Annotated in this window: 56 protein-coding genes, 3 tRNA genes and 1 riboswitch (1 of these 60 only partly in view); of the genes, 21 read left to right on the top strand and 38 right to left on the bottom strand. The window is 62.5% G+C overall.

Annotated elements, in window-relative coordinates; translation table 11 throughout:
• Positions 1 to 10: 10 nt before the first annotated feature.
• The gene (locus tag M8997_RS16275) at positions 11 to 439 is read left to right on the top strand and encodes an META domain-containing protein (protein WP_250015310.1); all 429 of its coding nucleotides are present in this window, start codon (positions 11 to 13) and stop codon (positions 437 to 439) included.
• On the opposite strand, the gene M8997_RS16280 is transcribed toward M8997_RS16275, so the two are convergent.
• The gene (locus M8997_RS16280; protein ID WP_250015311.1) at positions 436 to 1332 is read right to left on the bottom strand and encodes a LysR family transcriptional regulator; all 897 of its coding nucleotides are present in this window, start codon (positions 1330 to 1332) and stop codon (positions 436 to 438) included. The two genes, M8997_RS16275 and M8997_RS16280, sit on opposite strands and share 4 nt — an antisense overlap.
• 119 nt (positions 1333 to 1451) lie before the next feature.
• Here M8997_RS16280 and M8997_RS16285 point away from each other — a divergent pair, with 119 nt between their 5' ends.
• A complete protein-coding gene (locus tag M8997_RS16285; protein ID WP_250015312.1) occupies positions 1452 to 2186 on the top strand; it encodes an SDR family oxidoreductase in 735 nt (244 codons plus the stop codon).
• A 102-nt stretch (positions 2187 to 2288) separates the two neighbouring features.
• Here M8997_RS16285 and M8997_RS16290 read toward each other — a convergent pair whose 3' ends face one another.
• The 3 genes from M8997_RS16290 to M8997_RS16300 form a co-directional block, all read right to left on the bottom strand.
• Positions 2289 to 2807: a GNAT family N-acetyltransferase gene (locus M8997_RS16290; protein WP_250015314.1), complete on the bottom strand. Its 519-nt coding sequence runs from the start codon at positions 2805 to 2807 to the stop codon at positions 2289 to 2291.
• Positions 2795 to 3070: a DUF1778 domain-containing protein gene (locus M8997_RS16295; protein ID WP_250015316.1), complete on the bottom strand. Its 276-nt coding sequence runs from the start codon at positions 3068 to 3070 to the stop codon at positions 2795 to 2797. Before M8997_RS16295 ends, M8997_RS16290 begins: the two co-directional genes overlap by 13 nt.
• 217 nt (positions 3071 to 3287) lie before the next feature.
• A tRNA-Phe gene (locus M8997_RS16300) sits at positions 3288 to 3363 on the bottom strand.
• A 185-nt stretch (positions 3364 to 3548) separates the two neighbouring features.
• On the opposite strand from M8997_RS16300, the gene M8997_RS16305 reads away from it, so the two are divergent.
• Complete coding sequence (locus tag M8997_RS16305) at positions 3549 to 4634, top strand: Gfo/Idh/MocA family protein (protein WP_250015319.1); 1086 nt, start codon at positions 3549 to 3551, stop codon at positions 4632 to 4634.
• Here M8997_RS16305 and M8997_RS16310 read toward each other — a convergent pair.
• The 10 genes from M8997_RS16310 to M8997_RS16355 all read right to left on the bottom strand — a co-directional run bounded on the left by M8997_RS16310 (position 4621) and on the right by M8997_RS16355 (position 11629).
• Positions 4621 to 5784 carry a Gfo/Idh/MocA family protein gene (locus M8997_RS16310; protein WP_250015321.1) on the bottom strand — a complete coding sequence of 388 codons (1164 nt, stop codon included), beginning with the start codon at positions 5782 to 5784 and terminating at the stop codon, positions 4621 to 4623. The genes M8997_RS16305 and M8997_RS16310 overlap by 14 nt on opposite strands.
• A 66-nt stretch (positions 5785 to 5850) precedes the next feature.
• Positions 5851 to 6060 (bottom strand): DNA gyrase inhibitor YacG, encoded by a 210-nt coding sequence (gene yacG, locus M8997_RS16315; RefSeq protein WP_250015324.1) that lies wholly within the window; start codon positions 6058 to 6060, stop codon positions 5851 to 5853.
• 10 nt (positions 6061 to 6070) lie between these two features.
• Entirely contained in the window at positions 6071 to 6688 is a 618-nt protein-coding gene (locus M8997_RS16320) for a Maf-like protein (protein WP_250015326.1), read from the bottom strand.
• Positions 6689 to 6718: 30 nt separating this feature from the next.
• The gene (infA, locus tag M8997_RS16325; protein ID WP_008122731.1) at positions 6719 to 6937 is read right to left on the bottom strand and encodes a translation initiation factor IF-1; all 219 of its coding nucleotides are present in this window, start codon (positions 6935 to 6937) and stop codon (positions 6719 to 6721) included.
• Positions 6938 to 7084: 147 nt separating this feature from the next.
• Complete coding sequence (locus M8997_RS16330; protein ID WP_256473329.1) at positions 7085 to 7591, bottom strand: low molecular weight phosphatase family protein; 507 nt, start codon at positions 7589 to 7591, stop codon at positions 7085 to 7087.
• Positions 7567 to 8043 (bottom strand): UPF0262 family protein, encoded by a 477-nt coding sequence (locus M8997_RS16335; RefSeq protein ID WP_250015330.1) that lies wholly within the window; start codon positions 8041 to 8043, stop codon positions 7567 to 7569. The genes M8997_RS16330 and M8997_RS16335 overlap by 25 nt, the downstream gene beginning before the upstream one ends.
• A complete protein-coding gene (gene hisD, locus M8997_RS16340) occupies positions 8040 to 9344 on the bottom strand; it encodes a histidinol dehydrogenase (protein ID WP_250015332.1) in 1305 nt (434 codons plus the stop codon). The genes M8997_RS16335 and hisD overlap by 4 nt, the downstream gene beginning before the upstream one ends.
• 65 nt (positions 9345 to 9409) lie before the next feature.
• Positions 9410 to 9847, bottom strand: a complete 438-nt coding sequence (locus M8997_RS16345; protein WP_250015334.1) for a DUF2948 family protein — start codon at positions 9845 to 9847, stop codon at positions 9410 to 9412.
• 157 nt (positions 9848 to 10004) lie between these two features.
• Entirely contained in the window at positions 10005 to 11294 is a 1290-nt protein-coding gene (murA, locus tag M8997_RS16350) for a UDP-N-acetylglucosamine 1-carboxyvinyltransferase (protein ID WP_250015336.1), read from the bottom strand.
• 116 nt (positions 11295 to 11410) lie between these two features.
• The gene (locus M8997_RS16355) at positions 11411 to 11629 is read right to left on the bottom strand and encodes a hypothetical protein (protein ID WP_250015338.1); all 219 of its coding nucleotides are present in this window, start codon (positions 11627 to 11629) and stop codon (positions 11411 to 11413) included.
• Positions 11630 to 11740: 111 nt separating this feature from the next.
• On the opposite strand from M8997_RS16355, the gene M8997_RS16360 reads away from it, so the two are divergent.
• A tRNA-Thr gene (locus M8997_RS16360) sits at positions 11741 to 11815 on the top strand.
• Between the two features lie 31 nt (positions 11816 to 11846).
• On the opposite strand, the gene M8997_RS16365 is transcribed toward M8997_RS16360, so the two are convergent.
• Both M8997_RS16365 and M8997_RS16370 read right to left on the bottom strand, forming a co-directional pair.
• A complete protein-coding gene (locus M8997_RS16365; RefSeq protein WP_250015340.1) occupies positions 11847 to 12848 on the bottom strand; it encodes an NADP-dependent oxidoreductase in 1002 nt (333 codons plus the stop codon).
• A 37-nt stretch (positions 12849 to 12885) separates the two neighbouring features.
• Positions 12886 to 13701 carry an oxidoreductase gene (locus M8997_RS16370; protein WP_250015342.1) on the bottom strand — a complete coding sequence of 272 codons (816 nt, stop codon included), beginning with the start codon at positions 13699 to 13701 and terminating at the stop codon, positions 12886 to 12888.
• Between the two features lie 89 nt (positions 13702 to 13790).
• Between M8997_RS16370 and M8997_RS16375 the strand changes: the two genes are divergently transcribed.
• Positions 13791 to 14222 (top strand): helix-turn-helix domain-containing protein, encoded by a 432-nt coding sequence (locus M8997_RS16375; RefSeq protein ID WP_250015344.1) that lies wholly within the window; start codon positions 13791 to 13793, stop codon positions 14220 to 14222.
• A gap of 58 nt (positions 14223 to 14280) precedes the next feature.
• Here M8997_RS16375 and M8997_RS16380 read toward each other — a convergent pair whose 3' ends face one another.
• Positions 14281 to 15183 (bottom strand): LysR family transcriptional regulator, encoded by a 903-nt coding sequence (locus M8997_RS16380; protein ID WP_250015345.1) that lies wholly within the window; start codon positions 15181 to 15183, stop codon positions 14281 to 14283.
• A gap of 111 nt (positions 15184 to 15294) precedes the next feature.
• Between M8997_RS16380 and M8997_RS16385 the strand changes: the two genes are divergently transcribed.
• Positions 15295 to 15912 (top strand): FMN-dependent NADH-azoreductase, encoded by a 618-nt coding sequence (locus M8997_RS16385; protein WP_250015346.1) that lies wholly within the window; start codon positions 15295 to 15297, stop codon positions 15910 to 15912.
• A 67-nt stretch (positions 15913 to 15979) separates the two neighbouring features.
• On the opposite strand, the gene M8997_RS16390 is transcribed toward M8997_RS16385, so the two are convergent.
• Complete coding sequence (locus M8997_RS16390) at positions 15980 to 16168, bottom strand: hypothetical protein (RefSeq protein ID WP_250015347.1); 189 nt, start codon at positions 16166 to 16168, stop codon at positions 15980 to 15982.
• Between the two features lie 214 nt (positions 16169 to 16382).
• On the opposite strand from M8997_RS16390, the gene M8997_RS16395 reads away from it, so the two are divergent.
• Positions 16383 to 16826: an MgtC/SapB family protein gene (locus tag M8997_RS16395; protein ID WP_250015348.1), complete on the top strand. Its 444-nt coding sequence runs from the start codon at positions 16383 to 16385 to the stop codon at positions 16824 to 16826.
• A 9-nt stretch (positions 16827 to 16835) separates the two neighbouring features.
• Here M8997_RS16395 and galE read toward each other — a convergent pair whose 3' ends face one another.
• The gene (galE, locus tag M8997_RS16400; RefSeq protein ID WP_250015349.1) at positions 16836 to 17825 is read right to left on the bottom strand and encodes a UDP-glucose 4-epimerase GalE; all 990 of its coding nucleotides are present in this window, start codon (positions 17823 to 17825) and stop codon (positions 16836 to 16838) included.
• A gap of 254 nt (positions 17826 to 18079) precedes the next feature.
• On the opposite strand from galE, the gene hemA reads away from it, so the two are divergent.
• A complete protein-coding gene (gene hemA, locus M8997_RS16405; protein WP_250015350.1) occupies positions 18080 to 19357 on the top strand; it encodes a 5-aminolevulinate synthase in 1278 nt (425 codons plus the stop codon).
• A 39-nt stretch (positions 19358 to 19396) separates the two neighbouring features.
• On the opposite strand, the gene M8997_RS16410 is transcribed toward hemA, so the two are convergent.
• Positions 19397 to 20563, bottom strand: a complete 1167-nt coding sequence (locus M8997_RS16410; protein ID WP_250015352.1) for a pyridoxal phosphate-dependent aminotransferase — start codon at positions 20561 to 20563, stop codon at positions 19397 to 19399.
• 140 nt (positions 20564 to 20703) lie between these two features.
• Complete coding sequence (mscL, locus tag M8997_RS16415) at positions 20704 to 21129, bottom strand: large conductance mechanosensitive channel protein MscL (RefSeq protein WP_250015355.1); 426 nt, start codon at positions 21127 to 21129, stop codon at positions 20704 to 20706.
• Positions 21130 to 21325: 196 nt separating this feature from the next.
• On the opposite strand from mscL, the gene M8997_RS16420 reads away from it, so the two are divergent.
• Complete coding sequence (locus M8997_RS16420; protein ID WP_250015357.1) at positions 21326 to 24790, top strand: PAS-domain containing protein; 3465 nt, start codon at positions 21326 to 21328, stop codon at positions 24788 to 24790.
• Positions 24791 to 24792: 2 nt separating this feature from the next.
• Here M8997_RS16420 and M8997_RS16425 read toward each other — a convergent pair whose 3' ends face one another.
• Positions 24793 to 25455 carry a response regulator transcription factor gene (locus M8997_RS16425; RefSeq protein ID WP_250015360.1) on the bottom strand — a complete coding sequence of 221 codons (663 nt, stop codon included), beginning with the start codon at positions 25453 to 25455 and terminating at the stop codon, positions 24793 to 24795.
• A gap of 223 nt (positions 25456 to 25678) precedes the next feature.
• Between M8997_RS16425 and pip the strand changes: the two genes are divergently transcribed.
• Positions 25679 to 26629 carry a prolyl aminopeptidase gene (gene pip / locus M8997_RS16430; protein ID WP_250015362.1) on the top strand — a complete coding sequence of 317 codons (951 nt, stop codon included), beginning with the start codon at positions 25679 to 25681 and terminating at the stop codon, positions 26627 to 26629.
• 18 nt (positions 26630 to 26647) lie between these two features.
• On the opposite strand, the gene M8997_RS16435 is transcribed toward pip, so the two are convergent.
• Together M8997_RS16435 and M8997_RS16440 are read right to left on the bottom strand one after the other, a co-directional pair.
• Positions 26648 to 27091 carry a VOC family protein gene (locus tag M8997_RS16435; protein WP_250015364.1) on the bottom strand — a complete coding sequence of 148 codons (444 nt, stop codon included), beginning with the start codon at positions 27089 to 27091 and terminating at the stop codon, positions 26648 to 26650.
• Positions 27092 to 27181: 90 nt separating this feature from the next.
• Positions 27182 to 27616: a hypothetical protein gene (locus M8997_RS16440; protein ID WP_250015366.1), complete on the bottom strand. Its 435-nt coding sequence runs from the start codon at positions 27614 to 27616 to the stop codon at positions 27182 to 27184.
• A gap of 131 nt (positions 27617 to 27747) precedes the next feature.
• On the opposite strand from M8997_RS16440, the gene M8997_RS16445 reads away from it, so the two are divergent.
• A complete protein-coding gene (locus M8997_RS16445; protein WP_250015368.1) occupies positions 27748 to 28092 on the top strand; it encodes a DUF952 domain-containing protein in 345 nt (114 codons plus the stop codon).
• Positions 28092 to 29180, top strand: coding sequence for a quinone-dependent dihydroorotate dehydrogenase (locus M8997_RS16450; RefSeq protein WP_250015370.1), 1089 nt, complete (start codon positions 28092 to 28094; stop codon positions 29178 to 29180). The genes M8997_RS16445 and M8997_RS16450 overlap by 1 nt, the downstream gene beginning before the upstream one ends.
• On the opposite strand, the gene M8997_RS16455 is transcribed toward M8997_RS16450, so the two are convergent.
• From M8997_RS16455 to M8997_RS16465, 3 genes are all read right to left on the bottom strand, one after another.
• Entirely contained in the window at positions 29177 to 30529 is a 1353-nt protein-coding gene (locus tag M8997_RS16455; protein ID WP_250015373.1) for an MATE family efflux transporter, read from the bottom strand. The genes M8997_RS16450 and M8997_RS16455 overlap by 4 nt on opposite strands.
• A 79-nt stretch (positions 30530 to 30608) precedes the next feature.
• Positions 30609 to 31106, bottom strand: a complete 498-nt coding sequence (locus M8997_RS16460; RefSeq protein WP_250015375.1) for a CAP domain-containing protein — start codon at positions 31104 to 31106, stop codon at positions 30609 to 30611.
• Between the two features lie 53 nt (positions 31107 to 31159).
• Positions 31160 to 31426: a DUF6460 domain-containing protein gene (locus M8997_RS16465; protein WP_250015377.1), complete on the bottom strand. Its 267-nt coding sequence runs from the start codon at positions 31424 to 31426 to the stop codon at positions 31160 to 31162.
• Positions 31427 to 31619: 193 nt separating this feature from the next.
• Between M8997_RS16465 and M8997_RS16470 the strand changes: the two genes are divergently transcribed.
• Positions 31620 to 32150 carry a FecR domain-containing protein gene (locus M8997_RS16470; protein WP_371929592.1) on the top strand — a complete coding sequence of 177 codons (531 nt, stop codon included), beginning with the start codon at positions 31620 to 31622 and terminating at the stop codon, positions 32148 to 32150.
• A 3-nt stretch (positions 32151 to 32153) separates the two neighbouring features.
• Positions 32154 to 34007 (top strand): CHASE2 domain-containing protein, encoded by a 1854-nt coding sequence (locus M8997_RS16475; protein ID WP_250015379.1) that lies wholly within the window; start codon positions 32154 to 32156, stop codon positions 34005 to 34007.
• A gap of 193 nt (positions 34008 to 34200) precedes the next feature.
• Here M8997_RS16475 and M8997_RS16480 read toward each other — a convergent pair whose 3' ends face one another.
• The 3 genes from M8997_RS16480 to M8997_RS16490 form a co-directional block, all read right to left on the bottom strand.
• Entirely contained in the window at positions 34201 to 34497 is a 297-nt protein-coding gene (locus M8997_RS16480; protein ID WP_250015382.1) for a hypothetical protein, read from the bottom strand.
• An 8-nt stretch (positions 34498 to 34505) separates the two neighbouring features.
• Complete coding sequence (gene apaG, locus M8997_RS16485; RefSeq protein ID WP_250015385.1) at positions 34506 to 34898, bottom strand: Co2+/Mg2+ efflux protein ApaG; 393 nt, start codon at positions 34896 to 34898, stop codon at positions 34506 to 34508.
• An 87-nt stretch (positions 34899 to 34985) separates the two neighbouring features.
• Positions 34986 to 36173, bottom strand: coding sequence for an O-succinylhomoserine sulfhydrylase (locus tag M8997_RS16490; protein WP_250015387.1), 1188 nt, complete (start codon positions 36171 to 36173; stop codon positions 34986 to 34988).
• Positions 36174 to 36234: 61 nt separating this feature from the next.
• Positions 36235 to 36314, bottom strand: a riboswitch (SAM riboswitch).
• An 81-nt stretch (positions 36315 to 36395) separates the two neighbouring features.
• Between M8997_RS16490 and M8997_RS16495 the strand changes: the two genes are divergently transcribed.
• Together M8997_RS16495 and M8997_RS16500 are read left to right on the top strand one after the other, a co-directional pair.
• Complete coding sequence (locus M8997_RS16495; RefSeq protein WP_250015389.1) at positions 36396 to 37484, top strand: 2'-deoxycytidine 5'-triphosphate deaminase; 1089 nt, start codon at positions 36396 to 36398, stop codon at positions 37482 to 37484.
• A gap of 62 nt (positions 37485 to 37546) precedes the next feature.
• Positions 37547 to 37620 (top strand) — tRNA-Gly (locus tag M8997_RS16500).
• A gap of 59 nt (positions 37621 to 37679) precedes the next feature.
• On the opposite strand, the gene M8997_RS16505 is transcribed toward M8997_RS16500, so the two are convergent.
• From M8997_RS16505 to M8997_RS16515, 3 genes are read right to left on the bottom strand one after another with little or no spacing between them, the layout of a single operon-like run.
• The gene (locus M8997_RS16505; RefSeq protein ID WP_250015391.1) at positions 37680 to 38684 is read right to left on the bottom strand and encodes an Hsp33 family molecular chaperone; all 1005 of its coding nucleotides are present in this window, start codon (positions 38682 to 38684) and stop codon (positions 37680 to 37682) included.
• On the bottom strand, positions 38677 to 39612 hold the full coding sequence (argF, locus tag M8997_RS16510; protein ID WP_250015393.1) for an ornithine carbamoyltransferase: 936 nt from the start codon (positions 39610 to 39612) through the stop codon (positions 38677 to 38679). Before argF ends, M8997_RS16505 begins: the two co-directional genes overlap by 8 nt.
• A gap of 10 nt (positions 39613 to 39622) precedes the next feature.
• Complete coding sequence (locus M8997_RS16515; RefSeq protein WP_250015396.1) at positions 39623 to 40828, bottom strand: aspartate aminotransferase family protein; 1206 nt, start codon at positions 40826 to 40828, stop codon at positions 39623 to 39625.
• Between the two features lie 459 nt (positions 40829 to 41287).
• Here M8997_RS16515 and M8997_RS16520 point away from each other — a divergent pair, with 459 nt between their 5' ends.
• Positions 41288 to 41803: a GcrA family cell cycle regulator gene (locus tag M8997_RS16520; RefSeq protein ID WP_250015397.1), complete on the top strand. Its 516-nt coding sequence runs from the start codon at positions 41288 to 41290 to the stop codon at positions 41801 to 41803.
• Positions 41804 to 41899: 96 nt separating this feature from the next.
• Here the strand turns inward: M8997_RS16520 and M8997_RS16525 are convergent, their stop codons facing one another.
• Positions 41900 to 43159 (bottom strand): ATP-binding protein, encoded by a 1260-nt coding sequence (locus tag M8997_RS16525; RefSeq protein WP_250015398.1) that lies wholly within the window; start codon positions 43157 to 43159, stop codon positions 41900 to 41902.
• 64 nt (positions 43160 to 43223) lie between these two features.
• Here M8997_RS16525 and ppk2 point away from each other — a divergent pair, with 64 nt between their 5' ends.
• The 4 genes from ppk2 to M8997_RS16545 all read left to right on the top strand — a co-directional run bounded on the left by ppk2 (position 43224) and on the right by M8997_RS16545 (position 50548).
• Entirely contained in the window at positions 43224 to 44150 is a 927-nt protein-coding gene (gene ppk2 / locus M8997_RS16530; RefSeq protein WP_250015399.1) for a polyphosphate kinase 2, read from the top strand.
• Between the two features lie 1178 nt (positions 44151 to 45328).
• A complete protein-coding gene (locus M8997_RS16535) occupies positions 45329 to 47161 on the top strand; it encodes a glycosyltransferase (protein ID WP_250020211.1) in 1833 nt (610 codons plus the stop codon).
• A 518-nt stretch (positions 47162 to 47679) separates the two neighbouring features.
• Positions 47680 to 48723, top strand: coding sequence for a transporter substrate-binding domain-containing protein (locus M8997_RS16540; RefSeq protein ID WP_250020212.1), 1044 nt, complete (start codon positions 47680 to 47682; stop codon positions 48721 to 48723).
• Between the two features lie 166 nt (positions 48724 to 48889).
• Complete coding sequence (locus M8997_RS16545; protein WP_250020213.1) at positions 48890 to 50548, top strand: lysine--tRNA ligase; 1659 nt, start codon at positions 48890 to 48892, stop codon at positions 50546 to 50548.
• 34 nt (positions 50549 to 50582) lie between these two features.
• Here the strand turns inward: M8997_RS16545 and M8997_RS22205 are convergent, their stop codons facing one another.
• From M8997_RS22205 to M8997_RS16565, 4 genes are all read right to left on the bottom strand, one after another.
• Positions 50583 to 51512 (bottom strand): thermonuclease family protein, encoded by a 930-nt coding sequence (locus M8997_RS22205; RefSeq protein ID WP_305884376.1) that lies wholly within the window; start codon positions 51510 to 51512, stop codon positions 50583 to 50585.
• Between the two features lie 2 nt (positions 51513 to 51514).
• Positions 51515 to 52156 carry a helix-turn-helix transcriptional regulator gene (locus M8997_RS16555; protein ID WP_250020214.1) on the bottom strand — a complete coding sequence of 214 codons (642 nt, stop codon included), beginning with the start codon at positions 52154 to 52156 and terminating at the stop codon, positions 51515 to 51517.
• 140 nt (positions 52157 to 52296) lie between these two features.
• Positions 52297 to 54513, bottom strand: a complete 2217-nt coding sequence (locus M8997_RS16560; RefSeq protein WP_250020215.1) for an FAD-dependent oxidoreductase — start codon at positions 54511 to 54513, stop codon at positions 52297 to 52299.
• Between the two features lie 15 nt (positions 54514 to 54528).
• A protein-coding gene (locus M8997_RS16565) for an acetyl-CoA C-acetyltransferase (protein WP_250020216.1) crosses the window boundary here: on the bottom strand, positions 54529 to 55151 show its 3' portion. The gene runs 586 nt beyond the window's last position; the window shows 623 of its 1209 coding nt (coding positions 587-1209); its start codon lies off the right edge, out of view; it ends in the stop codon at positions 54529 to 54531.

Genomic DNA, 55151 nt, shown 5'->3' on the forward strand with positions numbered 1-55151 from the left:
AACACGCATCATGTTATCGGGATCATGGAAATTCATTGCGGTCGTCATTGCCCTCATGGCGCTTTCCGGCCGGCCGGTATTGGCCGAGCCATCCCAAGCGCCGCGGGAATTGCAGGGACGATGGCTTGCCGAAGACATCGGCGGCGCCGGCGTGATCGACCGGCTCCAGACGATCCTCGAAATCCGCGAAGACGGGGCCATAGGCGGTTCGGGCGGTTGCAACCGCATGCGTGGAACAGCCAAAATCGAAGGCCGGAAGATCAATTTCGGGCCGATCGCAAGCACGAGGATGGCCTGCGTGCCTGCCGCGATGGTTCAGGAACGCAAATTCTTCGCGGCAATGGAAAAGGTTCGCTCGTGGCGGATCGACAAGAAGCGGCAAAAACTGGTGTTGCTGGACCGGCGCGGCAAGCGTCTGGTTGTCTTTACCAGGGCTTAGGGCAAGTCGACCGTACGGAAGACCTCCACCATCCAGTCCATGAATACGCGCAGCCGCGGCGAGAGCTGCTTGCTGCGCGGATAGAGCAGCGAGACCTGGCTGGGCGACGGCGGATAGTCCGGCAGGAGCGGTACGAGCTCGCCCGAATTGAAGTATTTTTCCAGCCGATAGCGCGGGGCCTGGATGATGCCGAGGCCGGCAAGGGCGGCGGCGAAATAGGTTTCCGCGCCCGTGACGGTCATCGCCACCGGCAGCGTGACAGTGCGCAGCGTGCCCTCGACGGAGAATTCCAGCGGCATGATCGCCCCGGTCGCCGATGAACGAAAGCCGATCATGGCGTGCCCCGCCAGGTCTTCGATCCGCTGCGGCGCGCCGCGGCTTTGGCAATAGGCCGGAGAGGCACATGTGGCCTCGCGCAGGACGGTGAGACGGTGGGCGACCATCTCGCTATCCTGGAGTTCACCGACGCGCAGCACGCAATCCACCCCTTCCCGCACGAGATCGACAAACCGGTCGCCCTCGCTCATGTGAAGCTCGATTTCCGGATACAGGGCAAAAAATTCGCCGAGCCGGGGCATGACGAAGGTCCTCGCAAGCATTCCCTGGACGTCTACCCGCAGCAGCCCCTTTGGCTTGCCTTTCGAAAAAGCCGCCTCCGCATCCTCAAGATCGGCGATCAGCCGCTGGCAACGGCCATAATATGCCTCGCCATCGAGTGTCGGCCGCACATGGCGCGTCGTTCGCTGCAGCAGGCGCGCTCCGAGCCGCGCCTCCAGCGCCTTGATCGCATCCGTCACTGTCGCGCGGGGCAGGCCAAGATCCTGCGCCGCCAGCGTGAAGCTGCGCCTTTCGACGATCCTGACGAATACCCGCATCGCATCATATCGATCCATTGTTCGAAAATCCGTATTATCCTGCCGAATTCTAGCCGATTATTCCTACAGCCGGGAGTGCTAAGTTTCGAAGATCGAAGCGAGACGACCGATCAAACTGCGACGAAAGGAACAATGTCATGAGCGATCGAAGGGTAGCCATCGTAACAGGTGCATCGCGCGGCATCGGTGCGGGCATAGCGGAGCGGCTGGCGAAGGATGGCTTCACCGTCATCGTCAATTATGCCGGTCGCCACCAGGACGCCGAGGCCGTGGTTGCCGGGATCGAGGCTGGTGGCGGCCAGGCGATAGCGGCACAGGCCGATGTGAGCGATCCGCAAGCCGTTGCGCGGATGTTCGACGCTGCAGAGGCGGCATTTGGCGGGATCGACATGCTCGTCAACAATGCGGGCATCATGGCGCTCAAGCCCATCGCCGACAGCGACGACGCCATGTTCGACAGGATGATGGCGATCAACCTGAAAGGCAGCTTCAACTGCATGCGGGAGGCGGCGAGACGCGTACGCGACGGCGGGCGCATCATCAATCTTTCCACCAGCGTAGTCGGCATCCGGCTGGAGACCTACGGCATATATGCGGCGACGAAGGCGGCCGTGGAGACGATGGGCGCCATTCTTTCGAAGGAAATGCGCGGCCGCTCGATCACCGTCAACACAGTGGCGCCGGGCCCGACGGCAACCGACCTTTTCCTCGACGGAAAAACGCCCGAACTCGTCGAGCGCCTGGCCAAGATGAACCCGCTGGAGCGGCTGGGCACGCCCGCCGACATCGCCTCCGTCGTCGCTTTCCTTGCCGGACCGGACGGCGGCTGGATCAACGGCCAGGTCGTCCGCGCCAATGGCGGCATGGTGTAAGTACATATCGGCGTGGGACTTTGCTCCAAGCGATGGCCCGTAAACTGGCGCCAATGAGGAAGTGCCTGGTTACGGGAGTGAAACGCGACAACTTGGACAGCGTTATGCAGGAAGTGACGACAGTATTTGTTGCGTAGGAAGGAGGAGCGTCCCACCTATTCCCTTCGCATCCACAAAACCAAACTTTCGGTAGAATGTCTCCGCTTCCTTATCAAGAGCATGGACCATGACCGCTCTGAACGCCACTGCTTGCGCAGCGGAAACAACGCTTAGGAGGGCATTTTTAAGGAGCGCGGCTCCCAGGCCCTTCCCCTGGTGTTTTTCATCGACCGCAAGTCGCGCCAACAGAGCTACCGGAATTTGGGCTGGTGCCTGTGTCCCTTTTACCTGCCGAGGCGCATCGTTGCGACTTATCATGCCAGCACAAAGGGAGTGATAGCCGACGACAGCATTAGACTCATCGGCTATTACGAAGGTTCGTGAATAGCCCTGATTTTGGTTGTAAAGAGCCATGTCTCGCAACCAATCATCAAGCACAGGCTTTCCACTTGAAAAGCCGTCGAGCAGGTGTTCGCCGGCTAGCGGAGCGGGTCTTCGAAATGCCACGCTTAATCGATCCACGCCATGTTGCTCTTGAAGAGCCGGACCAATTCTTTGTTAGGCTTGCCGTCCTTGGAAAGCAGTTCGTTGACATTGTCAAAAACACCAGCGTCAACTCCAATAAAACGCTGGTCAAGTAATTCTTTTTGCGCGGAGTGGACGGCAGCTTCAGTCATGAATGCAGTGAGCGACTTACCGCAAATTTCGGCTGCCCTACTAATCGTATCATGCGTGTCCGAGTCCATCCGCAGATTGATTTTTTCGGTTTTCTTCAAAGCTGACATTTTTCACACCTCCACCAATCAAAACTATGCAGAATTGAAAGGAACCGTTCTTCTATAAGCTCTGTAGATAGTGACTTGTATGGACGATGTAAATACATCAACGATCAATTGTTAAATTGGCGACCCTTGATACCCCACTAACAGCTTTCTGGCGTATGAGAGCTAGCGCACCAGAATCGAATCCTGAGACGTTGAATTTTGTCATGAAAAGATGAAGTGGTGCCCAGACGCGGATTCGAACCACGGACACGCGGATTTTCAATCCGCTGCTCTACCAACTGAGCTATCTGGGCACTCCCGGCCCGCATTCGCGGCCTGTCGATCGACGTGTTGGTTTCCGTCGGAAGCGCGTGGGTTATAACACTAAAAATCGTCCTGTCCAGCATCAACTCACGAATTTTTCGCCGTTTTTCTGCCTCTTGCAAAGGGCAAGGATAGATGCGTTTGTTGATGCAGCTAAGGACGGGATTCGCAATCTATGGATGAAATGGGGGAGAGGGTGGCCACGCCGAAGCCATTTGGCTGGGGAATCATCGGCAGTGGCAGGGTGGCGGGGCAATTCGCATCGGATCTTGCCAGCGTCGGGGGCGCGGAACTTGTGGCAAATTATTCCCGCACGCAGGCGAATGCGACGCGCTTCGCCAAGAATTTCCTCAGCCTGCGGCCCTATGCCGATCTCGATGCCTTCCTGGCCGATCCCGCCATCGATGCCGTCTATATCGCGACGCCGAACTCGCTTCACGTGGCGCAGTCGCTGAAGGCGGTGCGCTCCGGCAAGCCGGTGCTTGTGGAAAAGCCCCTCGCCCCATCCCATGCCGAGGCCGCCGTTATCCAGCGTGAAGCGGCGCGTGCCAATGTCTTCGCCATGGAGGCGATGTGGACGCGTTTCCTGCCGGCGGTGATCGCAGCCAAGGCGAAGCTCGATGCGGGCGCCATAGGGACCGTGCGAAGACTGACGGCGGAACTCGCCTACAGGCACGAATTCGACCCGCAGGACCGCCTGTTCAGCCGCTCATTGGGTGGCGGGGCGACGCTCGACCTTGGCGTCTATTGCGTCTCGCTGGCCATGTATTTTCTCGGGCAGCCGCAGAAGGTCTCGGGCCTGTGGCATGCGGCGCCCAATGGCGTCGACATGAGTTCCGAAATCACGCTGCATTATGATCATGCGACAGCGGAGCTTTCCTGCGGCTTCGACAGGGATGGCGCCAATCATCTCGTGATCGAGGGGAGCGAAGGCGCGCTCAGGCTCGACAATCCGTTCCTCAAGGCGCAGCGCCTGACCCTCTATCACGGGCTCGCATGCCGGGCTCCCTTCGGCCCATTGTCGGGTCCGCCCGGCCTCTTCGGCAAAATGCTGGATCGCCTTCCGATACCCGGCCGCAGCACGGAGGAATATCCGTTCGAGGGCAATGGCCTGCAATTCGAGGCGGAAGCCGCCATGCGCGCCATCCAGCGCGGCGAGACCGCAACGGCGGCGATGCCCATCGGCGACAGCGTCAATGTCCTGCGGGCGCTGAACCTCGTCCTGTCGCAGCCGGCATCGCAGAAGATCATCCGGCTTTAGCGGGCTCGAAGCTGCTCTGCAGCCTGTAGGGCTGCGGCAGCGATGCCGCATTGTTCAAGGCAAGCGCCAGTTCGGTGATATGCAAGGCGACATCGCCCGATGCGAAACAGCGCGTGCCAGCTTCGATCGCATCGGCCATGGCGGCAATTCCGCCGGCAAAATCGATGCGTGACGGATAGTTCGGCAGGCGCAGGCGCCTGGCATCGCGCCCATAGCGTATCTTTCGGCCGGGAAGCGGCTTCGAATGGATGAACCTGCCGAGTTTCGCCTCCAGCCGTTCGGCAAGCTTCGTGGCAAGGCTGCGACCGCCATGGGCGCTTTCCAGATAGACCGGCGAGCTATGATCCCAGAGGTCGCCGACGGTCAGCGTGCCGGCATCTCCAAGTATGGTCATCGACCTGTCGCGTGGCGCGGCGAGCCCGTTTGTGAGCCTTGCCACGACGCCCGACCGGAATCGCAGCGCACCCACCGAAAAATCCGGGCCGGGCTCGATCGATCCGGTGCCCGGTCCCTTGTCCGGGAATGTCAGCGCGGAGAAGGCCGTTACGCTGTCGACGGGGCCGAACAGAGCGACGAGCCACGACAGCGCATAGCCGGCATGCTCCAGCGTGCAGCCGATCTCGAATTCATGCAGGCCCGGCCAGCGCGCCCCGGATACGGAACGCCATTCCTGCCATGGCGCGCGGAAAACCGGCCCATCCTCCATCTGGGCATAGACCAGCCGCGCCTGCCCGACGGCTCCCTGCCCGATCTTGTCAGCGACGAGCCGATGGGCCGCGCTCAACGCATTGGCCGGCGCCGTTGCCAGGGTGAGACCGGCCGCTTCGGCAAGCGCCACAAGCTCCGCGGCTTCCTCGTAGCGCATCGCCAGCGGCTTTTCGCAATAGACGTGCTTGCCCGCCGCCAACGCCTGCCGCGACAAGGCGTAATGGCTCTCCGGCGTCGTGAGATTGACGATGATCGCCACATCGTCATCGGCAAGCATCGACTGGAAATCGGGATAGGCGCGCGTGCCGTAATGGGCGCAGAACTGCGCGAGCCGCGCCTGATCGCGGTCAAAGACTCCGCAGAGTTCGAGCTGCGGGTGATTGGCAAGCGTGGTCATATAGTAGTCGGCCACGAAGCCGGTGCCGATTATCGCGATCTTCATGCTGCGAACATTAACGCCTCGAAGTGAAAAGAGGGTGAAGGCCGGCACCGGACCCCGCGGGCTGCTTCAGCCCTCATCATCCTCATTGCTGTCGTCGGCGCTCTCCACCGCGGGCAGGACATAGGCCCCGCTCAACCAACGGTTGAGATCGATGTCGCGGCACCGGGCCGAGCAGAATGGATAATGCTCGCGCTGCGACGGCCGCTTGCACTCCGGGCACGGGCGCGGCGGCCGCAAGGGCGTCACTTTGGCTGAGGTTTTGTTTTCTTCGGTCAATGTCTCGTCCTCAATGGGCGGAAGACTGCCAATTGGAATAGACAGGGTAGCCTTCGCCGTGAAGCAGGCTCGCGGTTTCATGGAGCGGCAGGCCGACCACATTGGAATAGGAGCCCACCAGCTTGACGACGAAGCCGCCGGCGAGGCCCTGGATGGCGTAGCCGCCCGCCTTGCCGCGCCACTCGCCGGACGCGAGATAGCTCTCCATCTCCTCGCGCGACAGCCGTTTGAAGCGCACGCGGGTTTCGACGAGGTCCTGGCGTAGCTTGCCGGAAGGCGTAACGAGGCAAAGCCCGGTATAGACGCGGTGCGAGCGCCCCGACAGCAGCCTCAGGCAGGCCGTGGCATCGTCGAGTATCTCCGCTTTGGGCAGGACGCGCCTGCCGACGGCCACCACGGTATCGGCGGCAATGATGAATGTGCCGGTGGTATCGCGCATCTCGCCGGCCACCTTCTCTGCCTTCAGGCGCGACAGGCGTCGTGCGAGCGAGCGCGGATGCTCGGCGCGCAGCGGGGTCTCGTCCACGTCGGCCGGTGCGAGACGATCAGGTTCTATGCCGATCTGGCCCAGGAGCGCCAGGCGGCGCGGCGAGCCCGATGCCAAAACAAGTTTCTGCTGATCGCTCATCCAGGATGTCCTGAGGCCGGGTGCGGAGGATTATTTGAAACGGTAGGTGATGCGACCCTTGGTCAGGTCGTAGGGGGTCATTTCGACGAGGACCTTGTCGCCGGCCAGGACGCGAATGCGATTCTTGCGCATGCGGCCTGCGGTATGCGCAATGATTTCATGATCGTTTTCAAGCTTCACGCGGAACATCGCGTTGGGCAGCAGCTCCGTTACCAGACCGGGAAACTCCAGTACTTCTTCTTTCGCCATGCGTTATTTTATCTCCAGATAAGTGAATTGCGGTCTTCGGACCGGAATTTTGCGCGGAACCTATAGTATTGCGCGTCATTTGTGAACAACCGAGTTGGATCAATCGCACAGGCCGCCCAAAGGCTGCGGATAGTCGCAGGGGCCGGCTCAGCCGCGCGGCGCGAAGCGCTCCTCGATGTGATGCAGCAAATGATCGCGAACGTCGCGATATGCCTGCAATATCTGATCGCGGCGGCCCCTCACCAGCGTCGGATCGGGCGTCGGCCAATACTCGACCTGCACGGATGACGTCCGCGTCAGTTCCAGTGCCATATGGTGTGCCTTGGGCGACAATGTAACGATCAGGTCGAAATAATCGTCCTCGAGCTCCTTGAAGGTGCGCGGCAGGGCCGATGTCCGTTGCAGGCCGATCTCCTCGAGCACGGCATCGACGAACGGATCAGCCTCGCCCTTCTCCACACCGGCGGAGGCGATATAGGTGCGGGAGGGCAATATCCTGCGCGCCAGTGCCTCGGCGATGGGCGAGCGAATCGAATTCATGCCGCATATGAACAGTACGGCGCCCGGCACCGCCGGTTTGGCGTCTTCGGCGTGGTCGTCCGATGCCTGCTCCGGCTGCGGCACTGCCCCTAGCCCCGCCAATGCAGCACACATACAAGGGTGAAGAGGCGGCGGGCGGTGTCGAAATCGACCTCGATCTTGCCGCCGAGCCTGTCCATCAGGGCCTGCGAGCCTTCATTGTGCAGGCCGCGGCGCCCCATGTCGATGGCCTCGATCTTGCTCGGGCTCGACGACCGGATAGCTTCGTAATAGCTCTCGCAGATGAGGAAATAGTCCTTGATGACCTTTCTGAGCGGCGTAAGCGAAAGTATATGCGTGACGACATCCTCGCCGCCATCGCGCGAGATGGCAAAGATGAGGCGGGATTCGGCGAGCGAAATCTTCAGGCGGTAGGGGCCGGCTCCCTCGTCGCCCACCGGACGGAACGAATTTTCCTCGATCAGGTCGAATATGGCGACAGCGCGTTCATGCTCGACATCGGGCGTCGAACGGCCAATCGTATCGTCCAGCTCCACGTCCACCAATCTTGCATCGCTTGCCGTCATTCTCGCCCTTGCGAATTCAGCCTGATTGCCACCGACCTGCCATGCGCATCGAGACCTTCCGCACGGGCCATCTCGATGGCGGCGGGGCCGAGAGCCCGCAGCTGCTCCACTCCCAGCTTCAGGATGGACGTTCGCTTGACATAGTCAAGCACGGAAAGACCGGAGGAGAATCGTGCGGAGCGCGCCGTCGGCAGCACATGGTTGGAGCCGCCGACATAATCGCCGATGACTTCGGGCGTATAGCGGCCAAGGAATATTGCCCCGGCATTGCGTATGCCGGCGAGCAGCGGCTCGGGATCAGCGGTGGCGATTTCCAGATGTTCGGCGGCGATGCGGTTGGCGAGCGGCACTGCGGCGGCAAGATCGTCGACGAGGATGACCGCGCCGAAATCGCGCCAGCTTGCCGATGCGGTTTCGACGCGCGGCAAGGTTCGCAACTGGCGCTCGACGGCTGCCATGACGGCCTCGGCGAAGGCGGCGTCGTCCGTGATCAATATCGATTGCGCCGCCGTGTCGTGTTCGGCCTGCGCCATGAGATCGGCGGCGATCCAGTCCGGATCATTGTCCGCATCGGCAATGATGAGGACTTCGGACGGGCCGGCGATCATGTCGATGCCAACCGTTCCGAACACCCGGCGCTTGGCTGCGGCGACATAGGCATTTCCCGGGCCGACGATCTTCGCCACCGGCGCTATGGTGCCGGTGCCATAGGCAAGCGCTGCGATCGCCTGTGCGCCGCCGACGCGGTAGATCTCCGAAACGCCGGCGAGCCGCGCCGCGACGAGCACCAGCGGGTTCAACACTCCACCCGGCGACGGCACCACCATGACGATGCGCTCGACGCCGGCCACCCTGGCAGGAACGGCATTCATCAATACCGAACTCGGATAGCTCGCGGTTCCGCCCGGAACATAGAGGCCGACGGATTCGATCGCCGTCCAGCGCGAGCCAAGCTCGACGCCGAGCGCATCGGTATAATGATCGTCCTTCGGCAATTGGCGCGCATGATGGGAATGGATGCGGTCACGCGCCAGCGTCAGCGCCTCGACCGTCGCAGCCGGCGCGGCGGCAACGGCATCGTCGATCTGCGCGCTGGTAATGGCGATACCATGTTCGGCAAGGTCTATCCGGTCGAACTTCAGCGAATAGTCGATGAGAGCGGCATCGCCCTCGTTGCGCACCCGCCTGATGATCTCCGCCACGGCGAGATCGACATCTTCCGACACCTCGCGCTTCGTTGCGAGGAAAGCAGCAAACCGCGCCTCGAAATCGGCTTCCGACTGTCTAAGCACAACTACCACACCGCTACTCCTGCCGCCTGCCGCTGTCCATTCGCCCGGATCATCGCCCGATGCCGGTCCATCGCCTAAAGTTCGTGATCGGGTTTCGCCTGGGTTTCCCATGCGGGGCCGAGATCGGTAAGCTGGACCTCGATCGCCTCCACCTCGAAGCGGAGCGCCTTGTTGGCCGCAAAGACGATCTCGATCGTCCCGGACGGCGCATCGGTGGCAGTGAAGCGGATGGCGAGGATCGACAGGACGTCATCCTTGAACTGGCGGTCTATCCCGGTGGCGCGCAGATTGGTGGCGCGGCTGAAATAGACGGCGGTGCGGCGGCGCTCGAAACTGCGATGCCGCTTGCCATCGGCCGCAAGCTCCCAGACGAAACGGTTTACCCCGAGCACGAGCTTTGCTTCAGTCGCCAGAAAGTCGATATCACCGACCTTGAGGACGGCATCCTGCAGATGCGCCGAAACGATCTGGAGATCTTCCTCATCCAGCGCAATCAGTTTGAGCGTGCTCATATGTTCTTGCCTCATTCGCAGGTAATGGCTCTGTTCGGTACCTACCTGTTAGAGTAAACCGTGCGGAATTGGAATTATCCATCGGCAATATTCAAAGCTGCCGCGGGTTGTTTTCCACACGGCAGCCGCAGGGCATGCAGGGCCTTGCCGGATGCGGTCAGTCGCTGATGCGTTCGACCACCGCGCCGCAACGCGTCAGCTTTTCCTCGAGGCGCTCGAAGCCCCGGTCGAGGTGGTAGACGCGGTTGACGGTGGTCTCGCCTTCGGCGGCGAGGCCGGCGATGACGAGCGACACCGAGGCGCGCAAATCGGTCGCCATGACCGGCGCGCCACGCAGGCGCTCGACGCCTTCGATCGTCGCTGTCTGGCCGGAGAGCGAAATCTTCGCGCCGAGCCGCGCCAGTTCCTGCACGTGCATGAAGCGGTTCTCGAAAATCGTCTCGGTGATCTGCGACGTGCCCTTGGCTTTCGTCATGAGGCCCATGAACTGCGCCTGCAGGTCGGTGGGGAAGCCTGGAAATGGCTGCGTCGTCACATCGACCGGCATGATCCCATGGCCGTTGCGCACGATGCGGAGGCCGGAATTGGTTTCCGATATTTCCGCGCCCGCCTGGCCGAGCGTCGTCAGTGCCGACTTGAGGAGATTGGCGTCGGCCCCTTCAAGGATGACGTCGCCGCCGGTCATCGCCACCGCCATGGCATAGGTGCCGGTCTCGATACGGTCCGGAATGACGCGAACGCGCGCGCCGGAAAGGCTCGTCACGCCCTCGATGGTGATGGTGTCGGTGCCGGCGCCGGTGATCTTCGCGCCCATGGCATTGAGGCAATCGGCGAGATTGACGACTTCCGGCTCCTGCGCGGCGTTTTCGATGATCGTCTCGCCCTTGGCCAGCGTCGCGGCCATCAGCATGACATGGGTGGCGCCGACGGAGACTTTCGGGAAGGTGAAGCGCGTTCCGACAAGGCCGCCCTTGGCGCTGGCCTTCACATAGCCGTTCTCGATCTCGATCTCCGCGCCGAGCGCGGCAAGGCCCTCGATGAAGAGATCGACCGGCCGCGTCCCGATGGCGCAGCCGCCCGGCAGCGACACCGTCGCCGTGCCCATGCGGGCGAGGAGCGGCCCGATGACCCAGAAGCTGGCGCGCATCTTCGAAACGAGCTCGTAGGGCGCCATCGTGTCGACGATGTTGCGGGCGGTGAAATGAATGGTGCGGGAATAGGCGCCGTCCTGGCGTTCGCGCCGGCCATTGACCGAATAATCCACGCCGTGATTGCCGAGGATACGGATCAGTTGTTCCACATCGGCGAGGTGCGGCACGTTTTCGAGCGTCAGCGTGTCGTCCGTCAGCAGCGATGCGATCATCAACGGCAATGCCGCATTCTTGGCGCCCGAAATCGGAATGACGCCATTGAGCTTGTTACCGCCAACAATCTTGATGCGATCCATAATTTGTCACTTTCGCGGGAAGACCCGTCCTGTCGTTAAGCCCCTTGAGAAGGCGGTTGATGTAAACCATCGCGCAAAATGGTTCAAGAAAGGCTTTATGACCGGAGTAAGGCCGATCATGATTCACCGGTGGATGAACGCTCTTCAGTCTCTGTCGCCGCCTTCAGACCCTCGTCGCGCTCATCCGGCGCCCCGGCGCGACGTGAACGCGTCTGCTGCTTGCGCCGCGCCAGATTGGCGCGCAACTGCTCGGAACGGCGCTTTTCACGGTTTTCCTGCTCGGTATTTGGCTTCTTTGACGACGACATTTCCTCAGACTCATGCAAATCGGACAACCCACATGCCGGCTCATATTCCAGCCGGCCAGATAAATTACAAAGAGAATACGATTGCTTGCTTGCGATTTCATCAATGATATGGCAGAAGTCCGCCGCGTTCGCAAATCGGCTGCGGTAGCTCAGTGGTAGAGCACTCCATTGGTAATGGAGAGGTCGAGAGTTCAATCCTCTCTCGCAGCACCATCCCATCTCGTTGATATTTCCACCCCGTCCGTCATTTCATCGCAATGACGACCTTGCCTTTCGCGCGGCCCGTTTCGACATGGGCCAGTGCTTCATTGGTCTGTGCGAAGGGGAAGACGCGATCGATCACCGGGCGGATGGCGCCGGCCTCGATCAGCGCGCCGATCCTTGCAAGCTGGTCGCCATTCGCCGTCATGAACAGAAATGAATAATCGATACCGCGGCGCCGAGCCTTGCTTCTGATGCCGAAGCTCATCAGGCGCATGATCTGGCGCAACGGCCAGCCGGAGCCGTTCTGCCGGGCGAAATCCGGATCGGGCGGGCCCGAGATCGAAATCAGCTTCCCGCCGGGCTTCAGCACCTCAAGGGATTTCTCCAGCGTGTCCTTGCCGAGGCTGTTGAGAACGACGTCGTAGCCCTCGATCACCTCCTCGAATTTCTCATTCCTGTAGTCGATGACGACGTCCGCGCCGAGACTTCGGACGAGTTCGATATTGCCGGTGCTCGTGGTCGTCGCCACATGGGCGCCAAGGTGCCTTGCAAGCTGGATGGCGATGGTGCCGACACCGCCCGAGCCGGCATGGATCAGAATCTTCTGCCCCTTCTCCAGACGGGCGCGCTCGACCAGCACCTGCCATGCGGTGAGCGCAACGAGAGGGATGGACGCCGCCTCTTCCATGGTGAGGTTTGCAGGCTTCGGCGCCACATCCGCCGCGTCGATGGCGATATATTGCGCGAATGTTCCGATTCGATCCTGCTCCGGACGTGCATAGACCGCGTCGCCGGCCTTGAACCGCCGCACGTTACGGCCCACCCGGACGACAGTTCCGGCGACATCATTGCCGAGAATCAGCGGAAGCCGATAGGGCAGGATGAGCTTGAATTCTCCATCCCTGATCTTGGCATCGAGAACATTCACGCTGGCGGCATGGATCTCCACCATCACATCATTGTCACGCAGCTCCGGTTCGGGGACCTCGGCGAGGCGCAGCGCACCGCCCTTGGCGTAGCGGTCGATGAGAAATGCTTTCATGATAGCCAACTTTCGCGCGAGGCCGGAAATAACTGGTTCAGTCGGTGAGCTTGCTGAATTTACGCAAATTCTTGTCGACGAAGGATTCGGGCAGGAAGCGGCGCATGAAACGAACCTGCCGCGCTACCTTTCCGGCAGTGTAGCGCCTTTTGGGCGATGCCGCATTGGCTGCCCGTACCACCGTGGCGGCCACGATCTCCGGCGCCTCGCCTTCCTCGATAACATCGCGCATCCGCTGCTCGGCGGCGGCACGGACGGTATCATAGACGGCAAGCGGCCGATCGGGCCGGGTAAGGTTCTCCTCGAAGGAGGTGCGGATGCCGCCCGGCTCGACGAGCACGACACGGATGCCTTGCGTGCGGACCTCATGGTCGAGAGATTCCGAATAGCCCTCCAGCGCGTGCTTGGTCGATGAATAAAGCGCATTATACGGCGCGGGAATGAGCCCGAGTATGGAACTTACGTTGACGATACGGCCGCTGCGCTGGCGCCGCATCACCGGCAGCACCGCATTGGTGACGCGCAGGACGCCGAAGACGTTCACATCGAACACGGCCCGTGCCTGGGCGGCCGAGGATTCTTCCGCGCCGCCGAGCAGCCCGACCCCGGCATTGTTGACGAGGAGGTCGATCTGCCCCGTCCGGCTCAAAACCTCGTCGACCAGCGCCTGGACAGACGCATCATCCGTCACGTCACAGACCAGCATCGTGACTCCATCCGGACCATTGGCCGCCGGCTTCCGGCTGGTGCCGAAGACGCGGTAACCATCGCGCCGCAGCGCCTGTGCGGTGACCAGCCCGATGCCTGAGGAAGCGCCCGTCACGATGGCGACCCGGTTGTCTTTGTTGCTCATTTTCCTGAACCTTCATTTTGTCGTGGAATATCGATGAGCAATCAGTTACTATTATTTTAGTAGTAAGTCACTATCAAAAAGATACTAACATGAAAAAACTTTCCGACCTGCCCTGTCCCATCGCACGCAGCCTCGCCCTCATAGGGGATGCCTGGAGCATGCTCATCATGCGCGACGCCCATGCGGGCCTGACCCGCTTCGATGAATTCCGCCGCAGCCTCGGCATCGCCCCGACCATGTTGACCGCGCGGCTCGCAGCCCTCACGGGCGAGGGGATATTGGAGAAGCGGCGCTATTCCATCCGTCCGCCAAGGGATGAATATGTGCTGACCGAAGCCGGCCGCGATTTCCTGCCCGTGCTGTTCGCCATCGGCGCATGGGGCCGCAAGCACCGCGGCGACGGCAAGATCACGCGGTTCTACGACGCCGAGACGGGAACGGAGATCGATCCGCTGACCATCGATCGCGGTACGGGCGCGCCGATCGGGACGCGACCCATCCGCATCGCCGAAGTCGATTGAACTGCGGCCGCCTTGTTACAATGAACCGGACGGGCAGCAATTCGTTCGACTTTTTCGTTTATTCGAACGTATCGAGTTCACTGCGGAAGGCATCGACCAGCCAGCCGGAGGCGGGGCCGAGCGGGCGATCGACCAGATGCAGCGCAAAGATCGAATAGGCGGTTTCCGGATAGGGCTCCAGATCGAGCGGCACGAGACGGCCGGCAGCCATGTCGTCGCGCACCATCCATTTCGGCAGGCCGCCCCAGCCGAGCCCGGCCAGCATCAACTCCCGCTTCGTCGCGACATCGGTAAGCCGCCAGGTACGATAGGCATAGACGCCGAAGTCCATACCCTTGGTCTGTTCGCTCAGATCCGTCACCACCAGTTGCACATGTTCGCGCATGACCGATAGCGGCACCCGCCCGGGATAGAGCGCCAGCGGATGATCCGGCGCCGCGACAGGAAGCATGCTCGTCTGGCCAAGGCGCACCGTCGCCAGCGCGTCAAAGGGCGTGACCGGCGGGCCGCCGACAGCGAAATCCACCTGGCGCTTGAGAGCAAGGTCCCAGATGGTGCCGAGCGCACCGACATGAAGGCGCAGGCCAACCGTCGGAAACCGCGTCTCGAATGTCCGCAACACGCTGGCGAGCACGGGCGTCGGGATATTGACGTCGACGGCGACGGCGATATTGGCTTCGATGCCCTCCTTCAGGCCCTGCACGCGCGAGCGGAGGTTCTGCAAGGCAAGCGCCATGCGCCGCGCATCTTCCAGCAGCGCCCGGCCAGCCTCGGTCAGCCGTGGCTCGCGCGTTCCCGACCGCTCGAAAAGCTTGAGCTCGAGCTGCGCTTCCAGATTGGCGATGGCATAGCTGATCACCGATTGGGAGCGATTGAGCCGGCGTGCCGCGGCCGAGAAACTGCCGGCATCCGCAATCGCGGCGAAGACGTTCAACTGGTCGAGGGTGGGGTTTGGCTGCATGGCGCGACTCATCTATTTATTCGATGGATTACATAGATATTTTCCCAGTTTTTTAGATCGATGTCGAGGCCCAGATTAGCGTCATCAGTTTCAACGCCAAAGGATGACATCATGTCCTCGATACTTCTCGTAACTTCCAGCCCGCGCGGCGACGCATCGCATTCGACGCGCATCGCCCGGGATTTCGCCCGGCGCCTGCAGGCCGGCCTGCCGAACAGCGAGCTCGTCACGCGCGACCTTGCCAGCGATCCCCTGCCCCATATCGACGCCGACTTCGCCAGCGGCATCTATACCCCGGCAGAAGCGCGCACCCCGGCGCAGCAGGCAGTCGTCGCCCGCTCCGACGCATTGGTGGACGAGCTCTTCGCCGCCGATACGATCGTCATCTCCACCGGCTTCATCAATTTCGGCATCTCGTCGAACCTGAAGACCTGGATCGACCATATCGCCCGCGCGGGGCGCACGTTCAGCTATGGTGCCGACGGCGCCAAGGGGCTGGTGACCGGCAAGAAGGTCTATGTGGTGCTGGCCTCCGGCGGCGTCTATTCGGACGGTCCAGCGGCGGCCTTCGACCAGGCGACGCCCTATCTTCGAACGGTACTGGGTTTCCTCGGCATGACCGATATCGAATTCGTCCGCATCGAAGGCGTGGCGATGGGCCCGGAAGCGGAGGCCAAGGCTATCGCCGAGGCAGTGGCGCGAACCAATGATTTCGCCCTTGCGGCCTGACCGCAAAAAACAAAAGCGGGCCGCTGGCCCGCTTTTTGTTGAATACTGCAAGTAACTCGAACTCGAACTAACCCATACGCCGTTTCTGCTCTGCTTCGTCCAAACGTTTCAATTGATCGAGAATGCTTTCCGGTACTGTTTCTTCCACCTTGTATATTCCTGCCGCGCGTATCGCCGAGCGATAACAGGATTGCGAGATTTGTCGTCGCACAATTTGGGATAGCTGTTTTTCGTAGGTCCGGTTATTACCGTCCATCGATTAGACTCCAACTTTATTTTGTCGTTTAACCCATTCTCTACGAAGAAGGTTGGTATCTTTCCTACGTTATTGGCCCTTAACGCAATGTGTCGCTGCGCCGCAGGCCTTAGTATTACACAACATCTCGGCAAAAGCGCCTCCCACCGCAACGGGAACGTCCTGCAGTTAACAAACGTTTACCGACTGATTTTGTTCAACGGGGGATTTTGCATTGGTGGAGACGTTCGAATACCTCAATTCGCTACCGGTCGTGCCGCATATCATCGCCCTCTTCATCGCCTATGCGCTGGCGGTGCCGATCGGCGTCGAGCGCGAGGCGGAAGAGCGCAGCGCCGGCGTGCGCACATTTCCGCTGGTGGCGCTGGCCAGCTGCGGCGTCATCCAGGGAACGGAGCATTTGACGACCGACAATCCCGAGGCGATGGCGCGCATCGTCGAAGGCCTGATCACCGGTGTCGGCTTCATCGGTGGCGGGGCGATCCTGCAATTGAAGGATTCGGTGCGCGGCACCGCCACGGCCGCCAGCATATGGGCGACCGGGGCCATCGGCATCTCGGCCGGGCTTGCAAGCTATGATGTCGCCATCATCATCTCGCTGTTCACATTTCTGACGCTGCGGCTGATGCTGCCCTTCAAGAAGGAGCCGAAACGGTAGCCCGGCGCGCTATCGCTGGTTGCGGAACTGCAGCGATGCTTCCCATTTCAATGCGGATTCGACGATCTTGTCGAGATCGTCGAGCTGCGGCACCCAGCCAAGCTCATTGCGCGCCTTGTTGCTGTCGGCAACCACGGATGCCGCATCGCCCGGCCGCGGGCTGGTGGGGCGTGCGTCGATCGGCGCGCCGTGGACGCGCTCCACGCTGGCGATGACTTCCTTGACCGAATAGCCGCGGCCATAGCCGCAATTGGCGACCATGCTGCTGCCGCCGGAGCGTAGCCGTTCGAGAGCCAGCCGATGGGCGGCGACGAGGTCCGTCACATGGATATAGTCCCGCACGCAGGTGCCGTCCGGCGTCGGGTAATTATTGCCGAACACCTCCATGTAGCGGCGCTTGCCGAGCGCCGTCTCGCAGGCGATCTTGATCAGATGCGTCGCGCCGCGCGTCGATTGACCGGTGCGTCCATTGGGATCGGCGCCGGCGACGTTGAAGTAGCGCAGCGCAGTATAATGGAAGTTGTGGGCGGCGGCAGTGTCGCGCAGCATCCATTCCGTCATCAGCTTCGACAGGCCGTAGGGCGATTCCGGCCGCGTCGGATGGTCTTCATTGACCGGCAGAAGCCCGCCATCGCCATAGACCGCGGCGGTGGAGGAAAAGATGAAGTTCTTGACGTCGGACTTCACCGCGGCGTCGATGAGCGTGCGGGATTTCGCGGTGTTGTTCTCGTAATAGGCGAGCGGATCGCGAACGGAATCGGGCACGACCACCGATCCGGCGAAATGGATGATCGCATCGACATAGTTGCGCTCGATGGTCTGGCGCATCAGGCTCTGGTCGCCAATATCGCCGATGACGAGCTTGGCCTCCGGCGGCACCGCCCATTTGAACCCGGTCGAGAGCGTATCGACGACGACGACCGATTCCCCCGCCTCCAGCAGATCCCAAACCATGTGGCTGCCAATATAGCCAGCACCCCCCGTCACCAGCACCGTCATCGCAATTGCCTTCTGCTGCGTCCCATTCGCCCTATATTGCAGCATCCGATCGTAGAGCCAATGGTGTCCGGTTCAATAAAGTGGGATTGCGGATTGATCCGCGACAATTGCAGATATTGATTGTAGATATCACATTCATCAACCTGAGGGGACGGTAGCGGCGGGGTCCCTCGAAGCGTGGCAAATTGCCCACCCCGCGGTCGTGGATTTTGGCGGCCAAAAACGCTAGTAAATGAAGTGTACAGGAGCATTTCATGGACTATCGGCGGTTTTTCGAAGACGCGATCGACCAGTTGCACGCTGAAAAGCGCTATAGGGTCTTCGCCAATCTGGAACGGATTGTGGGCAGATTTCCCCGCGCGCTCTGGCGCACGGCCGATGCCACGCGCGAGATCACGGTCTGGTGCTCCAATGATTATCTCGGCATGGGACAGCACCCGAAAGTGATTGCCGCGATGCATGACGCCTCGAGCCGCATGGGTTCGGGCGCCGGCGGCACGCGCAATATTTCGGGCACCAACCATCCGTTGGTCGAGCTGGAGCTTGAGCTCGCCGATCTGCACGGCAAGGAAGCCGGCCTGGTCTTCACCTCCGGCTTCGTCTCCAACGAGGCGTCCATTTCGACGATCGCCCGGCTGCTGCCGAACTGCCTCATCCTTTCGGACGAACTCAACCACGCCTCGATGATCGAAGGCGTCAAGCGTTCGGGCGCGGAGAAGCGCATCTTCCGCCACAATGATCTCGCCCATCTCGAGGAACTGCTGAAAGCTGCCGGTCGCGAGCGCGCCAAGCTCATCGTCTTCGAATCGGTCTATTCGATGGATGGCGACATCGCCCCGATCGAGGCAATTGCCGATCTGGCCGAGAAATACAATGCCATGACCTATATCGACGAGGTCCATGCGGTGGGCATGTATGGCGAACGCGGCGGCGGGATAACCGACCGCGAGGGGCTTTCGCATCGCATCGACATCATCGAAGGCACGTTGGCCAAGGCGTTCGGCACTCTCGGCGGCTATATTGCCGGCCCGAAGAGCGTGATCGACGCCGTTCGCTCCTATGCGCCGGGCTTCATCTTCACGACCGCGCTGCCGCCGGTGATCGCCGCTGCCGCGACCGAGTCGATCCGGCATCTGAAGACCTCGCAGGAGGAGCGCCGGCTGCACCAGCAACAGGCGCAGCTGACAAAGCAGGTCCTCGCCCAGGCCAATCTCCCGGTCATGCCTTCTGAAACGCATATCGTGCCGCTGCATGTCGGCGATCCCGAATTGTGCAAGAAGGCCAGCGACCGCCTGCTTGAGCAGCACGGCATCTATATCCAGCCGATCAACTATCCGACCGTTCCCCGCGGGACGGAGCGGCTGCGGATCACGCCGACCCCGTTCCACAGCAACGAGCTCATCGTCGAATTGAAGGATGCGCTGGTGGAAGTCTGGACCGCGCTCGGCATCCCGTTCTCGACGGGAGAAACTTCGCCGGTCGAAGCCGACGACCGGGTGGTAACGCTCGCCGTATCAAAAGCCGGCGGCTGACGTTACCGGAGGCGGCCGTTACCAGAGGCTGGCGGGCCCTCAGCGGGCCTTGATCCACTCCGCCAGCCGGTCTGCCGCGGTTTCGATCTGGTCGAGCCTGCGGGCAAAACACAATCTCAGAAACGCCTCGCCGCCTTCGCCGAACGCAGTTCCCGGCGCAAGTCCGACCTTGGCCTGATCGACGATATCGAAGGCGGCGCGATAGGAATCGGTGATGCCGTCTATGCCGAAGAACAGGTAGAAGGCACCAGCCGGCGGCGACAGCCTGACGCGGCCCGTATCGATCAGCCTGGCGCACAGGATATCGCGGGCCTGGCGCGCCCGCTCGACCTGCATGCGGACGAATTCATCGCCCTCATCAAGCGCCGCGACAGCACCGCGCTGCATGAATTGCGCCACGCCCGACGTCGAATATTGAATGAGGTTCTCGATCGTCGTGCCGAGCGAGGGGTGCACGACCAGCCAGCCGACCCGCCAGCCGGTCATCGCCCAGTTCTTGGAGAAGCTGTTGACGAAGATGATGCGGTCTTCCGCGTCCATCACATCGAGAAACGAGGGCGCGCGGCGTCCGCCATAATAGAACTGCGAATAGATTTCGTCGGCGATGATCCAGAGTCCATTGGCGCGCGCCATGGCCAGGATCTCCTTCAGCGTCTCGATATCGGCGGTCCAGCCGGACGGATTCGTCGGCGTGTTGATGAAGAGCGCCTTCGTCCTCGGCGTGATCTTGTCCTTGATCTTCTGCGGATCGAGCGACCAGCCATTGCCGGTGAAATCCTGGGTGACGGCGACCGGCCGGGCACCGCCTATGGCAGCGGCGGCGGCGAAATTCGGCCAGGCCGGAGAAAGGTAGATGACCTCATCGCCCGTGCCGGCCGTAGCCTGGATCGCCAGCTGGATCGACTGCATGCCCGAGCCGGTGACATAGAAATGCTCCACCGGCAGGCGCAACGCGAAATGTCGGTGGTAATAATCCGACAATGCCTGGCGCAGCTCCGGAATGCCGGCCTGCCAAGTGTAGAAGGTCTCGCCATTCGCAAGCCCGCGATTGGCGGCGTCGCGGATGAAGTCCGGCGTCGGCAGGTCGCCCTCGCCCGCCCATAGCGGGATGACGTTCTCCTGCCGCCGGCCGTGGTTCATGACGGCAACGATGCCGCTTTCGGGCGCTGCTGCCGCCTCGTGTCGCAAATGCTGGATCAGACTCATGCTCGGGTCCCCTTTTCAGGGGACCACTAAAGCAAGCAGGCCAGTTAATCACGCGGATATTTGTGATGTTTCCATCAGCCCGAATGATAGTCTGCTGACAGAGCCTGACAAGGCGCCCCCCCTTGCCAGCTACTTGTCCGCTACTTGGCCGCGCGGTTCGCCAGCAGATCGCGGATATCGGTGAGAAGCGCTTCTTCCTTGGTCGGTGCCGGCGCTGCTTCCGGTTCCGGTGCCTTCTCCTGCCGCTTGAAGCGGTTCATCGCCTTGACGACCATGAACAGCACCCAGGCGACGATCAGGAAGTTGATCAACAGGGTGATGAAATTACCATAGGCGATGGTGGCGCCCGCCTCGCGCGCAGCAGCCAGATTGCTGGCAGGCGCGCCGGCCAACTGGATATAGAGATTAGAAAAATCGATGCCGTTCGTCAGCAGCCCGACGACCGGCATGATGATGTCGGTGACGATGGACTCGACAAGCTTGCCGAACGCACCGCCGATGATGACGCCGATGGCAAGATCCACCATATTGCCCTTCAGGGCGAATTCCTTGAATTCCTGTAACATGCTATACCGCTCTCCAACGTTGTATGTTAATCCAAATCTATTATACCCTGAGGCCGGGACTACCAGACGCCGGCAAGAGTAGCAGAAGTTTTACGATAGTTAAGTGCTTGATTTGGTTTTCTACTGTTCATTTCCGCAGTAGTTCATCGCAACAAAACAATTACTAGTCTGATACATATTGGACAGAAAGTGACCCATGGGGTCGGCTGCATTCATCATCATCCAGCTTTACCTGCTGTTCCAGGCGCTGGTTGCGCTGCAGGCGGACAGACGCCCGGTTTCGACACGGCGCTCGCGGCAGCTTCTTTACCTGCTGGTGGTTATCGGCAGCGGGACATCCTGGATATTCTACGGCTCGCCCAGCTATGCGGCCGTGCATGGCATCGAATATATCGGCCTCTACATCGGCATCATCCTTGCCTATACGATCGGCTTTCCGGTGCTGGCGCATGTCGGGCGCGTCGTGCGGCAGCAGGGCATCGCCTCGATCTCGGATTTCATCGGCTCGCGCTACGGCAAGAGCTTCCTCGTCGCCGCCGTCGTCACGGCCATCGTCACCATCGGCCTCGTTCCCTATATCGCGCTGCAGGTGCGCGCGCTGCACTATCTCGCCGGCGCCTTCAAGGACCAGCCTTTTTTCCCGACGCTCGAACATGATCGTGCCCACGGCATCCTGGAGATCGGCGCGCTGATCCTTTGGGTCGTGTATTACTGCGCCCGCTCGCAAAGCTATGGCGAGCGCCATGAGGGGCTCCTCTTCGTCCTCGCCATGGATACCCTCATCAAGTTCGGCGCCTTCGTTCTCGTGGGCATCAGCATCCTGCTGGTGATCGACTGGCCGGATGCGTCGTTCGCCGATCGCCTGTGGCAGACGGATATCGTGGCAGGTTTCGGCCAGGATTTCTCCTTCGCCAATCTTGCCAGCCTCGCCCTGATCGGCGCGGCGGTGATCGTCCTTCTGCCCAGTCAGTTCTATGTGAATTTCGTCGATCAGCGCGGCGGACAGAACCTGCGATCGGCGCGCTGGTTCGTTCCGCTCTCGCTGTTCGTGATGGGCCTGTTCGTGCTGCCCATCGTCATCGCCGGCCAGGCATTTTCGCACAACCCCGAGCTCACCGACTTCTATTTCTTCACCGCGCCTCTCGCCGCGGGGGCAAATGTCGTTTCGATCATCGCCTTCATCGGCGGCGTGGCGGCGGCGACGAGCATGATCTTCCTGCCTTCGATGCTCCTCGCCGTATCCATCTCCAACGATATCGTGCTGCCCCTGCTCTGGCGCCGGGCGGCCGCCGATCGGAAGGGTGGAGACTTCGTCGGCACCATTCGCAATACGCGCATGGCGGTCATTGTCGTGGTCCTGCTGATCATGCTCATCTACGAGCATTATCTCAGCGACCATATATACTTCGCCTCGCTCGCCCTGATCTCGGCGGTGGCATTGATCCAGCTCCTGCCCGCCTTCGTCGGCGGCATCTTCTGGAACCGGGCGACGGCGCGCGGCGCGCTGTGGGGCATGTGCGGCGGCTTTGCCGTCTGGATCTATACGATGGTGCTGCCGTCGCTCCTCGATCCCGCCTCCGAACTGCTGATTGCGGGTCCTCTCAACCTGTCGGCGCTCAGGCCCGAAGCGCTGTTCGGCTCCGAGGTGAGCGCCTATGCCAATGGGTTGTTCTGGAGCCTCCTGGTCAATTCGACCCTGTTCGTCGCCGGGTCCCTGTCGCGCTCGCCGGCGCCGCTGGAACGCATCCAGGCGGCGCATTTCGTCATCGACGGTTCTGCCGTGGCCGATCCCGCCGACATGCTGCAACCGAATATCCTCTTCGGCCAGCTCAAGACCACGTTGGCGCGCTATATTGGCGAGCAGCACGCCGATTCCGCCTTTGCCACCTTTTGCCGGCAAGAGGAGATCACGCTGGCCGACGATCAGCCCGCCGACTTCAAGACCGTGCAATTCGCCGAGCACCTGCTTTCCGAGGTCGTCGGCCCGCCCTCGGCCCGCACCATTCTGGCCCTCGCAATGGGTCCGACGACCTCGTCGCAGCGCAAGGCGCAGATCCTGCTCGACCATGCCACCGGTGCGCTGGCGCAGAACCGGCAGCTGCTGCAGACCGCGCTCGACCGCATGGACCAGGGCATCGCCGTCTTCGACAGCGGCCACCGGCTGAGTTGCTGGAACCTGCAATTCCAGTTGATCCTCGAGCTGCCGCGGGAATTGCAGCGCATGGGCACGCCGCTCGGCCACATATTGCGGGCAATGTTCCAGCGTGGCGATCTCGTCGATCTTGGCGCCGAATACCAGACCAATGACGGCACCGCGCCGATCATTCCGTGGCGGATCAAGATGCGCAATGCCGAGCAGACGATCGAGGTGCGTTCGAACCCCATGCCCGGCGGCGGCCTGGTGACGACCTTCACCGATATCAGCCAGGCGGTGAATGCCGATGAATTGCTGCGCCGGACCAATGAATCGCTGGAGCAGCGCGTGCGCGAACGGACCGGCGAACTCACGCTGGCCAACCAGCAGCTGGTCAGGACGCAGAAGCGCGCCGAAGACGCCAATCTGGAAAAGACGCGGTTCCTGGCCGGCGCGAGCCATGACCTGCTGCAGCCGCTCAATGCGGCGCGGCTCTACTCGTCCGCGCTGACCGAACGCCTCGACAGCATCAATGAAAAGGAACTGGTGCGCAATCTCGACTCGTCGCTGGAAGCCGTCGAAACCATCATCAGCGCCCTGCTCGACATTTCCCGGCTGGATACCGGCGCGCTGAAGCCGGTGATCTCGGTGTTTCGCATGGATGCCCTGCTGCGGCAGGTGGAAAGCGATTTCATGCCCATCGCGCGCGAGAAGGGGCTGGAGCTGCGCATCCTGCCGACCTCGGCCGTGGTGGCGACGGATCGCAACCTGCTGCGCCGGCTGGTGCAGAACCTCGTTTCCAACGCCATCAAATATACCCGCTCGGGCAAGGTGCTGGTGGGCGTGAGGAGGCGGGGCCAGACCCTCCATCTCAATGTCCATGACACCGGCATCGGCATTCCGAGGACGCGCCTCGACGACATATTCCGCGAGTTCACCCGCCTGACCGGCGGCATGCGCGAATCCGACGGGCTGGGGCTCGGCCTCTCGATCGTCGAGCGTATCGCCCATCTGCTCGACATGGGCATCAGCGTCGATTCAACGCCCGGCCGTGGTTCCCGGTTCGCCGTGAGCATGGCGGCATCGCAAGCGCAGCCGGTATCGGTCAGCATTTCGGCGCCCGCGCCGCAAAAGCCGGGCGCGCTGGCCGGCCTGCGGGTGATGTGCATCGACGACAATGAAGCTTCGCTGGCGGGAATGCAGCAGCTGCTGCAGACCTGGGGCTGTACCGTCACGGCGTTTCGTTCGGCGGAAGCGGTTCGCCGCTATTGCCAGGACAAGGGCGCCATGCCCGAGGCGGTGCTGGCAGACTACAATCTCGACAATGAGAACGGGCTGGACCTGATCGGCTTCATCCGGGGCCATTTCGGCGGCGAGCTGCCGGCCTCGCTGGTAACGGCAGACCGTTCGGCGGAGGTCCTCGAAAGGGCGGCGCGGGACCATGTGACGATCCTCAACAAGCCGGTCAAGCCGGCGATGCTCCGGGCCCTGATAACGCGCTTGAAGGATAGCGTCGCGGCGGAGTGAGATCAGCTCTCGATCGCCTCGGCGATCTCGCGGTCGCCGCGAAACCGTGCAAGGCGGATGACGGCCTGGGTGCGACTGTCGACGCCGAGCTTGTAGAGCACGGCCGAGACATGGGCCTTCACCGTCGCTTCCGAAACCTGCAGCTCATGGGCGATCTGCTTGTTCAGCATGCCGTCCGCCATCATGCCGAGCACGCGGCTCTGCTGCGGCGTCAGCTTGCGGATGCAACGGATGAGATCGGCAAGCTCCGGCTCGAGTTCGCTCGGCTCGCTGTCGCCGAGCGGCGACCATATTCCGCCGTCGAGAATGACCTGCACGGCCGATCTTATCGTGTCGGGGCTGGAGGATTTGGAGATGAAACCTGCAGCGCCGAGCTCCAGCGCCGATTGTATGGTCACGGCATCGTCGCTCGCCGAAACGATGGCGATCGGCACCAGCGGCTGGATGGCGCGCAGGGCGATGAGGCCGGTAAGGCCGCCGGCATCGCTCAGCGAAAGGTCGAGAAGGACAAGGTCGAGATCGGTCGAGACATGAAGCAGCCGCTTTGCGCTTTCGAGATCGCCGATTTCCATGATTTCCAGCTGTTCGCCGAAGTTTGCCAGCGCCAGTTTGAGCGCGCCTCTAAACAATGGGTGGTCGTCTACGATAACGAACCGGTAATGCATCTGCTAATCCTCAATTGGTATCAAATAAAACATCTAAACCTAAAGGCGTAATGCCAACGACTAAATCCATTTTTTCTGATATATCAATAAGTATTTGGCACTTTGTAAAGTTCTTCGGCTGTATTGAGGGAACGTCGTTAAGCCTAGTCCGTTAAAGTGCCTTGGCAAAACCTTATTCCCGAGCGATTATTCAATTGTGGGGACGAGTTAGAAAGAGAATTGCATGATTACACACACTCTTTATCCGGAGGCACAGCCCTATCAGGAGCAGATGCTTGAAGTTTCGGGGTTGCACACGATACATATTGAGGAATGCGGCAATCCCGACGGCAAGCCGGTAATCATGATTCACGGCGGACCGGGTGGCGGCATCAACCCCACCATGCGTCGCCTGCATGATCCCGAACAGTACAGGATAATCCTCTTCGACCAGCGCGGCTGCGGCAAATCCACCCCGCATGCGGAGCTCGAGGAGAACACGACCTGGGACCTCGTCGCGGACATGGAGCGCATCCGCACCCATCTCGGCATCGACAAATGGCAGGTGTTCGGCGGGTCCTGGGGCTCGACGCTGGGGCTCGCCTATTCGCAGACCCATCCCGACCATGTCAGCGAACTCATCCTGCGCGGCATCTTCCTCGTCCGGCGCTTCGAGATCGACTGGTTCTATTCCAATGGCGCAAGCATCATCTATCCCGACCGTTTCGAGGCCTACCAGGCCCATATCCCGGAAGAGGAACGGGACGACATGGTCGCCGCCTATTACAAGCGCCTGACCGATCCAGACCCGGCGGTGCGCCTCGCCGCCGCCAAGAACTGGGCGCGCTGGGAAGGCTCCGCGCTGTCGCTGCTGCCGGACCCCGCGCGCGCCGAAGCCTTCGCGTCGGATAATTTCGCCATCGCCTTTGCGCGCATCGAATGCCACTACTTCCAGAATGGCGGCTTCTTCGAAACCGACGATCATCTGCTGCGCCATGCGCATCTGATCCGGCACATCCCCTGCACCATCGTGCATGGCCGCTATGACATGTGCACACCGCTGCTCAATGCCTGGCACCTCAAGAAAGTATGGCCGGAAGCCGATTTGCGCATCGTCGAGGATGCCGGTCATGCCGTCACCGAACCCGGCATCGTGCACGAGCTGATCGCGGCGACCAAGCGCTACGCCGCCTAGGCCGACAAGGCCCGCCGATCACGCTGCAAGATGCTTGCGGCGTGATTTGACCACCCAGAGATGGCCGAAGGGATCGACGAGAACGCCCGCCCTGTCGCCATTGTCGAGGGTCTCGACCGCGTTGCGGACGCGCGCGCCCTCCGCGACGGCATGGTGCATGATGCGATCCGCATCATCGACATGGATGTCGAGCATGACCGGCGTCGCGCCGATGGCATGGGCCGAGCGCGGCCCGCCGAGCGACGCATCCGCATCGCGCTTGGGATTGGCGCCCACGATCATGATGACGGATTCGCCGAGCCGGATTTCCGCCGCTATCAGCACGCCCTGGTGCAGATAGGGCCTGCCGACAAGCTGCGCCCCGAATACCGCCCCATAGAAGTCCAGCGCGTTCTGCTGGTCCCCATGACGCACAAAAAGCCTTATCGACACCTCGCCAATCAGTGTTGGTACGGCAAACATCTCATCGCTCCCAGAGAAAGTGGAGCGACCACTATCCGTCATCATTTAGAACAAATCAAGAACAAACAGTCTCGATCGTTGCGCTCGTCCTCAGGTTTTTTGCGGCGTCGCGGGCGATTGCGGCTCGGTCTTGTCCTCGTCCAGCTCCTTGGCGAGCCCCATGAAACGGCGCATGAAACGCTCCATATAGCTGAGGCCCTTTTCGAAGTCCTCCTCGGTCGGAAGCGCGTCCCGCACGGCGGGCGGCAGCTTGCCGATGCCGGCGACGGTTTCCTCCAGCTTCGCCACCCGCGCCTTCAGGTCGGCGATGTCGTCCTCGTAGAGCGTGCGTTCGTCGGCGGCGACCTTGCAGACGAGCTGGTTCAGCTTTTCGTGGCAGATCGACATTTCGCCGGTACGGTTGTTCATCCGGACATAGCCTTCGGCGGTCTTTTCGAGCGTATAATTCGCCGTTTCCTCGGCCGCGGCCGGGCCGGCGAGAAGCATGGCGGCAAGCATGACCGGTACTGCGTTTGATCTTGGCATTTCAGGCCTCCAGCGTTCGATACGGGTCATCATCGCCGTACAATACGCCAAAAATCCGAAACCTTCATGAATTCTGTGACCGGCGCGTCTGCGCTCTTTGCGAAAGCCGTATTTAGCGCTAGTAAGCGCGCATGTCGCAACTCATCTACAAGATCGCACCGCGAGCGCTCTGGCACGCTGCCGAAGCCAAGGGCGTTTTCGACGGCGCGCCCGTCGACCTGGCCGATGGCTATATCCATTTCTCCACCGCCGGGCAGTTGCACGAGACCGCCGCCAAACATTTTGCCGGGCAGGACGATCTCCTGCTCATCGCCGTCGATGCCGCCGCTCTCGGCGACAGCCTGCGCTTCGAGCCGTCGCGCGGCGGCGCGCTGTTTCCCCATCTCTATGCGGCGCTGCCCGTCAATGCCGCGGCCTGGGTCAGGCCCCTGCCACTCGGCGGCGACGGCAGGCACATCTTTCCGGATCTCAGCTAATGGCCAGTCTGTTCCAATCCATCGGGCAAAGGACCCTGTTCTCCCTCGAGCCGGAGCGGGCGCATGGCCTGTCGATCATGGCCTTGCGTTCCGGCATCGTGCCCGCCTGTGCGACACCGGGCGATCCCGCGCTTCGGATCAATGTCGCCGGGCTCGATTTTCCCAATCCGCTCGGCATGGCGGCCGGCTACGACAAGAATGCGGAAGTGCCGGACGCCCTGTTGAAGCTCGGTTTCGGCTTTGCCGAAGTCGGCACCCTGACGCCGCTGCGGCAATCCGGGAACCCCAAGCCGAGAATATTCCGGCTGGTACAGGATCGCGCCGTCATCAACCGTCTCGGCTTCAACAATGAGGGCCACGAAGCCGCGTTCCGCCGGTTGTCGGAGCGTAGCGGCAAACGCGGCATCATCGGCGTCAATATCGGCGCCAACAAGGATTCGCCCGACCGCATCGCCGATTATGTCGCCGGCATAAGGCGCTTCGCCGGCGTCGCCAGCTATTTCGCCGTGAACATCTCTTCCCCCAATACGCCGGGCCTGCGCGACCTGCAGACGCGCGACAGCCTGAAGGAACTGCTCGGCCGCGTGCTCGCCGAGCGCGACCGGCAGCAGGGGTCGAAGCGGCCGGTATTCCTGAAGATAGCGCCCGACCTGCCCGAAGCGAGCCTGGACGATATCGCCGCCGAACTCGCGCTTCACCCGCTCGACGGCCTCGTCGTTTCCAATACCACCCTCTCCCGCAGCGGCCTGATCAACCAGCTGGAACAGCGCGAGACAGGCGGTCTTTCGGGCGCGCCGCTGTTCGAACGTTCGACCATCGTCCTGGCGAAGATGCGCCAGCGCGTCGGCGCCGACCTGCCGATCATCGGCGTCGGCGGCATTGACAGCGCCGAGACCGCCCTTGCCAAGATCCGCGCCGGCGCCGATCTGGTTCAGCTCTATACGGGGATGATCTACAAGGGCCCCGGCATAGCGGCCGAGATCGTCAAGGGCCTTTCCAAGCAGATGAAGCGGGAGGCCGTCGCCAACATATCCGGCCTGCGCGATCTCGACACGGCCGATTGGGCGGCCCGGCCGCTGCTGGCCTAGGCCGCGAACTGCGCCCGGGCGCGGGACGGCAGGATCGCCAGCAGCGATATGCCCCGCAGTCCGAGGAACAGGTGCAGGGCGAGCCAGAGCCCGTGATTGCCGAAATAGACCGGCAGCACCAGATAGGCCGCGAAATAGCCGGCCAGCGACAGCAGCATCATGTTGCGCATGTCGCGCGACCAGGTGGCGCCGATGAAGACACCATCCATGTGGAAGGCCAGCAGCCCCATGACCGGCGCCAGCGCCGCCCAGGGCATATAGGTCGATGCCATTTCCTGCACCTCGGGCGATTTGATCAGGAACCTTATGATGCCGTCGCCGAAGGCGAGGAAGAACAGCGCCATCGCGCTGGCGAGCATCAGGCCCCACAGGAAGGAAAGCCGCACGCCGCGGTCGAATGCCGGGCGGTAATGGGCGCCGACCGCGCGGCCGGATATCTGCTCGGCGGCGGTGGTGACACCGTCGATGAGATAGCCCGAGACGAGGAGAAAATTCATGAGTACGGCATTCGCCGCCAGCGTCACCGCGCCTGCCGTGGTGCCGGCGCGGGTGAAATAGGCATAGGCGATGAGCAGGAAGAACGAGCGCAGCATGATATCCCGGTTCACCGCGAACATCCGGCGCAGCTCATGCGGATCGAGGATCATCGCCAATGTCGGGTTCGGCTCGGCGCGGAACTGCCGATAGACGAGCACCAGTCCGACGACCAGCGCGATGCCTTCGCCGAGCACGGTACCCCAGGCGATGCCGGCGACGCCCCAGCCGGCCAGCAGCCCCAGCCCGATGGTCATGGCGATATTGATGCCATTGAGCAGGAATTGCAGATAGAGCCCCTGCATGGCCCGGCCCTGGCCGAGCAGCAGGCCGAGCACGGCATAATTGGCAAGCGCCATCGGCGACGACAGAAGGCGGATCGTGACATAGGTCGACATCGCCGCCGATACTGCCGGGTCCGGCTGCATGAAGCGGTTCGTCGCCATCAGCACGAGCGGCGTCGCCAGGATGAAGACGATGCCGGCGATCAGGGCGATGCCGATGGAGCGCCAGAACACCGCCTGCTGCCCCACCTTGTCATGCATGCCCATGGCCTGGGCCACCAGGCCGGTAGTGCCGGCGCGCAGGAAATTCATCGTCGAGAACAGGAAGTCGAAGACCAGCGCACCGATGGCGAGGCCGCCGAGCAGATGCGGATCACCCAGCTGGCCGACCACCGCCGTATCGACGAGGCCGAGCAGCGGCGTCGTCAACGATGCGAGCATGACCGGAATGGTGATCGCCAGCATCAGCCGGTTCGTCACCTCGAAGGGCCGGACAATCTTCTGCTGCTGTGTCGGCGGAGTGTCGTTCATGAAGGGCACCGGAGGTTGCGGCGGGTTGTGCCGTTACCCCTCTCTATGCCATTGCCGGCGTCCGCTTGCCAGTGGCAAATCAGCGCCCGAGCACGAGTGCCCAGTAACGTTCGCTGCTGCCATTCGCGGCTTCAGCATAGGCGAGGCCATAATGCCTGAACCGCGGGTCGAGCATGTTGCGCCGATGCGGCGGCGAAGCCATCCACATGGCGAACAGGCGGTCGATACCCATCCTGCCCATCGCGATGTTCTCGGCCGCCGCGCCATCGATGCCATTGCCGCCGACGCGCGTGGCGAAATCCCTGCCCCAACCGGTGGTATGGGTCATCCGGCCCCGGCTCGCCATGTAAATGGCCTGCTGCAGGGCGGCCTGCTCGAGCCTGCTGTCGGGCGACATGGATTCGAGCCCGTTGCCGGAGCGCACCGCCGCCATCGCGCCGCTGGCGGAACCGGACACGCCGGCGCTGGCGCCCGGCCCCCTGCCTGCCGACTGGCAGGCGGCAAGCGGCAGCAGCAAAGCGAGCAGCGCCCAGTGAAGATGCCTGCGCGGGCGCAGGACCGAATGAATGGCTGGCATGGATGACCTCGTGATAAGTTCACCCGTGCCTAGAGACGAATTGTGCCAAAAATTCAGCGGCGATAGTTCAACAATCTCAAGATGATGAAGCACGGCACCACGACGGCGGCGCCGAGCAGCAGGTAAGACGCGAAGCTCTCGATCGCGCCGAAGCCGAGATTCCAGATGCGGCGTATGAAGCGCTCGACGCCATAGACGATGTCCATCGGCGACCAGTCGAACGCGTTCATGACGACGCCGACGACCAGCGATACGACGATCAGCTTGAGCAACACCCGGCCGGGCGTATCCCCTAGAAAGCTGTTGGACCTGTCCGTCATCGATTTCTCCAAGCTGCGTGCTGCGACCATGGCTGATGTAAAGCATATTGCCATGAATTCAAGCTGTCCTGCCCGGTTGGCGCTCCAGACCCTGCACTCGGCCGTGCTGGCGATCCATAGGATTCATTAGGCGCCGGCGCTTTGTTTGCACGGTGGATGGCCGTATAATGGCGCAAGATCGGGGGCGCGTTCCATGACTACCATTGCCAATGTCTCATGCTGGGCGGCCGCCCTTGGCGTTGCGGCCATGCTCGCTTCGCCCGCCCGCGCCCAGTCGTCGCCGGGTTCGGGTTGCACGCTCCATCCGGTCGGCGGCACGGCGCGGCATGTCCTGCAATGCCGCGGCGGCCTGAAGATCACCGCCGAGGCCAATGCGCGCTACAGCCTGATCGACAGCAACCGCGATGGCAGCGTCGACAAGGTGCGCCTGCAGGACAAGGCGATTCTCATCGATGCACCCGCCTCCCCTCAAGGCTTCGAGGTGATCACGCCCCAGGCCATCGCCGCCGTGCGCGGCACGCGCTGGGCCGTGGATGCGAGCGCGGCAGGCACAGCCGTCTTCGTCGCAAGGGGCGCCGTGGATGTGAGGCGCCGCGCCGCTGGCGAGCCGGTCGTGCTCGGCCCGGGCCAGGGCGTCGACGTCGATGCGGGGTCTGCCGCCCTGGTGGTGAAGCGGTGGCCGGCAAAGCGGGTCGCCGCCCTCATGGCCCGGCTCGGCCAATAGGACATGAGGTACCGCAGCGCCCTGATGCTGGCGGCGCTGACGCTTACCCTCGTTTGGGGCGCCGGGCTTGGCGCCGCCCACATGCGCAGCAATCTCTGGTTCCTGGAGCGCGTCGAGGCGACGCTGACGGACCTGCGCATTCTCCTGCGCGGCAGCCGGCCCGCCCCCGATGCGCTGACCATCGTCGCCATTGACGATCAGACGGTGCAGCGGACCGGCAGCTATCCGCTGGCGCGCGCCAGGATCGCCGAGCTGATCGACGCCATCGGCCGGGCGCGGCCGAATATCATCGCCGTGGACATGCTGTTCCTCGAGGCCGGGGCGGCGGAAGGCGATGCCGCGCTCGCCGCCGCCCTTGCGCGCACGCCATCCATCATAGCGGGAGCCGCCGTGTTCCAGCGGAGCAGCCAGCGCGCCGGCGCCGGCGGAGCCCTCCTCGACCGCATCCCCGACGCCGAGAGCTTCCTGCTGCCCCTGCCGCGCTTCAGCGAGGCGGCACAGGTCGGCATCGTCAATGTCGGCACGGACCAATCCGGCACGCCGCGCGAAATCCCGATGATATTCCGCAGCGGCAGCGACATACGCGCCGCCTTCCCCCTGCAGGCCGCGGCGCTCTCCCTCGGCGTCGAGCCGGTCTTCGGGGCGGACGGCATCGAGCTCGGCGGCAGGCATGTCGCGACCGATAGCGGCCAGGCGCTGCCGCTGGCATTCCATGGCCCGCGCGGCACGATAAGGACGATCAGCGCCGCTGCCATTCTCGACGGCAGCTTCGATCCCGCCGATATTTCCGGCAAGGTCGTGGTCCTCGGCACCACCGTGACCGGCGGCGGCGACGTCTTCCCGACGCCGTTCGACCAGGTCCTGCCCGGCGTCGAAGTCATCGCCACCGCCATCGGCCATCTGGTTGCCGATGGCGGCATCACCCGCAACCGGTTCACGCATCGCATCGACGCCGCGACCGCCATCCTCCTGCCGATGCTGCTGGTCACCATATTGGCGTTCTGGCCAAACGCGCCGGGCCTCGCGGCGATGGGCGCCGTGCTCGTCTGCTGGTTGGCGCTCAATGCCCTGCTGTTCTCCAACGGCCTGTGGCTGAGCATATCGCTGCCGCTGACCGCCATCGGCCCGCCAGTGCTGATATTCGGCGCGCTGCAACTGCTCCTGAACCGGCGGCGGGCGCAGCATTTCGCCAGCCAGAGCCGCATGTTGCAGGCCATCCAGGCGCCCGGCCTCGGCAAATGGCTGGCGCGCCATCCGGATTTTCTGGCTTTGCCGGTGCGCCAGGATGCGGCGGTGATCTTCATCGACCTGTCGGGCTTCACCGGCCTCAGCGAAATCCTCGGCCCCAATTCGACGCGCGACCTGCTCAACGGCTTCTACCAGATGGTGGACGAGGAAGTGGCGGCGAGCGGCGGCAGCATCATCAGCTTCATGGGCGATGGCGCCATGATCCTGTTCGGCCTGCCGGCGCCGAAGCCGGACGATGCGCAGCGCGCCCTCGGCTGTGCCGTCAGTCTCTGCGGCCGCACCGGGCAATGGCTGGCGACGCTGCCCTCCTCGACCAGCGAGCGCATCGGCTACAAGGTCGGCGCGCATTTCGGCACGGTCGTCGCCTCGCGCCTTGGCGGCGGCGAGCGCCAGCAGATCACCGCGACCGGAGATACGGTCAACATCGCCAGCAGGCTCATGGAGATCGCCAAGGCCAACCGCGCCGAACTGGCGCTCAGCAGCGAAATCCTGCATGTGGCGGGTCCGGACAATGCCGCCTCGGCGCGCGGCACGCTGACCGGCCCGCTCGAAGCCGAGATCAGGGGCAGGTCCGGGGCCGTGACGATCTGGCTATGGCGCGGCGGATGAGGGGGCGGATCGCATCAGTGTACCGCGTGCTTCGACAGGCTCAGCATGAGGGAAATTGGTTTGATTGCAGGAAAGTTGGGAGCTTAGAAAGGTCTCCGAACTGCCGCCCTGCCAAACACCCACTTCCTCATCCTGAGCCTGTCGAAGGACGCATTTCATCGATGCAACCTCCCTGTTGGAAGTTGGGACAGAACTAGGCGCGCATCGGCGCCGTGATTTCGTGGACGGCGCCAATGACGATCAGGATGACGATATAGGCGGCGACGATCAGCCAGAGCGGCCAGGGCCGCGTCGATTTCTTCGCCAGGAGGCCGACGATCAGGCCGGGGACGAGCGCGAGGGCGACGAGCTGGCTTGCCGCCTCGGACGGCGTCTTGAAGCTCGGCAGCGTGACGCCGAAATAGAGCGCCGCGAGGGCGATCGCCAGCGCGATGGCTGAACAGACGAGCCCTTTGAGATAGGGGGATTGCGTGCGCTCGGTGCCGGTCATGGGGAAGCCTAGTTGATGGTGCGGGACTGGTCGGGAATATCCAGCGAAAAGGCCGGAATGTCGATATCGAAGCGGTCGCCGCCGACGCTTTGCATCGTATATCTGCCGACCATCATGCCCGAAGCGGTCTTCAGCGGGCAGCCGGACGAATATTGGAAGGAATCGCCCGGGTTCAGCACCGGCTGCTCGCCCACGACCCCCGGTCCGCGCACTTCCTCGACATTGCCATGCGCGTCGGTGATCTGCCAGTAGCGCGACCGCAATTGCACGGTCGCGTCGGATTCGTTGGAGATCGTTATCCGGTAGCCCCAGACATAATGGTTCGCCGCCGGGTCGGACTGATCCTCCAGGTAAAAGGGTTCGACAGTGACTTCGATCTCGCGTGTGATGGCTTTATACATACCTGTCCCAGTGTATGTTCCTGATATCGCCAGCCACGCCGGCGGCGTCAACCGCTGCGATCTAAATCCTTTGTGATCGCCCTGCGTTCACGCCTTCAGCGCCATGTCGAGATCCTCGATCAGGTCGTCGGCATCCTCCAGGCCGACGGACAGCCGCAACAGCCCATCGGAAATGCCGAGCTCCGCCCGCGCCTCGTCCGACAGGTTCTTGTGGGTCGTGGTCGTCGGATGGGTGATGAGGCTCTTCGCATCGCCGAGATTGTTGGAGATCTGCACGATCTCGAGCGCGTTTTCAAAGCGGAACGCGCCCTTCTTGCCGCCCTTGACCTCGAAGGCGACAAGGGTCGAGCCGCCGCTCATCTGCCGGGCGATGATATCCGCCTGCGGATGGTCGGCGCGGCCGGGATAGACCACCTTGGAAATGCCCGGGTGATCGGCGAGGAAATCGGCGAGCCGCTGCGCCGTCTGGGTCTGCTGGCGCACGCGCACGGCGAGCGTTTCCAGCCCCTTCAGCATCACCCAGGAATTGAACGGGCTCAGCCCCGGGCCGGTATGGCGGAAATATTCGTGCAGGTTGGCGTCGATCCATTCCTTGTCGGAAAGGATCATGCCGCCGAGGCAGCGCCCCTGCCCGTCAATGTGCTTGGTGGTCGAGTAGACGACGATATGCGCGCCGAGCTCCAGCGGCTTCTGGAACAGCGGCGTGGCGAAGACATTGTCGACGATCAGCTTCGCGCCGACCGAATTCGCGACCTTGGCGACGGCAGTGATGTCGATTACTTCCAGCGTCGGATTGGTCGGGCTCTCGAGGAACAGCACCTTGGTGTTGGGGCGGATCGCATTCTCCCAGTTCTCGATCCTGGAACCATCGATCAGGGTGAACTCGACGCCATAGCGCGGCAGCAAGGTCTCGATGATGTAGCGACAGGAGCCGAACATCGCCCGCGCCGCCAGCACGTGGTCGCCAGCCTTGACCTGGCACAGGATCGCCGCTGCGACGGCCGCCATGCCGGAGGCGGTGGCGCGCGCATCTTCGGCGCCTTCCAGCGCACACATGCGCTTTTCGAACATGTCGGTCGTGGGGTTGGCATAGCGCGAATAGATGAAGCCCGGATCCTCGCCCTTGAAACGGGCCTCGGCGGACTCGGCGTCGGGATAGACGAAACCCTGTGTCAGGAACAGCGATTCCGATGTCTCGCCAAAGCCTGAGCGAAGCGTGCCGGCATGGACGAGCTGGGTGGCGGGGCGGAAATTGCGGCTTTTCTTCTCGGTCATCGTTTTCTCAATCTGCCTCGTGGAGGCAATAAAAAACCGGCCTTGCGGGAATCGCAAAAAGGCCGGACGTGACCGGGCCTCTTTTAGCAAATTGTTTTACGTGGCTGCAAGCCGGCCGGCCAAATCACCACGGGATAAGATTGCTTTAATCCTCTTGGGCGCTTGCGTCAATCGGGTGAAACGCTAAAGCTTTCACCGGATTTGACAGGATTTGACGACCATATGACACGACAAGCGGGCATTCTTGCCGATAGCGGCATCAGGGCATTGCACCAGGCGGGGGCGCTGACGACGGAGCGCGAATTCGACAGCGACCAGATCCAGCCGGCGAGCCTCGACCTGCGTCTCGGCGCCAAGGCCTACCGCGTCCGCGCCAGCTTCATGCCCGGCCCGGCAACGCCGGTCATCGACAAGCTCGAACGGCTGAAGCTGCACGAGATCGACCTGACTGCCGGCGCCGTGCTCGAAACCGGCTGCGTCTATATCGTGCCGCTGCTCGAAAGCCTGGACCTTCCGGCGGACGTGTCGGCCTCGGCCAATCCGAAGAGCTCGACCGGCAGGCTCGACATTTTCACCCGCGTCATTGTCGATGGCGCGCAGGAGTTCGACAAGGTACCGGCCGGCTATCGCGGCCCGCTCTATCTCGAGGTCAGCCCGCGCACCTTCCCGATCGTCGCGCGCACCGGCTCGCGCCTGTCGCAGATCCGGTTCAGGACCGGCCGGGCGCAGCTCGACGAGGCCGAGCTTGCGGCGCTGCACGGCACGGAGACGCTGGTCGCCTCGGACACGCCCGACATCACCGGCGGCGGCATTGCGCTGTCGATCGACCTGACCGGCGATGCCAGCGGCCTTGTCGGCTATCGCGGCAAGCACCATACGGCGGTCGTCGATGTCGACAGGCGCGGCGCGCATGATCTCTATGATTTCTGGGAGCCGATCCACGATCGCGGCGCGCGCGAACTCGTTCTCGATCCCGACGAGTTCTATATTCTCGTCTCGCGCGAGGCGGTGCATGTGCCGCCGCTCTTTGCCGCCGAGATGACGCCGTTCGATCCGCTGGTGGGCGAATTCCGCGTCCATTATGCCGGGTTCTTCGATCCGGGATTCGGCCATACGGCCGCCGGCGGCACCGGCAGCCGGGCGGTGCTCGAAGTGCGCAGCCATGAGGTGCCCTTCATCCTCGAACACGGGCAGATCGTCGGCCGGCTGATCTATGAACACATGCTCGAACGGCCGAAGGCGCTTTATGGCACCGATCTCGGCTCGAATTACCAGGCGCAGGGCCTCAAACTGTCGAAGCATTTCCGCTGAAGCTTGCACTGGACAATTCTTGGCTTGCATTTTCGCGCGCCAACCAGCACTGATAGGCGCATGCGGATGTAGTTCAATGGTAGAACGGCAGCTTCCCAAGCTGCATACGAGGGTTCGATTCCCTTCATCCGCTCCAGCCATTTCCAGCCGGCCGCAATTCATCCCTCATGGGATGGCATGGCGGCGCGCCACGCCCTAGTTCTTTGGGCGGAACTCGGCCGGATCGAACTCGTACAGCGTCGAGCAGAATTCACAGGTCACGCTGATCTTGCCGTCCTCGATACTGTCGTCGATCTCCTCGGCGGTGAAGCCCGACAGCACCCCGGCGATCTTCTCGCGCGAGCAGGAACATTCGTCGCTGACCGGCACCGCGTCGAAGACACGCACGCCGCGCTCGTGGAACAGGCGATAGAGCAGCCGCTCGGCGCCGACCTGCGGGTCGGTCAGTTCCGAGCTCTCGATGGTCGATACCAGCGCCTTGATCTCGGCCCAGTCATCATCCTCGCGGAATTCCGACATGTCGTCCAAGGCGGATTCCGGTACGTCCCCCGCCGAAAGGTCCGGCTGGCGCATGCGCAGCTCCGATTCCGGCAGGAACTGCACGATCAGGCCCCCGGCCCGCCATTGCTCCACCGGCCTTCCATCCTCGCCGCGCTCGATGAGCTTGGCCACGGACAGGCGCAGATCGGTCGGTATCTGCTCCGACTGGCGGAAATAGGTCTTGGCGATCTCTTCGAGATTGGAACCGTCGAGCGCGACGATGCCCTGGTAGCGCTGCGTATATTCGCCCTGGTCCACCGTCAGCGCCAGGGTGCCGCTGCCGAGGAGCTCTGCCGGCGCCGTCGCCTTCTGCTCGATGGCATCGGCGAGCCGCTCCTCGTCGAAACGCGCATAGGCGCGCACCGCATTGGGCGTGCTGAAATCGACGACGAGCATGTCGACAGGCCCGTTCGACTGCGACTGGAAGATGAACTTGCCCTCGAATTTCAGCGAGGTGCCAAGCAGCACGGTCAGCACGATGGCCTCTGCCAGGAGCTTGGCCACCGGCTCCGGATAGGCATGCCGGCTCAGAATATCGTCGAGCGTCGGACCGAGTTGCACGGCGCGGCCGCGCGCATCGAGCGCTTCCACCTGGAAGGGCACGACGGCATCGTCGCCAGCGAACATATATTCGTCCGGATGGCCTGTCACATCAGACATTGCGACCTCCCTCGAGACACCAGGCCAGGATGGCCTTTTGCGCATGCAGCCGGTTTTCCGCCTCATCGAAGACCACGGAATGCGGCCCGTCAATAACCGAATCCGTCACTTCCTCGCCGCGGTGCGCCGGCAGGCAATGCATGAACAGCGCATCGGGATTGGCATGCTGCATCAGCGTGTCATTGACCTGATAGGGCACGAACACATTATGCCCGCGGGCGCGTCCTTCCTGGCCCATCGAGACCCAGGTATCGGTGACGATGCAATCCGCACCGCTGACCGCCGCGACGGGATCCGTCGTCAGCATCAGCCGCGCGCCGCTCTGCCGGGCCCATTCGAGATAGCGCGCATCGGGCTCGCTGCCCTCGGGCGTCGCTATGTTGAGATTGAAATCGAAGCGGGCCGCCGCCTCGACAAGCGAATGCAGCACATTGTTGCCGTCGCCCGTCCAGGCGAAGGTCTTGCCCTTCACCGGGCCGCGATGCTCCTCGAAGGTCATGATGTCGGCCATGATCTGGCAGGGATGCGTATCGTCGGTCAGCGCATTGATGACCGGCACCGTCGCATTTTCCGCCATCTCGGTCAGGCGCTCATGCGTCGTCGTGCGCATCATGATGATATCGACATAGCGCGACAATACTTTAGCGGTGTCGGCAATCGTCTCGCTGCGGCCGAGCTGCATCTCGGAACCGGTGAGCATGATGGTCTCGCCGCCGAGCTGGCGCATGCCGACATCGAAGGACACGCGTGTCCGGGTGGACGGCTTGTCGAAGATCATCGCCAGGACCTTGCCGGCGAAGGGCTTTTCCATGGCGCCGGCCTTCAGCCTCGTCTTGCGCGCGCGCGCATCGTCGAGAATGGTCCGCAGATCGGTTGCAGAAAGGGCCGAAATATCCGTGAAGTGACGGACGTCAACTTTGATCGTCATGATGCTGCCCTCAAGCGATCTTCTGCCGGGCGACCGGAGCAAGGCGCTCCGCCGCCGCTTCGATTTTCGCCAGGGCGTCGCGGATTTCCTCCTCGGTGACCACGAGCGGCGGGATGAGCCGGACGACATTGTCGCCGGCGCCGACCGTCAGCAGATGCTCGTCGCGCAGCGCCTGCACCATGGTCGTGTTCGGCACCACGCATTTGAGCCCGCGCAGCAGGCCGCGCCCGCGCACTTCGGCGATGACCTCCGGATAGCGATCGGCGATCGAGGCAAGGCCCTGCTTCAACAGGATTTCCATCTGCCGCACATGCTGCAGGAAGCCATCGGCCAGCGCGATATCGAGCACGGCATTGCCGACGGCCATCGCCAGCGGATTGCCGCCATAGGTGGTGCCGTGGGTGCCTGCCGTCATGCCCTTGGCGGCCTCGGCCGTCGCCAGGCAGACGCCGAGCGGGAAGCCGCCGCCGATGCCCTTGGCCACCGCCATGATATCCGGCGTGATGCCGGACCATTCATGGGCGAAGAGACGACCGGTACGGCCCATGCCAGATTGCACCTCGTCGAGGACGAGCAGGATGCCGTGCTCGTCGCACAGTTTGCGCAGCGCGCGCATGGTTTCGTCCGGCACCAGCCGCACGCCGCCCTCGCCCTGGATCGGCTCGATCAGGATGGCGGCGGTCTCCGGGCCGATGGCAGCCTTCAGCGCCGCGTTGTCGCCGAAGGGAACCTGGTCGAAGCCTTCCACCTTGGGGCCGAAGCCTTCGAGATATTTGGCCTGGCCGCCGGCGGCGATGGTCGCGAGCGTGCGCCCGTGAAACGCGCCCTCGAAGGTGACAATGCGGAAGCGCTCCGGATGGCCGTTGACATAATGATAGCGGCGCGCCGTCTTGATGGCGCATTCCAGCGCCTCGGCGCCCGAATTGGTGAAGAAGGCCTTGTCGGCGAAGGTATGGTCGACAAGCCGCTGCCCGAGCCGCTTCTGCCCGGGGATTTCATATATGTTGGACAGGTGCCACAATTTCTCGGCCTGCGACTTCAGCGCTTCGACGAGATGCGGATGGGAATAGCCGAGGAGATTGACAGCGATGCCGGCCGCGAAATCGAGATAGCGCTGACCGTCTTCCGTGGTCAGCCAGACACCCTCTCCTCGCTCAAAGCGCAGGCCCGCACGAGCATAAGTGTCGTAAAGCGGCTGCGCATTTGCGTCCGTCATTTTGTTCGGGCCTCCAAAACCCAGTTGCCAAGCTTGCTGTTCCCGTCATGGAAATCGGCAAAAATGAAATCAAAAAGCCGCCCACAATGCCATTTGGGGCGGCCGCACGGGTGTAATATCATCATTCAAGGTCGAATTGTCAAATGAACGTTTCGCCGATTTCGGGGCTTTGGCGGCACCGCTCCGCGGGCTTTGCCGGCAAGCGAGAAAAGAGTCTTTTCTGCAACAGTTTAACCTTCAAGTTGGGGAAAACCGAAAAAAGCAACGGAACCGACCGTGCCCGACTCTTGTCACGGAGTCATCGCATATTGTAGTTTGGAAATCGAAATAGCTAGATTTCGTACGGCGTCCTCGTCACCTGGATAGATATGGTATTTGTTCAATCTGGAGCAATCCCGATGCGAGGAAGGATTCAGTCCGCCAGCCGTGCAAAACAGAGCCCCATATGGAGCTAGGGACATGAACTGGACAGACGAGCGCGTGGAGCAGCTGAAGAAACTTTGGGCCGACGGCCTGAGCGCGAGCCAGATCGCTGCGCAGCTGGGCGGCGTCAGCCGGAATGCCGTCATCGGCAAGGTCCACCGGTTGAAGCTTTCGGGGCGCGGCAAGACCACTTCCAGCCAGGCACGCAGCAAGAAGGTCAACAATTCCGGCGCCGGCCAGCGCAGCTCCGGCGCCAGCCACATGTCCGCCCGGGTGGTGAGCCGCAGCGTCGGCGCGACGGCACTGCAGACCGAATTCAGCACCGAGGTCGTGACCCACACGGTCACCCGGCCAGCCGAGAATGTCGTCGTTCCGATTTCGCGGCGGCTGGAACTCGTGCAGCTGAGCGAGCGGACCTGCAAATGGCCCGTGGGCGACCCGCTGATGCCCGGCTTCAGCTTCTGCGGCAATGATGTCGGCGAGAGCGGACCCTATTGCAGCTACCATTCGCGCCTGGCCTACCAGCCGGCGTCGGACCGCCGCCGCAAATAGGGTTCCGGCCTGAACCGGACATGATCCTGCATTGTTCTGAGGCGCCACACGGCGCCTCCTTTGTTTTGGGGCTGTGGGCTGGCGGGACTGCTTCCCTCAGGCGTCGCTGGCGCCGAACAGCACCGTGAACGAGGCGCCCTCGCCAAGGCGCGAGCGGATGACCAGCCGGGCGCGGTGGCGGGTAAGGATATGCTTGACGATGGCGAGGCCGAGCCCGGTGCCCTTCTGCGCCTTGCTGGTTTCGGCATTGACCCGGTAGAACCGCTCGGTCAGCCGCGGTATGTGCTCGTCGGCGATGCCGGGGCCGAAATCCTGGATTACGGCCTTGGTCACATCGCCGCTGCGCTTCAGTTCGACGACGACGCGCTTGCCGGACTGGCCGTATTTGCAGGCATTCTCGACGAGGTTCTGGAACACCTGCGTCAGCTCGTCCCGATCGCCGAGCACATTGATCGGGCCGGCCGCGACATCGCGCTCGATGGTGACGCCGAGATCCTCCGCCAGCGGGCGCATCGTATCGGCGACATGGTTGAGGACGGCGCTCAGATCGACCTGGTCCTTGACCGCGATATGCGCCTTCATCTCGATGCGCGACAGCGACAGGAGATCGTCGATCAGCCGCGCCATGCGTTCGGCCTGCTTGTGCATGATCTCGAGGAAATTCTCGCGCGCCTTCTCGTCATTGCGGGCCGGGCCGCGCAGCGTCTCGATGAAGCCGGTAAGCGATGCCAGCGGCGTGCGCAGCTCATGGCTGGCATTGGCGATGAAATCCGAGCGCATCCGTTCCAGCCGGTGCGCCTCGGTCTGGTCGCGGAACGACAGGAGGAATTGCGGCTCGCCCGCGCCCACCCGGTCGAGCAGCAGCACCGTCGCCCGGTACCAGCGTTCCAGCGGCACCCGCTCGAAATAATCGGTCGAGCGCGCGGTGCCGTCCTCCATCACCGCATGGACCAGCGCCTGGATCTCCGGCGCGCGGAAATGCATCAGCAGCGTGCCGCCGCGGGCGATCGCCCGGAACGCGCCGCTTGCCGCCGGATTGGCATAGAGAATGGTGCCCTCGCGATCGAAGATGATGAGAGGATCGGGCAATTGCGCCGCAAGCTGCTGGCCGGACAGGCGGAAGATCACCGGATCGGCCGGCTGTTCCGACAGGGCATCGGTGCGGGGCAGCGCCGCCGAAAGCCCGACGACGGCGACGAGCACCAGCATCAATATGCCGAAGCTCAGCCACCAGGACGCGCCGAAGCTCAGCACCAGCGCCGTGACGAAGGCGGCCGCCGCCAGCACGAAACGCGAGCGGATGATGCGTTCGATTATCCTGCCTCTCAGACCGTCCCGGTTTTCGGCTATGCTCATGAATAGATAAACTCCATGCGTCTTAATGGTGGACGCTGTTCCGATGTCCCAATAACATGGCTTTATGTCAATTGAGGAAGGCGCCTTGGGGAAAAGTCCGAAACCGAAAACACCATCTTCGCAGAAAACTATAAAGCCGGTGAAACTCGTGGTCGATGGCAGGAAGCGCAGCTTCGACATCGAGAACCCGAAGCTGCCCGACTGGATCGATGCCTCGGCGCTGTCTTCCGGCAATTATCCCTATGACGGCAAGATGCCGAAGGACGAGTACAAGGACACGCTGGAAGCGCTGCAGATCGAGCTCGTCAAGCTGCAATACTGGCTGCAGGAAACGGGCGGGCGCGTCATGACCGTTTTCGAGGGCCGGGATGCGGCCGGCAAGGGCGGCACCATCTTCAACCTGCGGCAATATATGAACCCGCGCACGGCGCGGAACGTCGCCCTGACCAAGCCGACGGAAGTCGAAGCCACGCAGTGGTATTTCCAGCGCTATGTGGCGCATTTCCCCAGCGCCGGCGAGTTCGTCACCTTCGACCGATCCTGGTACAATCGCGCCGGCGTCGAGCCGGTGATGGGTTTCTGCACGCCGCAGCAGCGCGACGCCTTCCTCGACGAAGTGCCGGGCTTCGAGCGCATGATCGTCGCCGACGGCATCCACTTCTTCAAGATATGGCTCAATATCGGCCAGACGATGCAATTGAAGCGCTTTCACGACCGGCGCCACAGCCCGCTGAAGAACTGGAAGTTTTCGCCGATGGACATTGCCGGCATCGGCAAGTGGGACGATTATACCAAGGCGCGCGACCTGATGATCGAGCGCACCCATACGCAGCACGCGCCATGGACCGTGGTGCGGGCGAACGACAAGCGCCGGGCGCGCATCGCCGTGATCCGCAGAATATTGCTCAGCCTGCCCTATGCGGGCCGGGACACCGATATCATCGGCAAGGAAGACCCGCTGGTCATCGGCTCAGGCGCGGAGTTTTTCTGACATATGGGGTGGTGATCGGGTCGGGCCGCATGGTGGTGGCAGGGCGAGAGTTCGGGGATTTCAAACCCTGTCACTCTCCGTTTCTGCTCTCACCATTTTCCTCATGCTGAGCCAACCTCGGTCATGCTGAGCCCCCTCATGCTGCCCCCCTCATGCTGAGCTCGTCGAACCACGAAGCACGCACTATTTCGATTTGATGCAAGCAAAGAAAGGGACTGCACAAGCGTTGCTGCGCCCTTCGACAGGCTCAGGATGAGGGAATTGGGTGTTTGGCAGGGGGATAATTCTGCGAGGTTTCCAACCTGGGCTCCCTGCTTTTCTGCAATCAAATCAATCATCCTCGTCCTGAGCCTGTCGAAGGACGCACTTTATTTATGCAACACACGCCCCTCCTGGTGGGATAAATGGAAACTTATCCCACCACTTTGAAACCGGGTTATTGTGATTCGGTCCTTTCCAGTGGGGGAGCAGCTTCCGGTGCTGTTTCGATTTGCTGGGGAAGGATGGCGTTGCCGGGATATCGGAAGTGACAAATCCGATTGGCCAGCAAACTGCAGAAGGAAACGGAGGTGGCGCTTTGTTTTCCGGGTTGTTGCGTCTGACAAGCGCAGCAACAGCAGGCAAAGACGTCGCGGGCGGTCTTCGGACCTCGACCCTGATACCATACTGACGCGCTGAAGACCGCCCGTCTCCCCCCATTTCAATGACCAGACGCGATTTTCGCGGGCGTGGTGCGGATTTTCTGCATTTAACAAGAGACTGCACAAACGTTGCTGCGCCCTTCGACAGGCTCAGGATGAGGGAGGTAGTGGGTGGCAGGGCGGTAGTTCTGCGAGGTTCAAGCTCAGCATGAGGGAAATGGGTCGTGGCCCGGTAGAGCCACCTCGATCCCGGAGTGTTCCTCCACCGCAGCACAATCGCGCTGATATCTACAACTATCGACGTATTGACAATATAGAACAGATAATATTCTATATTGATATTACTTTACCTATATTTCAATTGTTCGTTGAAAGTCACAAATATGCAACCATTCAGCAATGATAGTGGTTAATACCTTTAAATAGGGCCACGCAGTCGCCGCCATTACAGTAAATGTACCTTTGTAGAGTTACCTTATGGTCTCGACTGCGTATTCTATTGAAGCATCCATTGCCGCGCGTCTATGCCGGGCTGGCATGAGCAAGGCGTCAATTATAGAAGCCTATCGCCGGGCGCGGCTCGATGGCACCTGTTTCATCGATGAGATTTATGGGTGCGGTGGACTGCCGGCGGATGTCGTCGTGGCCTGCCTTGCGCAGGTGGCGGGCGTCAGTTCCGGCAATATTCCGGCCAAGGCACCGATCGTCGCGCCGCGCTTCGATCAATTGCAGCATCTCGGCCGGATCAGCCGGACGGCAATTGCCGATGCCGATGGCATGATCAGGTTCTACATCGCGCCGAAACTCAGCGATATCGCGGCGATCCGGCGCAATCTGTCGGCGGGTTCGCCGGACAGGCGGCGGTTGACGTTCACGCCGCCCGCGGTGCTGGCGGACCATCTGGCCGATTACTACCGCGAGCCGCTGGCCCGCCGCGCCGCCGGCATGCTGGAAGATGCCGCGTCGGGCCGCTCCTCCAGGATCGTCGTCGATGGCGGCCAGGGAGCCCTCATGGGGGCGATACTGACCTCGATGGTGTTTCTGTCGATACTATCGCAGCAGGCGTTGTTTTCCGCGCTCCACGCGATGCTGTCGGGGCTGTTTTCCAGCAGCGTCATCCTGAGAGGCATGGCAGTGCTTCATGCCCGCCGCGCCAGGCGGCCGCCTCGGCTCGAAAGCACCGGCAGTGTGCCGCCGGTCTACAGCATATTGGTCGCGCTCTACCGCGAAGCTCCCGTTGTACCCCAGCTGGTGCGGGCGATGCGGGAGCTGGACTGGCCACCCGCCCGGCTCGAAGTGCTGTTTCTTTGCGAGGCTGACGATAGGGATACGCTGCGGGCATTCGCGGCGCAGAAATTGCCGCCGGGGTTCAGGGTGGTCGGGGTCGCCGGCTTCGGTCCGAGGACCAAGCCGAAGGCGCTGAATGTCGGGCTGCAGCTCGTTTCCGGCGAGTTCGTCGTCGTCTATGATGCGGAGGACAGGCCGCATCGGGGCCAGTTGCGCGAGGCCTGGCAGAGGTTCAGCCGTGGCGGGCCCCGGCTCGGCTGCCTGCAGGCGCCGCTCGACATCTGCAACGGCCGCGACGGCTGGATACAGCGCCAGTTCGCCTTCGAATACCGCGTTCATTTCAGGGGAATTCTGCCGTGGATGGCAGCGCAACGGCTGGTCATGCCGCTTGGCGGCAGCTCCAATCATTTTCGCCGCCCGAGCCTTGCCGCGCTCGGCGGGTGGGACGCCTTCAACGTCACCGAGGATGCGGAGCTGGGGCTGCGGCTGGCGCGCTCGGGCTATCACAGCGAGATGCTGACGCTGCCGACCTATGAGGATGCGCCCGGCGAGGCAGGCATCTGGCTGAAGCAGCGCACGCGCTGGATGAAGGGCTGGATCCAGACCTGGCTCGTCGAGATGCGCGATCCGCTGCCCCTGCTGCGGCAGGTCGGACTGCGGCGGTTCCTGCTGTTTCACCTGTCGTCGGCGGGCCTCGTCGCCTCGGCGCTGATCTATCCCCTCATGCCGTTTCTCGTCCTCGATACCATGCTGCGCGCCCTCTGGCTGGGGAGGGAGGCGCTCCCCTTCACCTGCGTGCTGGACTTCATGAATGTCGCGCTTGCCTTCCTCTCGTTCCACGCTCTCGGGATGATTGCCGGTCGGGGCCGGCCCACCGACGGAGGGCTGCTGCTATCGATGCCGCTTTACTGGCTCATGATCTCGCTGGCGGCATGGCGGGCCATAGGACAACTGCGGCTTTCGCCATTCCTGTGGGAAAAGACGCCGCATCTGCCGAGCCGCGCCCCGATGCAAAGGAACCCGGCGCCAGAAGCCCAGCCCCGGGAACCGCCCGTGCCGGCGGAGCCGATAACGCCACCTTGACAGGGAGCTTGCCGTATCGACATCGTGCGTGGGTCAATAAATTCAGGATTGGAGGCAGCCCTCCAAGGCAAGAGATGGCAATACTGTAGTGACGTGCTTCGGCAGGCTTAGCAGCTCAGCATGAGGGAATGGGTATTTGGCAGGGTGGTAGTTGTGTGAGGTTCCGATCTCTGGCGCCCAACCTTCTTGCAATCAATCCAATCTCCCTCATCCTGAGCTTGTCGAAGGGCGCAGCAACGTTTGTGCAAGCCCTTTTTGAAGCGCTGCATCCGCATCGTGCGTGCTTCGACAGGCTCAGCATGAGGGGTTTTGTCTGATTGCAAAAAAGGTTGGGAGCTTGGATCTGAAACCACGCAGAACTACCACCTTGCAAATCTCCACCTCCTCCCGTGCTGAGCCTCCTCCCATGCTGAGCCTCTCAGGGTGAGCCTGCCAAACCAAGAAGCACGCACGGCAATGGTGCCAGCGGCCAAATCATGCTAGCGTTGCAGCGAAATCACCCGGCCAATAGAGACCGCATGCTGCTTCAGACCCTTTCCACCATTGCCCGTCAGGTCACCATCGGGGGATCAGCCACCGCGACCGGGCCGACCATTATCAATCTGGCTGCCGCCATCAGGCTGGCGACCATCGCCAATCTCGCCAATACCATCGCCAGTTTTACCAGAACCGTCAGCTTGATCCCCCGCCTGGCCATCCGTCTGGTTATCACCCGCCCGGTCGCCATCAGACCGGTCATCATCGCCATGGCGATCATCGGCCTCGGCCTCGGCGCCGGCACGGCGGGTGCTGCGCCCAAATTCCCGCATTACTGGGAAGGCCGCGAGAGGATCGCGACGCCGGACCTTCGCACCGTGAAGCGGGTGCGGTTCGTGACCACCGTCGATTATCCGCCGTTCAATTTCGTCGACAGCAATGGCCGCATTTCCGGTTTCAACATCGATCTCGTGCGCGCCATCTGCAAGGAACTGGATATCACCGCGATCTGCCAGGTGGAAGCGCGGCCGTGGAACGAGCTCCCCGCGGCGCTGGAAAGCGGCGAAGCCGAGGCCATACTTGCCGGCCTGCGCCCGACCGATGCGCTGCGCCGGAAATACGCCTTCACCGCGCCCTATATGCGCCTTCCCGCACGCTTCGTCACGCTGCGGGGGGCGACGCTGCCGGCGCCCATGGCGGCGTCGCTCGAAAAGAAGACGGTCGGGATCATCGCGGATTCGGTGCACCAGGCGATCTTCGCGGATTATTTCCCGCAGGCCCATTGGGTCGGCTACCCGACGCGCGAATTGCTGGTGAAGGACCTGAAGGACAAGAAGATCGACGCGATTTTCGGCGACGGCGCCGAACTCGCCTTCTGGCTGGCCAGCGCCGAGGCGGACAATTGCTGCATCTTCGCGGGCGGACCCTATGTCGCGCCGCAATTCCTCGGCGACGGGCTGATGATCGCGACGACGCTCGAAAATGCGCAGCTCGTCGATGGTTTCAATTTCGCATTGAAAGCGATGGAAGCCAAGGGCATCATTTCGGAGCTTTACCTGCGCTACTTTCCGGTCGATTTCTACTAGCGTTGTTCCGAACCTGAATATCATCTGACGCCGCTGCGATGCGGGAGCGAACGTCAGATTCGGTCACTCAATCGACGATTGCCTGCGCCAGTCCAATTGACGTTGCGATGCTGCCGCCATAGTGTCCGCGCGCCCCCGCAAATGACAGGACACACAGGAACACAGAATGATTTCGCGCCCCGACACAAAGATCGAACTGACCCCCGAGCTCATCGCAGCGGCGGCGGAGGCCAAAGCATGGCCGTTCGAAGAGGCGCAGAAGATCATCAAACGCTACGAGAAGACGGGCTATCCGGACACCGTGCTGTTCGAAACCGGCTATGGCCCCTCCGGCCTGCCGCATATCGGCACCTTTGGCGAGGTGGCGCGCACATCCATGGTGCGCCATGCGTTCCGCGTGCTGACCGGCGACAGGGTCAAGACGCGCATCCTGTGCTTTTCCGACGACATGGACGGCCTGCGCAAGGTGCCGGACAATGTGCCCAACCGGGAAATGATGGAGGCGCAGCTCGGCAAGCCGCTGAGCCGTATCCCCGACCCTTTCTCCAATGAATATCCCTCCTTCGGCGCCGCCAACAATGCGCGCCTGCGGGCATTCCTCGACCGGTTCGGCTTCGACTATGAATTTGCCTCGGCGACGGATTATTATGCCAGCGGGCGCTTCGACGAGACGCTGCTCAAGATGCTGGCGGCCTATGACGAGGTGATGAACATCATCCTGCCGACGCTCGGCGAGGAGCGCCGCGCCACCTATTCGCCCTTCCTGCCGATCTCGCCGCGCACCGGCATCGTGCTGCAGGTGCCGATGATCGGCCGCGATGTCGCCAGGGGCACCATCACCTACCAGGACCCCGATACGGGCGAGCATGTGGAAACGGAAGTCACCGGCGGCAAGGTCAAGTGCCAGTGGAAGGCCGATTGGGCCATGCGCTGGACGGCGCTCGGCGTCGATTACGAAATGGCCGGCAAGGACCTCATCGATTCCGTCACGCTGTCGTCGAAGATCTGCCGGGCCCTCGGCGGACGCGCGCCGGAAGGTTTCAACTACGAGCTCTTCCTCGACGACAAGGGCCAGAAGATCTCCAAGTCGAAGGGCAATGGCCTGACGATCGACGAATGGCTGACCTATGCGCCGACGGAAAGCCTTTCCCTCTACATGTTCCAGAAGCCGAAGACCGCCAAGAAGCTCTATTTCGACGTGATCCCCAAGGCAGTGGACGAATATTTCACCTTCCTCTCCGCCTATCAGCGGCAGAACTGGAAGGAGCGCCTCGGCAATCCGGTCTGGCACCAGCATTACGGCAATCCGCCGCAACTCGACATGCCGGTGCCCTTCGCCATGCTGCTCAATCTCGTCAGCGCCTCGAATGCGGAAAACGCCGGCGTGCTCTGGGGGTTCATCTCGCGCTATGCGCCGGGCGTGACGCCGGAAAACAATCCGAAGCTGAACGAGCTCGTCACCTATGCGATCCGCTACTTCAACGATTTCGTCAAGCCGACCAAGAAGTTCCGCCCTGCCGACGCGGTCGAACAGGCTGCGCTCGGCGGCATCGATGCAAAGCTCGCCGAATTGCCGGCGGATGCCGATGGCAACATGATCCAGAACGCCATGCTCGACGTCGCCCGCGCGATAGAGCGCTACCAGGACCATACGAAGAAGAGCCCGGAAGGCGGGCCGGGCGTCGCGGTCTCGTTCTTCCAGATGCTCTATGAAGTGCTGATCGGCCAGGAGCGCGGCCCGCGCTTCGGCTCCTTCGTGGCGCTATACGGCATCGACGAGACGCGGGCCCTCATCGGCAAGGCGCTTGCGGGAGAACTTGCATAAAGGCGGCCCGCCACGAGGCCTGACCTGACGGCGCCTATTGCGGCGCCGGCGGGAAGGGTGCATCCGGGGCCGATAGCGGCGGCGGCGCAATGTCGCCCGGGGGATCGAGAGGCGCATCGAATGGCGCATCGGGCGATGTCAGATCGGGCGGTGCGATATCAGACGGCGTCAGGCCGGGCGGCGCGACATCGGACCGCGGCAGCGGCACGTCGTTGCTGGCAGGCGCTGCCGGTGCGGCGCCGAAAATGCCGCGGCGCTCCTCCTGCGCCTTGTTCATGAGTTCGGCCAGCTCGTCGCCCTCGGCCCGGGCCCAGCCATTCGTCACCAGCCATTGCGATACATCCGTGGTGCCGAGCTTGCAGCGCGTGGCGATCGCCTCGCCGGGCGGCTGCTCGGGCACGACGCATTCCACGGCGCGCGAGCGCAGCCAGTTGCGCAGGGCGGTGCGCGCCGCCATGCCGCAGGGCCATCCGCCGCCACCCTCGGCGGCGCAGGTCTCGTCCAGGGCCGGTGGATCGATGCCGGCAAGGGATATGCGGTAGCCGGACGCCTCGATCTCGCCGGCCGTGCCGGCAACCGGGCGATAGAGCAGCTTCGGCCTGGCGCTGTCATCGACGGCGACGGCTTCGGGCGGCGGGGCGGGCGCTGCCGCCTGGCCGATATCGCTGAGAGGCGGGCGCGGCTCGACGCGTTCCAGCGGCGCGGCCGTACCTTGCGACGATGCTGGCGGAGCAGCCTCGGCGGGCTCCGGCAATGCCTGCTGCTGCGCATCCTGTTCCGCACCCGGCTGCATCTCCGCCGGCAGCTCGAAATCCTCGGCGACAGGCACATCCTCGCCGACGACGCCGCCGGCGGCATTGCCATCGAGCGCGCCCTGGAAGGGAGCGACGAAGGAATAGACGAGGGTCAGGGCCACGAAAGCCGTGACGGCATAGAGCGGCAGGCGGCGCAGCGAAAACGCCATGTTCACTGGCTCGCCCACAATATCCGCGCAATCCAGTCGATATGCGCGGCGTCGAACGTCCGGTTCGGATGGTCCGGGTTCATCGATTGCAACTCGACCGTGCGCGGCGTCTGCCGGTACAATATCTTGGCCATGACCTCGCCGTCGCGCGTTCGCAGCACCACGCGATCCCCGCGCCGCACCGGCGCACCGGGCGAAACGATGATCGTATCGCCATCGCGGTAGAGCGGGAGCATGGAATCGCCCGACACTTCGAGCGCGTAGACCGCATCGCTCGGGCCAACCGGGAATTCCACGACATCCCAGCCCTGCCCGACCGGAAAGCCGCCATCGTCGAAATAGCCGCCGGCGCCGGCCTGGGCAAAGCCGAGCAGCGGCACGGGCCGCGTCGAGGAAACGGGCGGGCTCTCCGGCCTGCCATGGACCAGCGACATGAATTCGTCGACCGAGGCCCCGGTGGCCTCCATGATCTTGGCAAGCGACTCGGTGGAGGGCCAGCGCGCGCGGCCGTCGATCGCATAGCGCTTCGATTTGTTGAAAGTCGTCGGGTCCAGACCAGCACGCTTTGCCAAGCCCGATACGGACAATGAATGCCGAGCCGCCAAGGCGTCGATGGCCGCCCATATGCGGTCATGTGAGAACATCGGAGCGCTTCCTGAAAGGAAAAAATACCTTCAAGTTCTGTTCTAGGCGGAATACAGACAAAAGTCGAGAAAATTCACGGAAAACTTTCTCATATGATGCGCGGCGGGGGCAAAGGAAAATTCGCCCCGCCGGCGCTGTCTCAGGCGGCCTTGCCGACTTCGCCCCGATAGGGATTGAAGCGCTCGTAGAAGGTTTCCCCCTTCTCCGCCATATCCTGCAGGAGCTTCGGCGCCTTGAACTGCTGGCCGTATTTCTTCTGCAGGCTCTTCGCCAGCTCGACGAATTTGCCCGCGCCCATGCCGTCGATATAGGAGAGCGTCCCGCCGGTATAGGGCGCGAAACCGAAGGCGAGAATGGAACCGACATCCGCCTCGCGCGGATCGGTGACGATACCCTCCTCCATGACGCGCGCGGCCTCCAGCGCGATCGTGACGAGGAAGCGCTGCTTCAGCACCTCGACATCGACCCCCGCCGCATCCTGCTGCGGATAGAGCGTCTTCAATTCCGGCCAGAGATGCTTCTTGGCGGGCTTGGGCGGATAGTCGTAGAAGCCCTTGCCGTTCTTGCGGCCCCGGCGGTCATATTTGTCGACGAGCATGTCGACCAGTTCCACGTGGCGCGGGTCGACGGCCTTCGGTCCAAGATCGGCAAGGGTCGCCTTCAATATCTTCTGCGACAGGTCGATCGCCGTCTCGTCGTTGAGGGCAAGCGGCCCCACCGGCATGCCGGCCATGCGGGCGGCATTCTCGATCATCGCCGGCGGAATGCCCTCCACCAGCATGTTATAGGCTTCCGACATATAGCGCAGCACGCAGCGATTGACGTAGAAGCCGCGCGTATCGTTGACGACGATCGGCGTCTTCTTGATCGCCCGCACATAGTCGAGCGCGACGGCAAGCGCCTTGTCGGAGGTCTTCTTGCCCATGATGACTTCCACCAGCATCATCTTCTCGACCGGCGAGAAGAAATGGATGCCGATGAAGTTCTTCGGTCGCACCGAAACCTTGGCGAGGCCGGTGATCGGCAGGGTCGAGGTATTGGAGGCGAAGATGGCGCCGGGCTTCAGCACGGCCTCCGCCTTCTCCGTCACCGCGCGCTTGACTTCGCGATCCTCGAACACGGCCTCGATCACCAGATCGGCGCCTTCGAGATCATCATAGCTGGCCGAAGCGGTGATCATTTCGAGCAGCTTGTCCTTGTCCTCCGCCTTGGCCTTGCCCTTCTGGATCTCCCTGGTGATGAGTTCGGCCGAATGGGCCTTGCCCTTCTCCGCCGCCTCGACCGACTGGTCGAGAAGCACCACCGGGATGCCCGCCCGCGCCGTCACATAGGCAATGCTGGCGCCCATGAACCCGGCGCCGACCACGCCGATCTTCTTGAATTTCGTCGGTTTGACGTCGTCCGGGCGGCGCGCGCCCTTGTTCAGCTCCTGCAGGGAGACGAAGAGCGAGCGGATCATCATCCCGGCTTCCGTCGTCTGCAATATCCTGGTGAAGTAGCGCTGTTCGATCTTCAGCGCGGTGTCGAAGGGCACGAGCAGGCCCTCATAGACGCTCTTCAGGATGAAGGCGGCGCCGGGATAATTGCCATAGGTCTCGCGGCGCAGGATCGCCGTCGCGGCCGGCCAGAGATTGGCTCCCGCCGCCGAATAGATGGCGCCACCGGGCAGCTTGAAGCCCTTTTCGTCCCATGGCTGGACCGGCTTCAGGCCGTCCCTGATCATCTTCCTGGCCGCTTCGACCAGCTTCTTGGCAGGTGCGATCTCATGCACCAGGCCGAGCGCCCTGGCCCGTGCAGCGGTGAGGCTGGAGCCGGTCGTCATCATCTGCAGGGCGTCCTGCTGGTTGGTCAGCCGCGGCACGCGCTGCGTTCCGCCGGCGCCCGGAAAGATGCCGACCTTGACTTCCGGCAGCGCCATCTTCACCGCCGGATCATCGGAAACCACCCGTCCGTGGCAGGCGAGCGACATTTCGAAGGCACCGCCCATGCAGGTGCCGTTGATCGCCGAGACCCACGGCTTGCCGCAGGTTTCGAGCTTGCGGAACAGCCCGCCCATCCGGCCGGTGGTCTCGAACAGCAGCTCGACCGCCTTCTTCGGGTCCTTCGCCTTCTCCTCCTGGAATATCTGGAACATGCGCTTGAGCATCGTCAGGTCGGCGCCGCCGGAGAACGTGTCCTTGCCGGAGGTGATGACGGCGCCCTTGATGGCCTCGTCCTTCGCTACCTGATCGACGATCGCGTCCAGTTCCTTCATCACCTCCTCGGTGAAGACGTTCATCGATTTGTCCGGCATGTCCCAGGTCACGAGCGCAATGCCGTCGCTGTCGATATCGACCTTAAAGTTGGTGTATTTCATGGTCGGCTCTCCCGATCAGACGCGTTCGATAATGGTGGCGGTGCCCATGCCGGCACCGATGCAAAGGGTGACCAGCGCCACGTTGAGGTCGCGGCGCTCAAGCTCGTCGAGCACGGTGCCGAGGATCATCGCCCCGGTCGCCCCGAGCGGGTGCCCCATGGCAATGGCGCCGCCATTGACGTTGATCTTGTCGTGCGGAATGTCGAAGGCCTGCATATAGCGCAGCACCACGGCGGCGAAGGCTTCGTTCAGCTCGAAAAGATCGATGTCCGAGAGCTTCATCCTGGCGCGCTTGAGCAGCTTTTCCGTTACGTCGACGGGGCCCGTCAGCATCAATGCCGGATCGGAACCGATATTGGCGAAAGCGCGGATGCGGGCGCGCGGCTTCGAGCCGATGGCCCTGGCAGCGCTCTTCGAGCCGAGCAGCACGCCCGCCGCACCATCGACGATGCCGGAGGAATTGCCGGCATGGTGAACATGGTTGATGACCTCCACCTCCGGATGCGCCTGGATGCCGACGGCATTGAAGCCGCCCATCTCGCCGGGCATGACGAAGGAGGGATTGAGCGAAGCCAGCGCCTGCATGTCGGTGGACGGGCGCATATGCTCGTCGCGATCGAGGATCTTGAGGCCGTTTA

Source organism: Phyllobacterium sp. 21LDTY02-6, from assembly GCF_023554255.2.
Lineage (GTDB): Bacteria > Pseudomonadota > Alphaproteobacteria > Rhizobiales > Rhizobiaceae > Phyllobacterium.

Excerpts from the sequence above, each read along its gene's own strand:
- M8997_RS16275 (WP_250015310.1), top strand. The coding sequence starts at position 11 with ATGTTATCGGGATCATGGAAATTCATTGCGGTCGTCATTGCCCTCATG.
- M8997_RS16280 (WP_250015311.1), bottom strand. The coding sequence starts at position 1,332 with ATGGATCGATATGATGCGATGCGGGTATTCGTCAGGATCGTCGAAAGG.
- M8997_RS16285 (WP_250015312.1), top strand. The coding sequence starts at position 1,452 with ATGAGCGATCGAAGGGTAGCCATCGTAACAGGTGCATCGCGCGGCATC.
- M8997_RS16295 (WP_250015316.1), bottom strand. The coding sequence starts at position 3,070 with ATGTCAGCTTTGAAGAAAACCGAAAAAATCAATCTGCGGATGGACTCG.
- M8997_RS16305 (WP_250015319.1), top strand. The coding sequence starts at position 3,549 with ATGGATGAAATGGGGGAGAGGGTGGCCACGCCGAAGCCATTTGGCTGG.
- M8997_RS16310 (WP_250015321.1), bottom strand. The coding sequence starts at position 5,784 with ATGAAGATCGCGATAATCGGCACCGGCTTCGTGGCCGACTACTATATG.
- M8997_RS16320 (WP_250015326.1), bottom strand. The coding sequence starts at position 6,688 with ATGAGCGATCAGCAGAAACTTGTTTTGGCATCGGGCTCGCCGCGCCGC.
- infA (WP_008122731.1), bottom strand. The coding sequence starts at position 6,937 with ATGGCGAAAGAAGAAGTACTGGAGTTTCCCGGTCTGGTAACGGAGCTG.
- M8997_RS16330 (WP_256473329.1), bottom strand. The coding sequence starts at position 7,591 with ATGTGTGCTGCATTGGCGGGGCTAGGGGCAGTGCCGCAGCCGGAGCAG.
- M8997_RS16335 (WP_250015330.1), bottom strand. The coding sequence starts at position 8,043 with ATGACGGCAAGCGATGCAAGATTGGTGGACGTGGAGCTGGACGATACG.
- M8997_RS16345 (WP_250015334.1), bottom strand. The coding sequence starts at position 9,847 with ATGAGCACGCTCAAACTGATTGCGCTGGATGAGGAAGATCTCCAGATC.
- murA (WP_250015336.1), bottom strand. The coding sequence starts at position 11,294 with ATGGATCGCATCAAGATTGTTGGCGGTAACAAGCTCAATGGCGTCATT.
- M8997_RS16365 (WP_250015340.1), bottom strand. The coding sequence starts at position 12,848 with ATGAAAGCATTTCTCATCGACCGCTACGCCAAGGGCGGTGCGCTGCGC.
- M8997_RS16370 (WP_250015342.1), bottom strand. The coding sequence starts at position 13,701 with ATGAGCAACAAAGACAACCGGGTCGCCATCGTGACGGGCGCTTCCTCA.
- M8997_RS16375 (WP_250015344.1), top strand. The coding sequence starts at position 13,791 with ATGAAAAAACTTTCCGACCTGCCCTGTCCCATCGCACGCAGCCTCGCC.
- M8997_RS16380 (WP_250015345.1), bottom strand. The coding sequence starts at position 15,183 with ATGCAGCCAAACCCCACCCTCGACCAGTTGAACGTCTTCGCCGCGATT.
- M8997_RS16385 (WP_250015346.1), top strand. The coding sequence starts at position 15,295 with ATGTCCTCGATACTTCTCGTAACTTCCAGCCCGCGCGGCGACGCATCG.
- M8997_RS16390 (WP_250015347.1), bottom strand. The coding sequence starts at position 16,168 with ATGGACGGTAATAACCGGACCTACGAAAAACAGCTATCCCAAATTGTG.
- galE (WP_250015349.1), bottom strand. The coding sequence starts at position 17,825 with ATGACGGTGCTGGTGACGGGGGGTGCTGGCTATATTGGCAGCCACATG.
- hemA (WP_250015350.1), top strand. The coding sequence starts at position 18,080 with ATGGACTATCGGCGGTTTTTCGAAGACGCGATCGACCAGTTGCACGCT.
- M8997_RS16410 (WP_250015352.1), bottom strand. The coding sequence starts at position 20,563 with ATGAGTCTGATCCAGCATTTGCGACACGAGGCGGCAGCAGCGCCCGAA.
- mscL (WP_250015355.1), bottom strand. The coding sequence starts at position 21,129 with ATGTTACAGGAATTCAAGGAATTCGCCCTGAAGGGCAATATGGTGGAT.
- M8997_RS16420 (WP_250015357.1), top strand. The coding sequence starts at position 21,326 with ATGGGGTCGGCTGCATTCATCATCATCCAGCTTTACCTGCTGTTCCAG.
- M8997_RS16425 (WP_250015360.1), bottom strand. The coding sequence starts at position 25,455 with ATGCATTACCGGTTCGTTATCGTAGACGACCACCCATTGTTTAGAGGC.
- pip (WP_250015362.1), top strand. The coding sequence starts at position 25,679 with ATGATTACACACACTCTTTATCCGGAGGCACAGCCCTATCAGGAGCAG.
- M8997_RS16435 (WP_250015364.1), bottom strand. The coding sequence starts at position 27,091 with ATGTTTGCCGTACCAACACTGATTGGCGAGGTGTCGATAAGGCTTTTT.
- M8997_RS16440 (WP_250015366.1), bottom strand. The coding sequence starts at position 27,616 with ATGCCAAGATCAAACGCAGTACCGGTCATGCTTGCCGCCATGCTTCTC.
- M8997_RS16445 (WP_250015368.1), top strand. The coding sequence starts at position 27,748 with ATGTCGCAACTCATCTACAAGATCGCACCGCGAGCGCTCTGGCACGCT.
- M8997_RS16450 (WP_250015370.1), top strand. The coding sequence starts at position 28,092 with ATGGCCAGTCTGTTCCAATCCATCGGGCAAAGGACCCTGTTCTCCCTC.
- M8997_RS16455 (WP_250015373.1), bottom strand. The coding sequence starts at position 30,529 with ATGAACGACACTCCGCCGACACAGCAGCAGAAGATTGTCCGGCCCTTC.
- M8997_RS16460 (WP_250015375.1), bottom strand. The coding sequence starts at position 31,106 with ATGCCAGCCATTCATTCGGTCCTGCGCCCGCGCAGGCATCTTCACTGG.
- M8997_RS16465 (WP_250015377.1), bottom strand. The coding sequence starts at position 31,426 with ATGACGGACAGGTCCAACAGCTTTCTAGGGGATACGCCCGGCCGGGTG.
- M8997_RS16470 (WP_371929592.1), top strand. The coding sequence starts at position 31,620 with ATGACTACCATTGCCAATGTCTCATGCTGGGCGGCCGCCCTTGGCGTT.
- M8997_RS16475 (WP_250015379.1), top strand. The coding sequence starts at position 32,154 with ATGAGGTACCGCAGCGCCCTGATGCTGGCGGCGCTGACGCTTACCCTC.
- M8997_RS16480 (WP_250015382.1), bottom strand. The coding sequence starts at position 34,497 with ATGACCGGCACCGAGCGCACGCAATCCCCCTATCTCAAAGGGCTCGTC.
- apaG (WP_250015385.1), bottom strand. The coding sequence starts at position 34,898 with ATGTATAAAGCCATCACACGCGAGATCGAAGTCACTGTCGAACCCTTT.
- M8997_RS16490 (WP_250015387.1), bottom strand. The coding sequence starts at position 36,173 with ATGACCGAGAAGAAAAGCCGCAATTTCCGCCCCGCCACCCAGCTCGTC.
- M8997_RS16495 (WP_250015389.1), top strand. The coding sequence starts at position 36,396 with ATGACACGACAAGCGGGCATTCTTGCCGATAGCGGCATCAGGGCATTG.
- M8997_RS16505 (WP_250015391.1), bottom strand. The coding sequence starts at position 38,684 with ATGTCTGATGTGACAGGCCATCCGGACGAATATATGTTCGCTGGCGAC.
- argF (WP_250015393.1), bottom strand. The coding sequence starts at position 39,612 with ATGACGATCAAAGTTGACGTCCGTCACTTCACGGATATTTCGGCCCTT.
- M8997_RS16515 (WP_250015396.1), bottom strand. The coding sequence starts at position 40,828 with ATGACGGACGCAAATGCGCAGCCGCTTTACGACACTTATGCTCGTGCG.
- M8997_RS16520 (WP_250015397.1), top strand. The coding sequence starts at position 41,288 with ATGAACTGGACAGACGAGCGCGTGGAGCAGCTGAAGAAACTTTGGGCC.
- M8997_RS16525 (WP_250015398.1), bottom strand. The coding sequence starts at position 43,159 with ATGAGCATAGCCGAAAACCGGGACGGTCTGAGAGGCAGGATAATCGAA.
- ppk2 (WP_250015399.1), top strand. The coding sequence starts at position 43,224 with ATGTCAATTGAGGAAGGCGCCTTGGGGAAAAGTCCGAAACCGAAAACA.
- M8997_RS16535 (WP_250020211.1), top strand. The coding sequence starts at position 45,329 with ATGAGCAAGGCGTCAATTATAGAAGCCTATCGCCGGGCGCGGCTCGAT.
- M8997_RS16540 (WP_250020212.1), top strand. The coding sequence starts at position 47,680 with ATGCTGCTTCAGACCCTTTCCACCATTGCCCGTCAGGTCACCATCGGG.
- M8997_RS16545 (WP_250020213.1), top strand. The coding sequence starts at position 48,890 with ATGATTTCGCGCCCCGACACAAAGATCGAACTGACCCCCGAGCTCATC.
- M8997_RS22205 (WP_305884376.1), bottom strand. The coding sequence starts at position 51,512 with ATGGCGTTTTCGCTGCGCCGCCTGCCGCTCTATGCCGTCACGGCTTTC.
- M8997_RS16555 (WP_250020214.1), bottom strand. The coding sequence starts at position 52,156 with ATGTTCTCACATGACCGCATATGGGCGGCCATCGACGCCTTGGCGGCT.
- M8997_RS16560 (WP_250020215.1), bottom strand. The coding sequence starts at position 54,513 with ATGAAATACACCAACTTTAAGGTCGATATCGACAGCGACGGCATTGCG.